The organism is Tenacibaculum pelagium (assembly GCF_014062345.1).
GTDB lineage: Bacteria > Bacteroidota > Bacteroidia > Flavobacteriales > Flavobacteriaceae > Polaribacter > Polaribacter pelagius.
On the sequence record NZ_JACGLS010000002.1, the window covers coordinates 346029 to 403699 of the forward strand.

The following is a 57671-nucleotide window of genomic DNA, read 5'->3' on the forward strand; positions in this document are numbered from 1 at the left end:
AAACAGGACAGTATTCAACTGCTGAAGACATTCTTTCTTACTTAGCTAAAGATCATCAAATTATTGCTGATGTATTAGAATATCGTCAATATAAAAAGTTACAAAGCACTTATGTCGATGCTTTACCAAATGAGGTAAACCCTAAAACTGGTAGAGTTCATACTGTATATGCGCAAGCTGTTGCTGCAACAGGTCGTTTAAGTTCTAATAATCCGAATTTACAAAACATCCCTATCCGTACTAAACGCGGACAAGAGGTGCGTAAAGCATTTATTCCAAGAGATGAAAATCATGTATTATTAGCTGCCGATTATTCTCAAATAGAATTGAGGATTATTGCTGCTTTAAGTGAAGAAGAAACCATGATAAAAGCTTTCCAAAACGGAGAAGATATTCATGCTTCTACCGCTGCTAAAGTATTTAATGTTCCTCTTGATGAAGTTACTCGAGAACAACGTAGCAATGCTAAAACAGTAAACTTTGGTATTGTATATGGAGTTTCTGCTTTTGGTTTAAGTAACCAAACAAATTTATCTCGTAAAGAAGCTAAAGAGCTAATAGATACGTACTATGAAACCTATCCAAAACTAAAAAGTTACATGGCAGCCCAAGTTGATTTTGCTCGTGATAACGGATATGTAAAAACGGTTTTAGGTCGTCGTAGATATTTAAAAGACATTAATTCCCGTAATGCAATTGTTCGTGGAGCTGCCGAACGAAATGCTGTAAATGCGCCAATTCAAGGTTCTGCTGCAGATATTATAAAATTAGCAATGATTAATATTCACAATCGATTTGAAAAAGAAAACTTTAAATCAAAAATGTTATTACAAGTGCATGATGAATTGGTTTTTGATACTCATAAAGATGAATTAGAAATCATCAAACCAATTATTAAAGAGGAAATGGAAAATGCTTTTAAAATGAGTGTTCCGTTAGATGTTGAAGTTGGTTTAGGTGAAAATTGGCTAGAAGCTCATTAAAAAATGGAATTAGATTATATCGAAAACGTAAATGGTCTTGATGAAAACGTTGTCCGTTTATATAATTTTAATAAGGCTGAAGCGATAAAATTTAAGGAATTAATTGAAGATGTTATTATTAACAAAAAACAACGGTTAGACTTATCTCAAATAGATTTTATTAAGCCTCGTAATTGTAATTTAATTTTAGGTTTATTCAAATCTGACGAAGGAATACTAAGTGAAGACAATCAAACGTTTTACTGCATACTTACCTTAAGAGGGTTTATAAACATGGTGAATCTTATTGAACCTTTTTGTAAAAAAGAATCTAGAGGTTTTCAGTATTTATATGATATAGATAATCCTACAGATTTTTTATTTTCTCCAAGTGCTACTTGGTAAAGTTATTTAATAACAAACGTTTCATTTTGAATCCAGTTAGCTCTTAGTTTAAAAGGTTCTTCGAAATACACTACATGTTCAGGCTGTTTTCTTAATAAGAAATTACCCGTATCCCAAACGTGGTTGTTATTTTCATCAATAATAGCTCTAACGGTATATTCTTTAGGCTCTAAAAGATTAAACTCAACTTTTTCAGAAGCAGAAATGTATTTCGTTTTCACTACTTTATCTTTTACTAAAAGTTGAACTATTACTGGATGTGTAGTTTCTTTCTTAACATCTAATACAATACTTCCATAATCTTCCACAGTTAAAGTTTTAAAATTATACTTTAAAGTATCGTTTGTGGTTTCGTATAAATCAATCAATCCTTTTGGATATACATTGAATTTATAATTCATTTTTGGTGTTTTTTTGAATAAAACGGCCAACTTATTAATCTCTTGTTTTTTCAACTCAAAATCAACATCAACCGTGTCTTTATCAACTAATGAAAACTTTGTTTTATCAATAGATACAATTGGGTTATTACTTTCTAAAAACAAAGTGTCATTTAAGTGCAAGGTTCTGCTTATGCTAGAAGAAACAGATAATGAATCTATTTTCTTTTTACGCAAACGAACAGTGATTGTATCTAAAAAACTCTCATTACTTACTGTAAAATTCAATGAATCTTGCTCTATTGGAGTATACCAATAGTTAAGTGTATCTTTTTCTTTTTCGAATTGAGTAAAAGATTTGAATGATTCCGGAACATTTGAAAGTAAATTTACTTTCATGTCTGTCTGTTTTCCTTCAAATCCAAATTGAATTTTCCCTTTTACGATTTCTTTCCCTCTTTTAAACTTATAAGGTTGTATTTCCTTAAAAATTCTAATCGGATTTAAAACAAGACTATCTTTTGGCAATGAGATTGTATCTGCTAAAAATCCTATTTTGTCTGTTTTAGGATTAAACATGAAGTTATTTGAAGATTCTTTTAAGGCTAACATTAAGTATTTACCAGCACTTAAATTGGTAAATTCAAAATTCGTAGAATCTAAAGTACTTGTTACGTAATTAGGTTTTTGCTTATAAATAATCGAATCGTTATAAGTACTGTCTAATCGATATAACAAAACACCTATTTCTTTCACTTTATCTCTTTTAAACATTTCCGACACATTTCCTTTAACAGTTAAAGAATCAATATAATTCCCTGTAGAGAAAACATACTTAAAGCTTTCTAACTTATTGTTTTCGTTATTGTCTTGAACTGCGTTTCCGAAGTTGAAAGTATAAGTTGTATTAGTCTTTAAAGTATCTAAAATTTCAATATTAATATATTTACTCGGAGTACCTTGAGGAGTAATTATCGGTGGATTTTTTAATGGTGGAGAAACGACCAATTGCTTCGTTAAGTCTTTTAAAACAATATATTCATCAAAATAAATTCGAATTTTATTTTCATCAAAATGAATTGTTTCATTCGGCGGTTTAGCAGTCATCATAATTGGTGCATCCTCATCTTTAGGGCCGCCATCTGGTCGCCCTTTTCGAGCACAACTAACTATTAAAAATGTAAATAGAATAACTAAAACGATGTGTTTATTCTTCACTGAATGATATTTAAAATACAAGATCAAAAGTAGTAAAATATTGATGAATAAAATTATACTCTTGGAGTATAAGCCATAGTAGCTATACTAATGGCTATCCCATCAATTTTTAATAACTCATTGCAACAAGCCTCAAGAGTAGCTCCCGTTGTTATTACATCATCAATTAGTAAAATATGCTTGTTTTTAAATAACTCTTTATCGGTCAACTTAAATTTAGTTTTACTATTAGTAAATCTTTCAAAACGCTGTTTTAAAGTTTGAGTTTTTGTTATCGAAGTTCTTAACAAAATAGCAGGTTTGTATTTAATCTTTAAAACTTCGCTCAAACTTTCTCCAAAACTAGTAACTTGATTATAGCCTCTCTTTTTTAACTTCTTAGCATGTAATGGGACTGGAACTATATAATCTACATCTTTAAAAACTTCAGATTCTTTTAAACTATTCCCGAACCATTTGCCAAGATAACTACCAATCTCTGGCTGGTTTTTATATTTTAATTGATGAATAATTTTTTGAGTAATTCCATGTTTTTGATAATACAAAAATGATCGAACGTTTTTTACAGGTAATTTTCCATAAAAAACAGATTTCAATGTAACATTTGTATGTTCATCATCGTCAATAAGAGGTAACCCGCTTACACAACCGACACATAAATACTGTTCGTTTTGTAACAATATTGTTGTGCAATTAATACATAAATTTGGATAAAATAAGTAGAATATATCTTTTAAAAATCGCATCTTTACCAGCAAATTTTTATTAGAAAGATACAAAAAACACATCTAAAAGCATTTTGAATAAAAAGTTTAATTTTTTTAAAGAAGCCGTAAAAAACTATAAAACATCTGGCACAGTAGTACCTAGTTCTAAATATTTAGCAAATAAAATGCTAAAAGACATTGATTTTTCTTCTGCAAAATTAATTGTCGAACTAGGCCCAGGAAATGGAGCTATAACTCACGATATTTTAAAAAAACTATCTCCTAATACTACTTTAATCTGTTTTGAGGTTAATGATGCTTTTTATGAAGAATTAATAAAAATTAAACACCCTCAATTAATTATTTTAAAAGCATCTGCTGAAAACATTAAAGAAGAAGTTGTAAAACTTGGCTTTGAAAAGGCAGATCATATAATTTCAAGCTTACCTTTAACAATTATTCCTAAAGAAATCTCACATACTATTTTGACTGAAAGCTTCTCTTTTTTAAAGCAAAATGGAATCTTTGTTCAGTATCAATACAGCTTAACTTATTATAAAAAACTAAAAGAAGTATTTGGAGATAACATTACTTTAAACTTCGAACCATTTAACTTTCCCCCTGCGTTTATTTACAAGTGTTCTAAAAATTAGTATATTAGCACGAAACCAAACTCTTAATCAGATCCCCAAGTGATGATTGCTTTTAAGAATTTAAAGAATAATGGCTTAATTGCCTTTCTATTGATATTAATACTTGCTATTGGCTATTTGTCATACCAAAACGCTGAAGACTACACCGAATTGAAAGATGTTTTTGAGATAGAAAAAAAAGAATTAGAATCTGAACTTAACACGCTTATAAAAGAATACGAGAAAGCTAGTTATAATAAAAATGAAACTTCTTTAAAACTTAGAGAAGAGCTTCAAAAAATAATTAAGCTTAGAGACACCATCCATAATTTAAAAGCTACAGATTATGGTCTTATACGTTTATACCGTAAGAGAATTGCTACTTTAGTTGAGGAAAACAAAAAACTCTTTGCCCAGATAGACTCTCTACAAGTTATTAATAACGATCTGATAACAAAAAACGATAGTGTTACTGATGAATTAGCTCTGAAAGAAAGTCTTAACACTAGATTAAAATATAGAAATCAATTTCTTTATCAAGAAAAAAGAGTTTTAAGTGATAAGATTGCTACTGCTGAAATTATTAAAATTTCATCGATTAAAGCAGAAGCAATGAAAAGAAAAAGTAGCGGAAGACATACTTCTACATCTAGATCTAAGAGAACAGATGCTTTCAAAACTGAATTCAATTTGTTAGAAAATAAAATTATATCTCCAGGGGCAAAACCTATTTACATTCAAATTACTGATGAAAATAACGAAGTAATTTCTCCTTCAAAAAAAGTGACATTAAAAGATAAAAACACCATTTTATGCAGCGATGTATTAATGGCTGATTATCACAACAAACAATTATCCGTTATTTCATTTATTAATGTAAATAGAGATAGTATAAAAAAAGGAACATATAAAATTCATGTTTTTGTGGATGGAATATATAATGGTAACACTGAAATAAAACTTAGATAAAAATGAAATAAAACAATTATTAACCCCCTAACTAAACCCCCTATTTATGACCCCTCAAAAAAGAAAAAGCGCACTAATTATTGTGCTTTTAATCCTATCATTATTTTTAACCCTTTACTCTTTTCAAAAATCTAGTCAGTATAGTACGCTTCAAAAAGTATTTCAAGATGAAAAAGCTGATTTAGAAAAAGAACTAGATGAAATAATTAAAGACTACACAGATGTAGTTGTAAGAAAAAAACGCATTTCTAAAAGACTACAAGTTGAACTAGGTAAAATGCAAAACTTACGTGACTCTATTAAAAATTTAAGAGTAGACAACTACAATTTAATTAGAAAATACAGAAAAAAAATTGCCAGTTTAGAGCGTGAGAATAAAAAATTATTTATCCGTGTTGATTCTTTAAATACAGCTAACGATCAATTAACACAAGACAATCTTGTTGCTAATGAAATCTTAAAACAAAAAGAAACAATAAATGTAGCTCTAACTAAAAAGTTCAAAAAATTAGAAGTAAAGCAAAAAGATTTAGAAGCCAAAGTAGCTATTGGCGGAATCATTAAAACTTCTCCAGTAAAAGTAATTGCGATGAAAGAACGTAGTAGCGGTAAATTAACCTCAACTTCTCGATCTAGTAGAACAGATGCTTTCAAAGTAAATTTTGATTTACTTGAAAATCCAATAACCAATGCTGGAGACAAATCAGTTTATATTCAAATAATAGATGAAAACAAAAAAGTTGTTGCTCCAAAAGGTATTACCAATTTAAAAGACGGAGGTAAAATTCAATATACCGACTCTGTTGAAGTTAATTATAACAATGATAGACTTAGCTTAGTCTCTCTTGTTTTAGTTAATAGAGACGACATTAACAAAGGTAAATACACAATCAGTACTTTTATTGATGGGGTTTACACAGGTAACACTACCTTAAAACTTAGATAACAAATACACGTTTATCAATTTAAAAAGTGAAGAATTAAGTTAATTCTTCACTTTTTTCTTTTTGAATAGTAATAGTTTAAATGCTTATTTTATTTTTGCATCATGGCAAAACAAGAAGATCAATTTAAAAAAGTTTTATCACACGCAAAAGAGTATGGTTATGTATTTCAATCATCTGAAATTTATGACGGATTAAGTGCGGTGTATGATTATGCTCAAAATGGAGTTGAGTTAAAGAAAAACATTAGAGATTACTGGTGGAAAGCAATGGTGCAAATGCACGAAAACATTGTGGGTATTGATGCATCTATTTTAATGCATCCAACCACTTGGAAAGCTTCTGGTCACGTAGATGCTTTTAACGATCCGTTAATCGATAATAAAGATTCTAAAAAAAGATATAGAGCTGATGTTTTAGTAGAAGATTATTGTGCTAAAATTGAAGGGAAAATAGATAAAGAAGTTAAAAAAGCTGCCAAACGTTTTGGTGATGATTTTAATAAAGAAGAATTTCTTGCCACTAACGGAAGAGTTTTAGGATATCAAGAAAAGATCAATACTATTTTAGGTCGATTAGGTAAGTCGTTAGAAAATGAAGATTTAGCTGATGTAAAATTATTAATTGAAGAATTAGAAATTGCTGATCCATTAACTGGTTCTAAAAACTGGACAGATGTAAAGCAATTCAACTTAATGTTTGGTACAAAATTGGGTGCTTCTGCTGATACTGCAATGGATTTATATTTACGTCCAGAAACTGCACAAGGTATTTTTGTAAACTTCTTAAATGTGCAAAAAACTGGAAGAATGAAAATTCCTTTTGGTATCGCACAAACTGGTAAAGCTTTCCGTAATGAGATTGTTGCGCGTCAGTTTATTTTTAGGATGCGTGAATTTGAGCAAATGGAAATGCAATTTTTTGTAAAACCAGGAACTCAAAAAGAATGGTACGACAAATGGAAAGAAACACGTTTAAAGTGGCACTTATCATTAGGAATGGGAGCAGATAACTATCGTTTCCATGACCATGAAAAATTAGCACATTATGCAGATGCTGCTGCTGATATAGAGTTTAAATTTCCATTCGGATTTAAAGAATTAGAAGGAATTCATTCTCGTACTGATTTCGATTTAAAGGCACACGAAGAGTTTTCTGGAAAGAAATTACAATATTTCGACCATGAAGAAAACAAAAACTATACTCCTTATGTAGTTGAAACTTCAATTGGATTAGATAGAATGTTTTTAGCAGTCTTTTCTAAATCTTTACAAGAAGAAGAATTAGAAAATGGAACAACAAGAACAGTTTTAAAATTACCAGCAGTTTTAGCACCAGTAAAAGCAGCTATTTTACCATTAGTAAAAAAAGATGGATTACCAGAAATAGCTCGTGAAATAGTTGAGAATTTAAAATGGGACTTCAATGTGTCTTATGATGAAAAAGATGCTGTAGGGCGTCGTTATCGCCGTCAGGATGCAAACGGAACTCCTTTCTGTATCACTGTTGACCATGACACTAAAGAAAATAATACTGTTACAATTCGTCACAGAGATACTATGGAACAAAAACGTGTTCCAATTTCTGAATTAAGTGCTATTATTAAACAAGAAGTAGATGTACGATCATGGTTACTAAAAATGTAATCACAAAATAATATTAAACCAAAACCTATCATTTAAATATGATAGGTTTTTTATTTTTACACAAAACTCAGAGTAATGAAAACACTTTTAAAAATATTATTCATCATCTTTTTATTTTGGATGATTATAGGAGCTTACTTATTAAACACAGAGCACCCGAAAGCACATATAGTAATGGGCTTAGGTGTTATGTATATGTCTTTTATACTAATGCCAATATTTATTTATCATCGCTATAAAGATGGCAAATACAAAAAGTATATAATCGACAATAGTAAAGACAAAAAAAAGGCTGAGAATTAATTCTCAGCCTTTTTATTATATAATAACTACTCCTTATTGTAAAGCAGGAGAGTAATTTGTTGGATAGTTTTCAGCCTTCGCTAAACCATCTTTTGCAGTAGCAAAATTTGATCCGTAAGTTACATCAATAGCTTCTAACATTTTATTAGCCATTAACGCATATCCTCTTGCTGTTAAGTGAATACCATCTAAACCAACTAATCCTCCAGTAATTAAACTAGTATTCATATTTTGGTTATCAAATTCTAAACCTGTTGTAGAAGCTTGCTGTAAAATAGCTTTAAAATCAACAAATGCATATCCATTTGCATCAGCTAAAGCTTTTAACTTTCCATTATATGAATCTACTGCTGTTTTAATTTCTTCTTGCTCTTGTGGTGTTAACACCCATTTATCAGCTAATGGTAGTGTTACTCCCTGTGCAGAAAATTGACCTGCTAAAGTAGCTGGTAACAAACCTCCACTTTGAGCAATTAAACTACCTGCATGTGTCATATCTACTTCTCCTATTTCACTAAGACTTGTTAATACAAATAGATCATTTTCAGTAGCAGATCTTGCAAATCCATATTGTTCTCCTAATAATTGTGCTACTAAAGGAGCAGCTGCTGCAGGTAAACCTAAAGATTGTACAAAAGGAACAAAAGTAGGACTGGCACTTAAAGTTGTAGTAATTGCTGCTCTTAAATCTGTTGCATCTTCGTCAAAAATAACAATAGGGTTCCCTTTAGTTGCATCAAACATAATTGCTCTTTCTGGCTCACCAGCTCCGGCATATATTTGATTAATAGCTCCGTAAACAGTATTTAATAAAGGTACTTGACTAGCTAAAGCTGCATTCGTCGTTGGATCTAAAGCATCATGAGGTACCGTAGTAAAGTGTGGTAAACTTGTAATGTATGGTAAATTTGCTACAACTCCTTTTGCTCCAGTACGCAATAACCCTTCCTTAACTAAATTTAATGCAAAATCAAATGTTGCATCTGGTGTGATTGGATTTGAACCATCTCCTCCTGAAGTTGCATATCCTAACACATCATTTCCTCCAAATTCTGATAAAGTAAAAAATGTAGGTGCTTCATTTTCAAACGCAGCCATTAAAGAAGTGTCTGAATTACCTAGTACTCTAATAGCGTATGGGTTAGCAGCCGCAGGAAAATTAGTTAAATTACCATAACCTGGCGCAATAAAATGCGTACTCTTAGCACCTGGAACACCTAAGTTTTTAAAAGGTCCTGTAGGATTGTTTAAAGCAAAATCTGTAGTAGACATTGCTAAAGGGTTTAATTCATTTAAAGGTGCTGGTAATTTACCATCGAAAACTAATCTTTCAGTAAATATTCTACTCTCAGGATCTAACGGGTTTGTTAACACCGGGTTACCAAATAAAATTAAACCTCCATAGTTATCATTCATTAATGGCTGTGTAAAAGTACCACCACCTACCATTGCAAATTTCTTTGCCATAGTATTAGGAAATGAATTTTCTTGTCCTGCAATAAACAATGCATTATCAGTAAAACCAGCAGTAAATGAGGCTCCTAGTGCAACATAATTAGAAAAATCTGCACTACCAGCATCCAATTGAATATTATTAATAGGTGTATCGTCTGTAATTGGTGGGTAAACATCGTCGGTATCACAGGCAACAAAACCTAAAAATAACGCAGATAGAAATGTATATTTAAATGTATTTTTCATTTTTATTTTTTTTAGTTATTGATTGTCCATGATAAGTAATACTGTGAACCAACTGCACCAACACCTGGAGCACTTAAATATTCTTGTCCTGTTAAATTAGATCCTCCTAATTTAAATACTGATTTGATTGATGGCACTGAGTAATTGATTTGAGCATCAAGTACAGTTCTTTCATCAACATTTCCTTCTAAGAATGTAGACTCCCAATAAAATTCTGTTTGCCAACGAGCACTTACATTGAAACCAAAGTTTTCAAATACATTTGGATGTCCAAATTGTGCTTTAACCTTATGTTCTGGAGTATTGAATCCAGCTTCAAAATCTGGATCAGATGCTTGATCAAAATCAAACTTAGACCAAGTATAACTTAAACCTACATTATAACCATTAAATATTTTAGTATTTAACCCTAAACCAACACCGTAAGAATTTACATCTGCAGCTGAATTAGTTTTTACACTAAACGTAGATGCTCTAGTATTTAAAGCAGTTAATAATGCTGCACCTGTTAATGCATCGTCAGCGACATTGTTTAATACTGCTATATCTTTAGTTGCAATAAAATTGCTATACATATTGTAATATGTACTAAAATCAACAGATATTTTATTTTTTCCTAATGGTAATGCTGCACGATAACCAACTTCAAAAGCAGTTACTTTTTCTGGCTCTACAAAATTAGTAGTAACTTTTACAGGCGCACCAGCATCTATTGAACTAGCAGAATATCCTCTTTCAAAAGCATCTCGACCTGTTAAAGTAAATCCTCCATCTACACCAACTGAAAATCTATCTAAGTTTTCTGGAGCAGTACCTAAAAGGAAACTTGCACCAGTTGCTAAACCAATATATTGATCTTGCGTAGTTGGATTACGGAAACCTGTCTGAAAAGAAGCTCTGAAGTTATGATTTTTAGCTTCTCCTGCAGCATATGCTAAAGAAACTCTTGGTGAGAAGTTACCATCAAAGTTTTGAGACTTATCATAACGAACAGACCCAGTAAACTTTAAGCGATCGTCCATCATTTTCTTTTGAATTTGAGTATATAACCCATATTCTCCAAAATTAATTGGCCCATCAGCATCTGTATAAATAGTTCCAGAAGAGTTTAGGTTATATTCTCTATAAGAACCTCCTACTTGTACTTCTGCCCAATCGATATAATCACGTAAATTTAAATTAGCATCTGCATGATAATAATTAGTATTATCTTTAAGTTGAGCACCAGTAACTACATCTGGATCAGAAATTACTTCATTAAATAATTGAGTAAATTGAGCTGAACCTGGAACTGGCATTCCTTGATTAGCAACATTTCTTGCCGCTGCATGAATTTGAGCCTCAGTCATTCCATTAGCTGCACCAGATAAAACCATACCTGCGTACGTGTTAATATATTGTCCGTACCAATCAGTATTCGATTTCCACTTGTTATTTATATTAATAGCTGCAAAACGAGTATCATAAGAATCTCCGGCATCTTCACCTGCATAATATCCTCTTACAAAAAAGTTTTTCCCTCTAACTTCTAATTTATGTTGCTCCATAAAGAAGTTCTTTAAACTATATCTGTTTAAACCTTGATATAAAGTATTACCAGAACCAAATTTTGAATTCCAGATAATTTCAACACGATCATTTCCTAAAGGACGGTAATGTAAAGCCCCATTAAACTTTACACTTCTAGCTTCATAATCTATTAAATCTCTTTCATGGTATCCTGTTCTACTTACAGAAACATTAGGTACAACTCCTAAACCTCCCGAAGCCTGGTGAATATTTGTAGTTACCTCATCTCCATAAACATTAGCTCCATCATAATTTATATCAGTATTTCTATCTCCTGATTTGTAAGTACCTCCAATACCTGTAGTATTTCTAGTATCAGTAGCGTGCCATTCTTCACCTTTTAAATAAGATAAACTAACCTTAGCTGCAAACTTATCATCAAAAGCATGTGCCATTCTAATCGTAGCATCGTAGAAATTATTATCTCCAGCTGCTTCTTGACTTGTGATACCTCCTTTTAAACCAACACTAATTCCTTGATCATCAAATGGACTCTTACTACGCATAATCATAATACCATTAAATGCATTTGCTCCATATAAAGCCGATGCAGCACCTGGTAAAATTTCAACACTCTTCACGTCAACTTCAGACATACCTAATAAGTTACCAACAGCAAAGTTTAATGCTGGTGATGCGTTATCCATACCATCTACTAGTTGCACAAAACGCTCATTACCAAAAGTTGCAAAACCACGAGTGTTAACTGTTTTAAAAGTTAAACCTCCTGAGTTAATATCAACTCCTTTTAAGTTTTCTAAACCTTCGTAATATGATGCAGAAGCAGTGCTTTTAATAGCTCTTGAATCAAAACGTTCGATTGTTACAGGAGATTCCATAACACGTTCTGGAGTTCTAGATGCAGAAATTACTACTTCGTCTAAAGAAGTTGCATTCTCTGTTAAAGCAACCTCAATTACTTGATTGTTTTTTGTGATTTCAACATTTTTTGATTGGTACCCTAAAGAAGATACTTCAATTGTAAAAGGAGGTGTATCGTTTACAGTCATTGTAAACTTCCCATCAAAATCAGTTGAAGTACCAACTGCCTTTCTTAAAACTTTAATGTTTGCTCCTGGTAGTGGACCTCCAAGAGATGCGTCATTGACCGTACCGGAAATGGTAGTCTGAGCAACCATTGCAGCAGTACCAAACAGTACAAATGCAACAAGTAATAGTTTTTTCATCATAATTATAAAATTTGTTAACTATTGCGCAAAATACGATTTTTTTTTATTTGTAAAAATTTATGCTCTATTTTATCACTATAGCATTTTCAAAGGCTTCCTTTTATCAAAATATCATTTTTATAACTTTATTTAACGAACTGCATACTACATATTTTACAAATTGTATTTTTGTAGAAATTTTTATTATTAGTTTGGAAATAACCCACTCAATTTTTGATTTTAACCCCTCTCAAAAAACAATAGTTACTATTGGTACTTTTGACGGTGTTCATGTTGGGCATCAACAAATTATTAAAGAATTAGTAGAGGAAGCAAAATCATCTAATAAAAAATCGGTTTTACTTACTTTTTTTCCACACCCAAGAATGGTGTTGCAAAAAGATGCTTCAATAAAGTTAATAAACACTATTGATGAACGTGCTAAACATTTAGAAAAATTAGGATTAGACTATCTAATTATTCATCCGTTTAGTAAAGAATTCTCAAGACTTACTGCATTAGATTTTGTGCGTGATGTTTTAGTAAATCAACTCGATACTTCTAAATTAATTATTGGTTACGATCATCATTTTGGCAAGAATAGAGAAGGTAATATTGAGCAACTAACCGAGTATTCTCATATGTATGATTTTACTGTTGAAGAAATTCCTGCTCAAGATATTGATGAAGTTTCTGTAAGTTCAACTAAAATTAGAAGAGCTCTTATGGGAGGCGAACTAAAAACTGCTAACAAATATTTAGGCTACAATTTTTCTTTGACTGGAAAGGTGGTTAACGGGAAGCAATTGGGTGGTAAAATAGGTTTTCCTACAGCAAATATTGATGTTTCTGAAGAATATAAGTTGATCCCAAAAACGGGAGTTTATGTTGTGAAGTCAGTAATTGACGAAAATACTGTTTTTGGAATGATGAACATTGGTAATAGACCAACCGTTGATGGCGATCATCAAACTATTGAGGTACATTTTTTCAATTTCAATAGAGATTTATATAACAAAGAACTTACTATTGAACTACTCTATTTTTTAAGAGACGAACAAAAGTTCGATTCTATAAATGATTTAACTAATCAACTACATAAAGACAAAGAATCATCTTTAAACTACCTTAAAAACAATTAAAGGTCTTCGTTGCTAAAGTCTACTGCTTCTTATATCTTTGCGGTTCTTAAAAATTTAAAAAGATGTTACAGGTTCAGTTTATTAGAGACAACAAACAAACTGTTTTAGACGGATTAGCAAAACGTAATTTTGCAAATGCCGAAACAATTATTGATGAAGTATTAGATTCTGATGAAACTCGTAGAGCAACACAAGTTTCTTTAGATAATATTTTAGCTGAATCTAACAAAATATCCAAAGAAATTGGAGGTCTTTTTAAATCTGGAGAAATTCAGAAAGCGAACTTACTAAAGGAAAAAACAGGTCAGTTAAAAGAACAATCTAAACAATTAACTGAAGAGTTAAATTCTGCTACAATTAAGTTACAAGATTTATTATATCAAATTCCTAATATTCCTCACGCTTCAGTAAAAGCAGGGAGTAGCGAAGAAGATAATGAGAAGATTTTTAGCGAAGGTACGATTCCTGATTTAGGAGAAAAAGCATTACCTCACTGGGAATTAGCGAAGAAATATGATATCATCGATTTTGAATTAGGAACTAAAATCGCTGGTGCTGGTTTTCCTGTTTATAAAGGAAAAGGAGCTCGTTTACAACGTGCTTTAATCAATTATTTTTTAGATAAAAACACAAAAGCTGGTTACAGCGAAGTTCAAGTACCGCATTTGGTAAATGAAGCATCAGGAATTGGAACTGGACAATTACCAGATAAAGAAGGACAAATGTACCATATAACTGGTGACGATTTATATCTAATTCCAACTGCTGAAGTTCCTATTACAAATATGTTTAGAGGAAATTTAGTGAAAGAAAGTGATTTACCAATTACGGTTACAGGTTATACTCCTTGTTTCCGTCGTGAAGCTGGAAGTTATGGTGCACACGTTCGTGGGTTAAATAGATTACATCAATTTGATAAAGTAGAAATTGTTCGTGTTGAGCACCCTGATAATTCTTACCAAGCTTTAAACGGAATGGTAGAACATATTAAAGATATTTTACGTGAGTTAAAATTACCATATCGTATTCTACGTTTATGTGGTGGAGATACAGGATTTACATCTGCATTAACTTTCGATTTCGAATTATATTCTACAGCACAAGAACGTTGGTTAGAAATTAGTTCTGCTTCTAACTTCGAAACATTCCAAGCAAATCGTTTAAAGTTACGTTTTAAAAATAGCGATGGTAAAAGTCAATTAGTACACACTTTAAATGGAAGTTCTTTAGCCTTACCTAGAGTTTTAGCTGGAATTTTAGAGAATTACCAAACAGAAGATGGAATTAAAATTCCAGAAGTATTAGTTCCTTACTGCGGGTTTGATATGATTTACTAAAAAACCACATTCAATATAAAAAACAGAAAATCCCAAGTTTCAATCAAGAAACTTGGGATTTTTACTAATTCACCCCTTCAAAATGAATCCACTATATTTTAGTTGGCAATAACTGCCGTCATTAATCTTTTGTATTTATTCATCTCTAACAATGCTTCAAAATATTGAGTTATTTGACCTCTCTTCATAAACTCATTTGCATTTTTCTTTGCTGTCTCGTATTGTAAGTTAAAGTTTTTCATAGTATAAATTGTTTAGTCTTGTTATCAATAAGACAAACTTCGTGCCAAAATGTTACAAGGTTTTCAAAAAAACAAGGTGTTTTAGTATAAATTTAACAATTTTGTTCCCTATTTTTGATTGATGAAAAAAGCTATCATATTACTTAGTATACTGTTTTTCAGTTTGTTTTGCAATGCTCAACAAAACGAATTTGCTATTGCTGAAAATTATTTTAGAAATAATGAATATGAAAAAGCCATTCAACTTTATAAAAAATTATACGATAAAAGTCCGTACAACACTACTTATTTAAAAAGATTAATTTCCTGTTATCAAGAAACTGAGCAGTTTTTAATTGCAGATAATTTGCTTTCTAATAAACTAAAAGAAAAACCGAATTTAACATATCTATATGTTATTAAAGGCTATAATTTCGAGCGTCAACAAAAAGATGACAAAGCAAATAATCTCTATCAAAAAGCCTTAAAAACTATTGATAACAAAGGAAGTTATGGGAGCATAATTGCTAGTCTTTTTAAAAATTACAACAAATTAGATTATGCCATAGAAGCTTACTCTAAAATAATGGATAATAATCCGAAAGCAAATTACGGATTTCAATTAGCGCAAATTCATGGCGAAAAAGGAGATTTCCCTAAAATGTTTGAATCCTATGTTAACTTAGTTGACAAAAACGAAAACTACCTTAACAATGTAAAACGGTTTACTGCTAGATATATTAACGACGATGCTGAGAACGAAAACAATATTCTCTTTAAAAAAGCATTGCTTAGAAAATCCATCAGTAATCCAAAAGATATTTGGAACGATTTATTAGCTTGGTTATTCATAAGGCAAAAACAATATCAAAAAGCACTGATTCAACACAAAGCATTACTTGCAAGAAATCCTGATAATTTAGGGCGAATAAATGAGTTAGGAAAAGTAGCTTTTGAAAATGAAGAATATGAAACGGCTAAAGAGTGTTTCGATTTAATTATTGAGAAAACAAATTACCCTTCAGATAAGTTTAAAGCAATTAATAATAATTTAAAAATTGCAATTGCAACAAAGCAACCTGATGTTGAAGAACAGTTTAAAGCTATTTTTAATAAGTACGGCGTTAATCAAAAAACCATACATACTCAAATAGCATATGCTAGCTATTTAACTTTTGAAAAAAGAAATCCTGAAGAAGCAGAAAAAATATTAGAAAAAGCATTAACGCTAACAAAGTCTAAATTCTTCGTTGCTCATATAAAGTTGAAACTTGGTGAAGTATTAATGTTTACAAATAAGTTTAACAAAGCATTAATTTACTTTTCTCAAGTACAAACAAAATTTAAAGATCATTTTTTAGGGCAAGAAGCACGATTTAAAGTAGCGCAAGCATCTTATTTTAAAAACGATTTTAAATGGGCGAAAGCACAGTTAAAAGTTTTAAAAAGTTCAGCAACACAACTAATCGCTAACGATGCCGCTAATTTATTTTTAACCATTTCTGATAACGAACCTAAAGACAGTATTTCTTCTGGATTAAAAGAATATGCAAAAGCAGATTTATTAGCTTTTCAAAACAAAAACGAAGAAGCCATAGTTGTTTTAAACGATATTATTACAAATTACAAAGGACAACCAATAGAAGACGAATCTTTATTTAAACAAGCACAGCTTTTTGCGAAGCAGAAAAAGTATGATGATGCAATTTTAAACTATGCAAAAATATTGGCTTTAGACAAAGAAGGTATTTTTATAGACGATGTGTATTATCAAATGGCTGAATTATACAATAACGAATTAAATAACCCTGAAAAGGCTAAAGAATACTATCAAAAGATTATTTTTGACCACGCTAACAGCATCTATTTAGTTGATGCTCGTAAAAAGTTTAGAAAACTTAGAGGCGACATCGTAAATTAAAAATTACAAGAGTAAAAATGTACATATACAACGTAACAGTAAATATCGATCAAAGCATTCATGCTGAGTGGTTAACTTGGATAGAAAGTCATATCCCAGAAGTTTTAGCTACAGGTCGTTTTTTAAGCGCAAAAATGACGCAAGTATTAGTTGAAGAAGAAATGGGTGGGGTTACCTACTCTATTCAATACACTGCAAAAACTCGAGAAGATCTAGATAATTACTATAAATACGATGCTGAGAAACTTCGTACAGATGGAATGAAGAAATTTGCTGATAAAATGTTAGCATTTCGTACCGAGTTAAAAATTGTGAATGAATTTTTTCCTACAGTGAATAGTAATTAAAATGCCTAAATTTTTACTTTATATAATTTATTTATGTGTGTTTTTATCTGCTATAGGTGTGGTAAAAAATAGTTTATCAGCAATACGAAAAAATGATTCTATAAGAATAATGCGTAGTTGGCATAAAACCAAAGCATTTATAAAAAAAATAAGCCTTGAAGAAAAGCCAGATCTTTCACTTGATAAAGAGTTTCAAGATGTTTTTACTATTAATACATGTGACCTTGTATACAGTTATACTTTTAACAATAAAAATTATGAAAGCTCTAATATTGGAATAAATGAAAAAGATAATAATTCTTCTTTTCAAGGTGATTTATGTCGTAAACTTAGTAATGCTGAAGGTTTTTATATTTATGTAAACCCACAAAACCCGAATGATGTTTCACTGGCTCATAATAACTATACATATCGAGAGATAGGGAATTCTATTATCTGTTTTTCTTTTCTTATTTTTTTATCGTATTTAATTTATACCTCTAAGAAATATCCTTCTGATTATGTAGCTAATCAAATTAAAATATTAAAAATATGATTTTTATTTATATTGGATTAGCTCTATTTATATTAGGTTTTCTTTTAATATTAATTGATAATAATGCTAAAAACTGGGAAGAAACTTATGGTTACATTATTAAATCTGAACTAAATCAAAGTTATGAGCATAATATCGAAGAAGGAGGAGGCTATTATACCTACGAGGCTAATATAGTTTATGAGTATTTTATACCTAAAACTAATCATAAATATGAAAGTTCTAAAATATTTCCTGTTGGGGGGAGTCTAAGGAGTACAAATAAACAAGAACATTTAAGTATAAAAAATAAACTGACTCTCGGTAAAAAAGTAATAGTATATTACAATCCTTACAACCATAAAAAAGCATGTTTGGTTGTTGGAAAAAATTTCCATTTAAAAATTTTGCTTTTTTTAGGCTTAACAATTATGGGAATAGCTGCTGGAATTCAAATTAAAGAAACAGGGCAAAATCCTGAAAAAACTTTTATTGATAAAATTGAAGTTATAAAATAAATAACCATGACCGTAAGAGCAAAAAAACATTTAGGACAACATTTTTTAACCGATGAAAACATCGCTAAAAAAATTGCAGATTCATTAACCGAAAACGGTTACGATAATGTATTAGAAATTGGTCCTGGTATGGGAGTACTAACAAAATACTTGTTAGAAAAGAAGCCTAAAGTTACGGTGATGGAGTTAGATTCTGAATCGGTTGAATACCTTAACGATACTTTTCCATTAGAGCATATAAAACTAGACACTTCGAAAGAAAAATTTAGTATTATTGAAGGAGACTTTTTAAAGAAAAACCTTCAAGAGACTTTCAAAAAAGAGCAAGTAGCTATTATTGGTAATTTCCCTTACAACATCTCTTCACAAATAGTTTTTAAAGCGATTGAAAATCGTGAGTTTGTCCCTGAATTTTCAGGAATGTTTCAAAAAGAAGTAGCAATGAGAATTGCAGAAAAAGAAGGCTCTAAAGTATACGGAATCATGTCCGTACTAACTCAAGCTTTTTATGATGTAGAATATTTATTTACAGTACCTCCAACAGTATTTAATCCACCTCCAAAAGTAGATTCTGGTGTTATTCGATTAATTAGAAAAGAGGATTACTCATTACCTGTTGATGAAAAATTATTTTTTAGAGTGGTAAAAACAGCATTTAACCAACGAAGAAAAATGTTACGTTCTAGCTTAAAATCTTTCGATCTTTCGGCTACCTTAAAAGAAGACCCTATATTTGCGATGCGTCCTGAACAATTATCGGTGCAAAAATTCATTGAATTGACAAAAAAAATAGCGCAAGACAATAGCTAATTATTGTTTAAAGCAAAAAGTAATATTTTTGAATTTAATATTCAAATCTCGATTATCGAGTAAAATCGCAAAACGATGGCATTTGAAATTACTAAAGAACTTCTAGAAAAAGTACAAGAACTGATTAAAAATCAGAAAGACACTGAGCTTTCTAATTATTTTTCAGACATCCATCATGCCGATATTGCCGAAATATTAGATGAATTAACATTTGATGAAGCTGTATATATTATTCGTTTATTAGATTCTGAAACAACATCTGAAGTTTTAATGGATGTTGATGACGATGTACGTGAAAAAATTCTTAGACAACTTACTGCTAAAGAAATTGCTGAGGAAATTGATGAACTTGATACCGATGATGCTGCAGATGTAATTGCTGAGCTTCCTGAGAAAAGAAAACAGGAAGTAATGCAAGAAATTGAAGACGAAGAACACGCCAAAGAAATTGTAGAATTATTACGTTACGATGAAGATTCTGCAGGTGGATTAATGGCTAAAGAGCTCGTAAAAGTTAACGAAAACTGGACCGTACTTCGTTGTGTAAAAGAAATGCGAATTCAAGCAGAAGAAGTTACCAGAGTTCATTCTATATACGTAGTTGACGATAGTGGAAAATTAAAAGGTCGTTTGTCTTTAAAAGATCTTTTAATGGCATCAACTCGAGCAAAAATTTCTGATGTATACATACCAAAAGTAGATTATGTAACTGTTACAGACGAAGCTGAAGATGTTGCAAACATTATGCGTAAGTACGACTTAGAAGCTATTCCAGTTATTGATGAATTAGGTGTTTTAGTAGGTCGTATTACTATTGATGATATTGTTGATGTAATTAAAGAAGAAGCCGATAAAGATTACCAATTAGCAGCGGGTATTACACAAGATGTAGAAGCTGATGATACTATTTGGGAACTAACAAGAGCTCGTTTACCTTGGTTATTCTTAGGGTTAATTGGTGGTGTTGGTGCGGCTAGAATTATGGGTTTTTTTGATGATGCTATCGCCGAAAACGCGATACTTTTTATGTTTACTCCGTTAATTGCCGCTATGGCTGGAAATGTAGGAGTACAATCATCTGCAATTATTGTACAAGGTTTAGCGAACGACGATGTAAAAGGTAGTATCGCAGACCGTTTATTAAAAGAAGTTTCGTTAGCAATGATTAACGGACTTGCTTTATCCGTGTTACTTTTTATCTATGTTTTTATTGCTGAACAAGATGTTAATGTTGCTAGTGCAATTTCTATATCTCTTTTTGCGGTAATCATTGTTGCTGGATTAATCGGAACTTTTATTCCGCTTTTCTTAGATAAGAGAGGAATTGACCCAGCAATTGCAACGGGACCATTTATTACCACAAGTAATGATATTTTCGGAATCCTTATTTACTTCTGGATTGCCAAAATGATTATTGGGTTTTAGTAGTTTGCTCTACTTTGTTTAAAAGATTATCTATCTTCTCTTTTGGGATAAACCCCTTTAGCATTAAAACTGCTCCGAAAACAATTAATAAAACTCCCATTCCACGTTTTATTCTATAAATAACTAATGGTGTAAGCTTGTTTCTTAATTGTTTAGCTAATAAAATTTTTCCTAAATCAGTAAGTGCATATCCTAAGATTACAGTAGCGAAATACCAAAATAAATATCTAGGATTCATATCGTAAGTAGGACCAACAACTACAATTAATCCTAACCAAAAAGCTAAAACTCCAATATTTATAAAGTTTAAAAAGAATCCTTTTAAAAGTAATTTTAAGTAGTTATTACTTTCAGGCAATTGTACATCTGGTGCTTCAGCTTCTTTCTTATTGTTTTTATCTAAGTAGGTTATTAAACCATAAATAATCAGTACCAACCCTCCAATTAAAAATAAACGAGGATCGTCTTTAATCTTTTCAAGTAAACTTCTACTACCAAAATAGGCAATTAACATAAATGAAATATCACCTAAAATTACACCAATATCAAAAGCAACAGCAGCTCTAGCACCTTTTAAAACACTTGTTTTTAAAAGCATAAAGAATACAGGCCCTATCATAAAGGCCATGAAAACACCTACTAAAAAAGCATTTTTAAAATCGTAGAAATCCATTATTTAAAGGTACGTGTTTTTAACTAAACATCATCAAAATCAACTACAACCTTTTGAGTTGTTGGATGCGCCATACAGGTTAAAATAAAACCTTCTTCTAATTCATCATCAGTTAAAATAGAATTTTTAGTCATTACTGCTTTTCCTTCGGTAACCTTAGCGATACAACTACTACAAACACCTCCTTGGCACGAGTATGGTGCATCTAATTTATTACGCAATGATGCTGCTAAAACAGTATCTGTTTTATCCATTGCAAAAGTAGTCTCCTCATCATCTAGTAAAACAGTGATTTCCGATTTACCATCAGGAAATTGCATTTGAATATCTTCATCTGATGCACTAGCGGTAAATAATTCGAAATGAATATTTTCTTCTTTAAATCCGTTTTCTTGTAAAGTTTCAGAAGCAATCGTAATCATTTCTTCTGGTCCGCATAAATAAGCTGAATCGAAAGCAATGTCTTTATGAACATTCTTTACAAAATAATTCACATGTCCTTTATCTATTCTACCTAACTTAGTGTTTGTTCTTACTTCTTGACTAAATACATAATGTAAGTTAAACTGATTTGGATATTGCTCTACCAAAGCATTTAATTCATCATAAAAAATAGTGTTCTCAGCTTTTTTATTACCAAAAACTAAAGTGAAAGTTGACGATGGTTCGTTTTCTAAAACAGCTTTAACCATTGATAAAACTGGCGTAATACCACTACCTGCAGCAAATGCTATGTAGTTTTTATTATCAGACGGATTTAATATAAACTTCCCTTCTGGTTCAGATACTTCAATGGTAGTCCCTTCTTTTAATTTAGTAGTTGCATAGGTAGAAAACAATCCTTTTTCTACAGCTTTAACCGCTACTTTTATTTCGTTAGTATTAGGAGATGCACATATAGAATATGCTCTTCTAATTTCTTGATCGTTTAAGGTTGTTTTTATGGTAATATATTGTCCTGCAACAAATTTATATGCTTCTTTTAATTCAGCAGGAACCGTAAATAAAATCGAAACCGCATCAGCAGTTTCTTTTATTATTTTTTCTATAACTAGTTTGTGAAATGTAGACATTTATTCAATTTAGAACTGCAAAAATAAGAAATACCAAGAGAATCACTTGTTAGGGTTTACATAAAAAATATACATAAGATTATTATACATAAGAAAATTATGTATATTTGCATGCCTAAGTTTTTTAGGTATAGTTTAAAAACATTGTTTTTATGGGAAATCAAAAATTATATAAAGGCTCTTTACAAACCATCATCCTAAAGCTTTTAGCTCAGAATGATAAAATGTATGGTTATGAAATTACTCAAAAGGTAAAAGAATTAACCAAAGGAGAATTAAAGATAACCGAAGGAGCTTTATATCCTGCCTTACACAAATTAGAAGCCGAAGGATTGTTAGATGTTGAAGTTGCTAAAGTTGGTAACCGATTGCGTAAATATTACAAACTAACAGAAAACGGAACTAAAGAAACCGCGAACAAGTTAGAAGAAATGCAAGAGTTTTTAAAAACCATGCAGCAATTGGTGAACCCTAAATTTAGTTTAGAGTAAATTTTTAGCTATGGAATTAACAAAAGAACAAATACAAAGAGTAAACAAGTACTTAGATTTAAAAGGTGTAAAATTCATTGATTTTAGAGTTGAAATCTTTGATCATATCGTTTCACAAATAGAGCAAAAATTAGAAGTAGAAAACACTGATTTCGAAACTATTTTTTATCAAGTAACTGACCAATGGAATAAACAGTTAAACTCATCTTCAAGTTTTATTTTTGGTTTAGCCTATTCTGCACCTAAAGTTGTTATGAATAAAGCAAAGAAAGTTTTTAAACCTTTTTTCTTTTTCACGTTAGTGCTTTGCATATTACCAGGAATATTAATGTCTTTTTTAGACCTTAAAATATCTCCTCAAGTCGTTAACAGAACATCAAAAACAATAAATGTTATTGCGTTACTACTTTCTTCTATATGGTTATTTACAACCATTAAAACAAGTAGAGACAAAATAAAAACCGTGTATAGTTTTATTATAAAAACACAGAGCCTTACCATTATTTACGTGCCACTTATGGTCTTAACCAGCTCAATTAAAGATGGCTTAACTATAACCTTGTTTTTAGTATTTGTATCTATGGTGATGTTAAATGTTATTTTTTATAAAAAACACCAAAAAGAAAAAGAGAAATATAAATTATTAGTGGGATAATTGCTGTGGAGTTAACAAAGGAACAAATAAAAAGGATTAATGATTTTTTAGAGGGAATTGGTATTGAATATATCGATATTCGTTTTGAAATGGTAGATCATATTGCTTCAGAAATTGAAAATAAGGTTGACAATAAAAATTTGTTTTTTGAAAACAAGCGTTTTCAAACACCTTTTATAAAATATCTGTTAAGTCAAAAGGCAACGTATTTAAAAAACTATAAAGAACAAAAAAAGAAAAGCTTTTGGGTTAATACTCAAAAAATAGTAATTGATATGTTTCAACAAGCAGTAAAACCGCTTAATCTTATATTGATTATATCATTTCTTACTGCAGTGTATTACTTAGAGAAATTCAATATTAAATATTTAGATGAAACCATTTTTGTAAGCTTTTTTTGCAAATTTCATGTACATAGCTATAAAATTCAATCGATTTAAAAAGAAGTTTGGTGAGATTAGAATTATTCAAACTTATGTAAGTTTTTTAATGTTTAATTATATCATTGCTTTTCACTTTCATAGTTCAACATCGTTTTTAAGTGAAAATAGCTCTCCTTTTATTATATATAAGGCTGCAATAATGTTAATGCTTAATTTTTTAGTTCTTATGAGTTATAGAAGTCGAAAAGTTAATATTGAAAAACAATTTAATCATCTTGTATAAACTATGAAACTAACCACTCTTCAAATAGAGCAACTATACAAATTCACACGTCAACATTATATGGAGCATTACGATGTACAAACTGAATTAGTAGATCATTTAGCAAACGACATCGAACAAATTTGGATCGAGAAACCAGCTTTAACTTTTAAACAAGCTAGAGATATTTCCTTTAAAAAATTCGGGATATTTGGTTTTATGGATGTGCTAGAAGAGAAGCAAAAGCAAATGAATAAAAAGTATTTCAGAATTATTTTAGGCTTTGTAAAACAGTGGTTTTCTATTCCTAAAATAATAGTAACACTAACAATGTTTTATTGTTTTTATCTTCTATTACAATTTTCATTTGCGCAATATTTATTTCCTGGGCTTTTCTTCACTATTTTAATAATTGAGTTTATTCTTCTTTTAAAAAGAAGAAAAAAGCTAAACACTAAATTTAAAACAACAGGTAAAAAGTGGTTGTTTGAAGACATTATTGAAACACAAGGAAATGGTAATGTTATATTTGGTTTATTCTATGTGTTCCAGTTTTTAACCCCTAACTCATATGATAATTTAAGTACATCATCTAGTTTAATTATATCAGCTGCTACAACATTAGCTGTTATTATTGGGTATGTTAGCTTGATTGTAATCCCTAAAAAAGCTGAATACCTACTTGAAAAACATTATCCAGAATATAAGCTAGTTTAAATTACTTTTTACCTTCAACAATAATCACAATTTCGCCTTTGGCAGGTTTCTCTGTATAATATGATAACACTTCTTTTACACTTCCTCTTTTGGTTTCTTCAAACAATTTTGTCAATTCTCTAGAAACTGACACTTGTCTGTCTGTTCCAAAATACTCACCAAAATGAGTTAATGTTTTTAATAATTTATGCGGACTCTCATAAAAAATCATTGTACGAGTTTCTTCCGCTAAGAGTTTTAAACGTGTTTGACGACCTTTTTTAACGGGTAAAAAACCTTCAAAAACAAACTTATCATTTGGCAAACCAGAATTTACTAAAGCAGGAACAAAAGCTGTTGCTCCTGGCAAACATTCAACAGCTATATCTTGCTGAACACAAGCACGAGTAAGTAAAAAACCAGGGTCAGAAATTGCAGGAGTACCAGCATCAGAAATCAATGCACAAGTTTCACCATTTTTCAACCTACTTATAACACCTTCTACAGATTTATGCTCGTTATGCATATGATGACTATACATTTGTGTAGCAATCTCAAAGTGCTTTAATAACTTTCCGCTTGTACGCGTATCTTCTGCTAAAATAAAATCGACCTCCTTTAAAATTCTAATTGCTCTTAAAGTAATATCCTCTAAATTTCCGATAGGTGTTGGTACCAAATACAATTTACTCATACAGCAAAGCTACAACAAAGTTTTAGTACATTTGTGGTATGCCAAAAAAGCTATTAAAAAATATAAATTTACCTGCTGATATAAGACAATTATCTTCTGATGAATTGCCTTTATTAGCAAAAGAATTGCGTGAATTTATTATTGATGTAGTTGCTACTAAAGAAGGGCATTTAGGTGCAAGTTTAGGTGTAGTAGAACTCACCATAGCTTTGCATTATTTGTTTGATACACCAAACGATCAATTAGTTTGGGATGTTGGCCATCAAGCTTACGGGCATAAAATTTTGACGGGTCGAAAAGATGTTTTTCACACCAACAGACAGCAAGGAGGAATCTCCGGATTTCCTAAGCGTAGCGAAAGCGAATACGATACTTTTGGTGTAGGTCATTCATCTACTTCTATTTCGGCGGCCTTAGGTATGGCGATCGCTTCAAAATTACAAGGAAACGACAAACACCACATCGCTGTTATTGGTGATGCATCTATTGCTAGCGGAATGTCTTTTGAAGCTTTAAATCATGCTGGAGATACGAATGCAAATCTATTAGTTATTTTAAACGACAATGCTATAGGTATTGATCCTTCAGTTGGTGCACTAAAACATTATTTAACTAGAATAAAATCTACGCGATCTGATATTGAGCAGCACAATATTTTTGAAGGCTTAAACTTTGATTATTCTGGTCCGATTGACGGACATAATTTTGAAGAATTATTATTAGAATTAAACCGATTAAAACAAGTTGAAGGGCCTAAGTTTTTGCATGTTATTACCACTAAAGGAAAAGGACTTAAACAAGCAGAACAAGATCAAGTAAAATACCATGCTCCTGGTAAATTTGATAAAATTTCTGGTGCTATTTTGCCAAAAGAAGCAAGTAAATTTACCAAATTTCAAGATGTTTTTGGAAAAACCATTGTTGAATTAGCTACTGAGAACAAAAAAATTGTAGGAATTACTCCTGCAATGTTAACAGGGAGTTCTCTAAAATTTATGTTAGAAGAATTTCCTGAGCGTACTTTTGATGTTGGTATTGCTGAACAACATGCAGTTACTTTAGCTGCTGGTATGGCAACCCAAGGTTTAGTTCCGTTTTGTAATATTTATTCTACATTTTTACAACGAGCTTACGATCAAATTATACATGATGTTGCTCTACAAAACTTACCTGTTATTTTCTGTTTAGATAGAGCTGGTTTGGTAGGTGAAGATGGCGCTACACATCACGGAGTTTTTGATTTAGCCTATTTACGTTGTATCCCGAATCTTATAATTTTTGCTCCTCGTAACGAAATTGAGTTACGTAACATTATGTATACTGCACAATTGGGGTTAGAGAATCCAATCGCTATTCGTTATCCTAGAGGAAAAGGAAAATTAGAACAATGGAATCTACCTTTTGAAAAAACAGAAATAGGAAAAGGAGCTTGTTTAAGAGATGGAAATCAAATTGCAGTGCTATCTGCTGGGGCAATTGCTGATAATGTTTCTGAAGCGGTTAATTTATTAAATAATGAGGTTTCAGTTGCTCATTATGATATACGTTTTATAAAACCATTAGACACAGAACTTCTAAATACTATATTTAATGAGTTTGATAAAATAATTACCATTGAAGATGGCGCTATAAAAGGCGGATTAGGTTCTGCTGTATTAGAATACGCATCAGATGTAAATTATACTGGTAAAATAAAATTATTGGGAGTTCCTGATGAATTTATCCATCATGGTACTGTTGAGCAATTACAACAGTCTTGTGGAATTGATTCTTTATCTATTCAAGAGAAAATAATTAGTTTAGTTTCTAAATAAACTTATTATAAACGCAAATATTATAAAAACTAATATTGCAATTATATCTCTTTTTAAACTTACTTTATACGATTTCCCTTTATCATTATTTTTTTGATACGTTTTTTTCGTTTTAAAATAATCTTTATTAAGTTTTTATTTATTGACATAAAGCTAAAATAAAAAAAGCGAACCAATTTGGTTCGCTTTTTATTTATATAGAAAATTATTTTCTTCTAGTTATTCAATGCTTCTTTGAATTTTAATTTGACTTCGTTTTACTCAGTCTAATTATTCAATGCTTCTGCACCACCAACAATCTCTAAGATTTCGTTAGTAATTGCAGCTTGACGTGCTTTGTTATAAGTTAATAATAACTCATCACGCAATTCAGTAGCATTATCTGTTGCTTTATGCATTGCAGTCATACGAGCACCGTGTTCTGCAGCAAAAGAATCACGAATTGCTTTGTATAATTGCGTTTTTAAAGACTTAGGTATTAACTCTAATACAATCTCTTCTTTCGATGGTTCAAAGATGTAATCTAAATTTACATCAGCATCACCTTCTACCGGTTCGATTGGTAAGAATTGCTCTACTTGTGGTATTTGTGTTGCAGCATTTTTAAATCTATTGTAAATAAGCTCAATCTTATCGTAAGAACCATCTACATATAAATCCATTAATTGCTCAGCAACTTTAGCAACGTTATCAAAAGTTAAATCATCAAAAATATCATTTCTGTTTTCAATAACTGTATTGTCTTTTGATAAAATATCGTCTCCTTTTTTACCAATTGTAAATAAGTCAACAGCAACTCCATTGTATTTTTCGTCGATTGTTTTAACAGCTTCTTTAATAATAGAAGAGTTGAAACCACCACATAAACCTCTATTTGAAGTTACAGTAACTAATAATACTTTGTTTACTTCTCTTTGTGTTGAATATGCTCCACCTGCATCACTATCTAAAGTAGCGCTTAAGCTTTGTAATAATTCAGTAAGCTTAGATGAATACGGACGCATTGCTGTAATTGCATCTTGAGCTTTTTTCAACTTTGCAGCCGATACCATTTTCATGGCAGAGGTAATCTGCATCGTTGATTTAATCGAAGTAATTCTGTTACGTATTTCTTTTAAGTTTGCCATACAAATAGTATTTAGCATTAAGTACTAAGTATTGAGAAAGTGTCTCAATACTTAGTACTAAAATCTTTTATTAAGCTTTAAATTTAGCAGAAATTTCTGCTGCTGCTGAAGTTAATACATCTGTTACTTCATCAGTTAATTTACCTGCTTTTAACGTATCTAATGTATCTCTATGCTTAGCATTTAAATACTCGATATAATCTGTTTCGAATTCTTTTACTTTGTTTACAGGTACATCTTTTAACAAGTTTTTAGAACCTGCATAAATGATTGAAATCTGATCTTCTACAGTATAAGGATCATTTTGTGCTTGCTTTAAGATTTCAACATTACGTTGACCTTTAGAAATCACATTCATAGTAGCCGCATCTAAATCAGAACCAAACTTAGCGAATGCTTCTAATTCACGGTACTGAGCTTGATCTAACTTTAAAGTACCTGATACTTTTTTCATTGATTTAATCTGAGCATTACCTCCAACACGAGATACAGAAATACCTACGTTAATTGCTGGACGAACCCCTGAGTTAAATAAATCAGATTCTAAGAAAATCTGTCCATCTGTAATCGAAATTACGTTAGTTGGAATATATGCTGATACGTCTCCTGCTTGAGTTTCAATGATTGGTAATGCAGTTAAAGAACCTCCACCTTTTACGATTCCTTTTAAAGAATCTGGTAAATCGTTCATTTCACTTGCAATCTTGTCATCATTAATAACTTTTGCAGCACGCTCTAATAATCTTGAGTGTAAGTAGAATACATCCCCTGGGTAAGCCTCACGTCCCGGTGGTCTTCTTAATAATAAAGATACCTCACGGTAAGCAACTGCTTGTTTAGATAAATCATCATAAACAATTAATGCTGGTCTACCAGTATCACGGAAATATTCTCCAATTGCAGCTCCTGCGAATGGTGCATATACCTGCATTGGTGCAGGATCTGATGCGTTTGCAGCAACAATAGTTGTATAAGCTAAAGCTCCTTTTTCTTCTAACATGTTAGCAATAGCTGCTACTGTTGAAGCTTTTTGACCGATAGCTACATAGATACAGTACACTGGTTGTCCTGCATCATAAAATTCTTTTTGATTTAAGATAGTATCAATAGCAACTGTAGATTTACCAGTTTGACGGTCTCCAATGATTAACTCACGTTGACCACGTCCTACAGGAATCATTGCGTCGATAGACTTGATACCAGTTTGCATAGGCTCTGTTACAGGCTCACGGTAAATTACCCCTGGTGCTCTACGCTCTAAAGGCATTTCGTAAGTTGTACCTTCGATTGGTCCTTTACCATCGATTGGTTGACCTAAAGTGTTAACAACACGTCCTACAATTCCTTCTCCAGCTCTTAAAGAAGCAATTCTTTCTGTACGCTTTACAGTTGAACCTTCTCTTACTGATGTAGAAGCACCTAATAATACAACACCTGCATTGTCTTCTTCTAAGTTTAATACGATACCTTCTAATCCGTTATCGAATTCTACTAATTCACCATATTGTACGTTAGACAAACCGTAAACACGAGCAATACCATCACCTACTTGTAATACAGTACCTACTTCGTTTAATGAAGCCTTCGACTCGAAATTTGTTAATTGTTCCTTTAAAATTGCTGATACTTCAGCTGGTTTAATTGCTGCCATCTTATTTCTTTTGATGTATAATTAAATTTGTGGAATGTAATGACTATTGTCAAATTCTCTTCTTAATTCATTAAATTGATTAGAGATACTTGCATCATATTGCACATCTCCAACACGTAAAATAAATCCTCCTAAAATTTCAGGATTTACTATATTTTCTATACTTGCGCTATTTCCTGTAAGTGCTACAATCTTAGCTTGTATTTTATCTTCTAATTCTTTTGTTAAAGCTACTGCTGTAGTAACTTTTGCAACCTGCATACTTTTATGGTAATCGTAAATGATAGAGTATTGCTTAGCAATTGGCTCTAACATAACCATACGCTTATTTTCTTGTAATAAGTTAAATAAACCTTTAACGATGTTATCTACTTTATCACCAAAAAGTGCTGTTAAAACATTACGTTTATCTACAGCTTTAATTACAGGGCTTTTAAGCATTGTTTCTAAGTCACTGCTTCCTGCAATAGTATCTACGATTAACTTCATGTTATCGTTAACTAAAGTCTCGTTTCCTTGCTCTTTAGCTAGATTTAAAATTGCTTTTGCGTAACGTAATGCTGGTCTTGCTCCTTTCATCGATTGATTAGTTTAAAGTAACCTCTTCTAACATTCCTTCAACAAGCTTTAATTGATCATCTTGTGAGGCTAATTCTTTTCTTACTACTTGCTGAGCGATGTTGATAGATAAATCTGCTACATTCTTCTTTAATTCAGCGATTGCAGCTTGTTGCTCTTGTTTGATTGTTGCTTTCGCATTTTCAATCATAATAGTAGCTTGCTCTGAAGCTTCTTCTTTAGCTTCTGCGATAATGTTATCTTTAATCTCACGTGCTTCTTTCATCATTGCATCTCTTTCTGCACGAGCTTCTTTGATCATTTTTTCATTATCAGCTTGTAAGTTTTGCATTTCTTTACGAGCATTTTCAGCTTGATCTAATGCGTTTTGGATACCTTCTTCTCTTTCATCTAAAGAGTTTAAGATTGGTTTCCAAGCAAATTTTGCTAATAAAAATAATAAGATTCCTAAAACTACTAGTTGCATTACGAACAACCCAGGAGAAAAATCATTTAATAACTGATCCATTATATATCTAATTAATTCTTTTAAAAATTGGTTTTGTTTAATTGATAAAACATTTCCTGTAACCAACCGTTACAGGAGAATGTTTTATTTCTGTTTTCTTTCGGAATTATCTTCCTAAGATTAAAGCACCAAATGCTAAACCTTCTAATAATGCTCCGATAATGATCATCGCTGTTTGGATTTTACCAGCAGCCTCAGGTTGACGAGCAATTCCTTCCATTGCTTTTCCTCCAATTTGACCTAATCCGATTCCTCCACCGATTACGATTAATCCTGCTCCAATTAAATTGTACATACTAATTGATTTATATTAAATTAAACAAATTCTTATTCTACTTCTTAATGAGCATCTGCATGCTCATGATCGTGCTCTTCTACTGCCATACCAATAAATAAGGCAGATAACATTGTAAAAATAAATGCTTGTAAGAACGCTACTAATATTTCGATAACCGAAATAAATAATGTTAACACTAATGAAATACCTGTAGAAGCTACAGCACCAAACTGCGCTTTTAAAGTCATCATTAATGCAATTAAACTCATTACCACGAAGTGACCCGCTGTAATGTTTGCAAATAAACGTACTAGTAATGAAAATGGTTTAATTAAAATAAAACCTACTAATTCGATTACTGCTAATACTGGTCTTAAAATTTTTGGAACTCCTGGCATCCATAAAGTATGCGCCCAAAAGTCTTTTGTTCCACTTGTAATATATACTACTAAGGTAAAAATTGCTAAACAAGCTGTTACAGCAATTTGTCCTGTTACGTTAAATCCTAATGGAGTTAATCCTAATAAGTTTAATATCCAGATAAAGAAAAAAACCGTTAATAAATAAGGCATAAATCTCTTATACTTCTTTTCACCAATATTTGGTCTTGCTATTTCGTCACGAACATATAATACTAATGGCTCTAACAAACGACCAACTCCTGTTGGAATTGCTCCTTTTTTGTATCCTTTAGCTAATGAACCAAAACCTAAAAACATTAACAAACCTGCGAACAACATTCCGAAAACACTCTTCGTAATTGAAAAGTCTAACGTTTTAGTTGCATTAGTAGCATGGTGAGTTTCATCGAAAGTAACTGTAGTTGCACCTTCTTCTAATTCATATATTTTACTGTGAATTTTCACCAACTTTACATCTCCTGCATCAACAATCACAGTTCCATCATCATTATGGTGGAATTTAGAAGACATGAAAGTTTTAATTCCTTTGCTTGTTTTTACAATTACTGGCAATGGAAAACCAATGTGTTTTCTTTCACCTGCATCATTCGTATACGAATAAAAAGCAAAATCATGCGAATCTGCTAAGTGATGCTTAATATAATCGTTGATTTCTTGTTTGGTGTTTACTTGCCCACCATCGTTATCTGAAGATTTTTTATCTCCATCACCAGCAAATGCTCCAAATGAAGTAAAAACTAATGCTAAAACTGTAAAAAATTTGATAGATTTTTGTGCTATCGTCATACCTTTATAAATATAGGGTTATGGTCTCTAAATTTCCGTGCAAAGGTACACATTTAATTAAAACTACAAACCGTTTTTTTATTTAGTTTTTCTAAAGGCTTTTTAACACACTATTACTCTTTAAAAAATAAGCAAACTATTTGCTATTCAATAGTTTTGAAATAGCAATAGCTTCTATTATTAAAAATAAAAACAAGGGTATTACCAACGAAAATCTTTCTGGCTTTGTAAGTTGCTCATTTGCAAAAACTGTGGCTTGAAAAACCAATACAAAAAATCCCATTTTTAAAAAAACAGAAGCTAAATAAGCATATCCTGCTTGGTTAGGCATTTTATCTGCAATAAACTCAACTATAACATATACAATAGTTGCAGCTATAACATGAAATAGATATACTGAGAATAAAGAAAAAGACAAATAGATGTCTTTTGAATTTAACACATAGTCGTGCGGCACATAACTTATTATAAACAGCACAATTACTGCTACAATAAATTTAATAATACGTTTAATCATTATCTTTTGATAATTTTGTTACTTGCATAATTACTGAAAACATGGCTAAAAAAACCGCTGCAAGTGTACAAATTTTTGTGTAAAGTTGTGAAGTGTTTTCATATTTGGCATCTAACCATTCACCCAGTAAGCTTCCTAGATAAATGGTTAAACCCATTTGCAATGCTATCCCAGAAAACCGAACAAATTTATTAAGCGGTTTTCCCTTTGAGTCTTTGCTCATCTTTATTTAATTCTTTTACGGCTCCTTTCATTGAACATGTTGCATTAAAAGCTGCTCCTGGCTCTACAGAAAGTTTACTTATTACAACATCTCCACTAATATTTGCCGAAGACTTAACAGTTAATGTATTAGATACAGATAGCTCTCCAGAAAATTTTCCTTCGATATCTGCATTTGTACAATCAACTTTTCCATTTACAAAACCAGAGTCTCCTATAATAACTCTACCTTCAGTTTTTATAGTTCCTTCTAAAGTTCCGTCAATTCTAAAATCTCCTTCCGAGATAATATCTCCAGCTATTTTAGTATTCTTACCGATAACGTTTCTTTCTGAAACTTTTTGACTTCCTGCTTTTTTACTTTCTTTACTAAACATGGTATTTAGGGGGAATTATGATATTTTATTTATTTAATCGTTTTATTATTTCTTGTGCTTTTTTTCCTTCTTCAAGATTAGCATAACTAACCGCAACAAACTCTAATGCTTTTTTATACGCTTCTTTATCTTGGTATTTACCTGTTGCTAAAGCTTTTAGGAGTGCAAATTTAGGGATTAATTCTGAGTTATTTACTGTTGGCATGAAACTATCTATCTCATTTACAACTTCTTCAAACTTATTTTGCTTATATAAGTAATATAATTCTTTGTACTTATTTAAAACAATATCCTCTTTCTTCTCTTCTGTTAATTTTTTATTTGGATTTAAAATTATCTGCGCAAAACTTGTTTCTGGATACTTATTTAGAATAACATTCTTATATTGAATTGCTTTTTCTTGATTCCCTACCTCATTATAAACTTGATATAAATGATAGCTTATTGGTAACTCAAGATTATTATCTGTACGTAATTTATCTAAACGCTCAAGGTTTTTAATTGCTAAATCAGTGTTTTTAAATTGTTCTTTGTAAATCAACCCTAATTGATATAATGCTTCGTTACGACCAGCAATTAAACCATCTATTTCGTTCTTATCTGTTGGGATTTCATCTAAATAAGTTGATAATTCATATCGTGGATTTACTTTTTCTTCATTCGAATCATCTCCTGACACACTAATATCATCGATTGTAGATTTATCAGACAATCTCCAATTATCTTCTAACGGACGAGTACCCCAAATTTTTTCAAATTCAACTTTACCAAAACCTAATGCTCTTGTATTATAAAAATACCATTTCCCTGCATTAGCACTGTTATTAATTGAAGCTCCTCCTCCAAAAGAACTTCCGAAGTTTTGAGCATTTAAAATTTGTTGCTTTCTTTCTTCATCTTCATTTTTTATTTTTTCAATATAGTCTTCGAAAAAAGAAGTGCGCTCATCTGGACTCATTGCAACTAATTTTAGAATACTATCATTATTCTTAACTAGTTCTTCGTGTTTTCTTAAAGTAGTTAACCCTTTGTTTTTTCTTCGAATTCTTCGAATTCTCTTTTCTTGATCAAACTCTTTAGAAGTTACTTGTAAAACACTATCATAAAACGAACCTGCTAACAAATAATTTTCTTTATTAAAAGCAATATTACCCAACTTTTCGTAGGCGTATGTTTTTTGATAATCGTTATTATTTTTAGCGTTTAATGATTTTTGAAAATACTTAACCGCTTTATCTGTATTGTTTCTTCCTTCTTCTAAAACTCCTGCTTGATAATACAGCGCATTTAAAAATTTACGATTATCAGAATTTTTGATTAGTTTTTTTAATCTGGCCAAAACTACAATGGATGCTGAATCATTAGGTGTGTTTTTAGCCAACTCAATATTAGATCTTATACGGTAACGGTATGGTGCTTTTTTATTATCTGCTAGTTTATTAAATACCATTCTTGCAGAATCTTTACGACCTAACTCACTATATATTTGACCCAACACAAACATATCTCGAGATGCTTGTTCTTTGTTTTTAAATATTTCAGATGCTTTTGCTAAATGCTCTATTACTTTTTGAACTGTATCTGTTTTCTGATACGCCATAGCTAGCGCTGTATGCGCTTGTTCTCTTATTTCATCTGGAAGTTCTTTTTCATTTTCTTCAACTTCTAATAAGAATTTTAACGATTCAATCGCTAACTTCTCATTATCCAAACGAATGTTTGTTTTAGCTCTCCAAATTTTTGTTTCGTTAATCAAATTTGCATTCGGATAATTGGCTATAACATAATTAAAAGCTTCTATCGCAGGAATAAAACGTTGTTGATAATATCTTGATTTACCTAACAATAAATATGCGTCATCGATTTGACGATTTTTCTCATATCCATCGATATTCATCGAGTGCGTTTCAATTGCTTTTCTAGCCTTGTCTTCAGCTCTCTCAAAAGAAGTTAAATTTCTTTCTTCTTCCTCTTCACTTTCTCCAAAACCAGAACCTGGTTGAACTGCTGCTGTTGGAATTATCTTATCATCAAAAGTAATTGGCTCTATTTGTAATCTTTTCCAAAAATTATCTTCATGCTTCTCTTTTATTTCTTCTAAGCCTTTTTGATATGCTTGTTCTCCATTAAATAACACATTGTATTTAGTGGTTAACGCATGGAAATTTCTATTTAAAAAAGCATCCTTTTTAACGCTACATGAATACACAATAGCTATAAGGATATTGAAAACTAAGAGTTTGTATAGTTTTTTCATAAAAAAATTACGCTTTTACTGTACAACAATAATAAGGTTAAGTTATTGTACGTAAAAGCGTAAAAATAGCAATAAAAAGGCAATTTTTTCTGCTATGCAGCAAAATAGCTTTCTAATTCTTTTAAAGTTTCTTGCGAGGTATTAATATCTTTTACCACATTTCCTTTTTCTAAGACAACTATTCGCTCACAAACTTCAGTAACATGACTTAAATCGTGACTAGAAACTAATACTGTAACCTCTTTATTATCAGTTAAAGTTTTAATTATTTTTTTAAGTCTAATTTGAGTTGTTGGATCTAAATTTGCGAATGGCTCATCTAAAATTACCACTTGTGGATTTCCCATCATTGCAGCAATAATTCCTGCTTTTTTCTGATTTCCTTTACTTAAATCTCTTAAATACTTTTTCTTTCCTAGAATTTCCCCATTAAAAAATTCATCAAATTGTGCTAAGAACGATGTTACATCTGCCTTATTCATCCCTCTTAAATCCCCAATAAAATCAAAATATTCTTCCGGTGTTAAATAACCAATTAAGAAGCTTTCATCTATAAAAGACCCAGTAAAACTTTTCCATTCTTCACTCTTATTTACCACCACATTATTATTAGTAATTTCTCCTGTTGTTGGCCTGATTAAATCTAATAAGATATTAAATAGTGTGGTTTTTCCTGCTCCATTATTCCCTACTAAACCAAAACTTTGACCTCTAGGAATTTCTATTTTCTCTACGTTTAAAACTTCTGCTTGTCCGTATTTTTTTGAAACTGTATTTATTGTAATCATTATATTTTCTTTAAAGTTTGTGTTGTTTATGCTTCTTTACCAAAAGCATTAATCATAGCATATTTGTCTTTAATATATTTCTTTTCGATTAAATTCATGAAATAGTTTTTAAAAACCATTCCGATAACTCCAACTAGTGCAACTGCAATAAACCCAGAATTATAACCTATAAATTTATCGAACACCCAATATATTGCCATAGGAAATAACATTAACGGTATTATAATTAAAAACTGGGTAGCACTAGTACCTTGTGTGTTACCAAATCCTCCTTTAGTTAAGTCGATTCTTTTTCTATTAAAAGACCCAGCATAAAGTAGAAATAATGAGTTAAATCCAATATTAAAAATAGCTCCACAAGTGATCATCAAAAAAATTTTAGTTCCGAAGTACAAATATGGAATACTCATAAAATATAAGACAGAAGTCATCGCTACCATTAAAAACCATTTAGATTCTAAAAACTTACGATACCTAAAACTCTGACTCATTAACATTTTATAATGTGCGCTATCCCAAGCAGGTATAAACTGACCATAGTTTAATGCAAATCCTCCTGTTACAAATAACGAAGCAAACATTAACATTGCTGGCATTTTTTGATACGTTTCTTGCGTAAAAAATACTAAACCATAAAAAAGAAATAAAAACGACATTAAGAAAACGGTTTTTGTTCTTTTATTTCTCCAAATTAATCGGATATCGTTCTTAATAAATGGAGCTACATCTCCTAGTCTTTCTGTCCAAGATAAATCTGCTGTATTTGCTTCTTCTACTTTTACTGCAACTACATCATCTAAATATACTCTATCTCTTAATTGTTTATAATTTACATAGTACAAAACAATAGCCGTTGCAAAAGGAACTAAGCCTAAAATTGGATTAGCAACAATTCCATCGAATACCTGTTGACTATAAATTGATGCATCAAAACTAGTAAACTTCTGAAGTGCTATTAAACTCACTAACAACGTTGCAATAAAAGCGAAAACCCGATTGTCCTTGTTGATTAAAAAATTTAAAAAGTTAACCGCTTGAATGATAAAAACCATTGCAAACAACCAACCTAAAACTCCAGCTACATTATAACCTTGGCTTATTAGAACAATTGCAAACGGAATGTAAAAAAACAATGACAAGAAATTAAATCCTGAAAAAGCCGATTTTCCTAATACATAATGAACTAGCTTATCTTTTTTAATTGGTAGTATTAATAGCGGTTTAATATTCATTACAGGTAATTTTTGCATCAAATAGCGAAAAATTAAATCACCAAGAATAGCAAAAATCAACATTGAGTTTACAATTTGTAGCGGATCTTGCTCTGGAAATGTTTTTTTCAAAATAAAATATCCTCCAATTCCAATACCTAAAAAAACTGCAATAAGATAAAGAACAAAAAAGCCCATTATTATTTTTAAAGCGATTCCTTTTTGCCAATAAGAAGAACGGAAATATTGTTTCCATTCTAATTTTAAAAAGTGTGTAATCATTTGGTTAATTATTAATTGATTGCTTTATAAGTGTCTTTATTTAATAATTTGTTACATAAAAAAAGCATCAATTTAAAAATTGATGCTTTTCCTAATTTTATTATTCTATCGTTTTTAAGCCCATTGACAAATAACTCCACCCATTAATGCTAGTGTTATAGTCCAATATCCTACATTAATAGCTACGTACTTGAAACTTCTTCTTTCAAATAACGATTTAGTTCCTATAATTGGTAACACAAAAAACAACCCAGTTAAAATACCATGTAAAGCACCGTGCTGAAAAGTTCTAAAACGATCTCCAAAATTACTCATAAACTCTACGAAATAAGCATAAGCTCCTCCAGATTTCTCCATAAATTCAGGTTCTCCTGCCAAGGTTTGAAAAATTCCAAATTGATGAATTACTAAAAACTGCATAAAAAATGCAATTAATAAACTAAACACAAAACTAAGTCCGAAAATTAATAGCATGTTGCCGCCTTCAACATCCTTTTGTGTAAAATTCATTTCTTTCATCCATGCTTTTTGAAATAACATTGGACCATACCAAAGAAATCCCATAATCATAGGTATAAAAGCTGCTCCTAAAATCGCTAAATAATTTGTTTCCATTATGTTTAAGTTTATAGTTAATGTACTCAAATATAACAAAAAAAGCATCAAATAAATATTTGATGCTTTATGAGTATTTATATAAAAATAAGCTTATTTTATTTTCATTGATTTTGCAATTGCCTCTAATTCAAACAAAAAGTCTCTTTTATTTACCGATGGCGCATATGTGAATCCTTCAAAAACAATTAAACGATTATTCTTCTTATCAACCACTGTATAATTAATAAACGGACCTGCCATAAAATCGTTTTTCACTTCCCATTTACCGCGAGTTTCATATGCTTTTTTACCATCAATTTCGGCATCAAAAGTAAAAGGAGTAAATGCTTGCTCGGTAATCATATACATCCCTTCTTTACTTCCTGGTATGTGTTTTTTACCAATAGTATCTCTAACAGCAACAATATTATCAGCCACATTACTTTCATCTTCTAATGGCACGCTGTAAATTAAAACATTATTAGTTCCATCCCCACGAGCTATACCGCTTTTTAAGTGTTGACGCAGCCATAAAAACTCACCTGTATCTTCAACTAATCTATATCTTTTCGGAATATCTATTGTTATTTCTAAATCTTGAGCTGTTTTAAACTTCGTTTCGTCTATACGCTCTTTTTTAAAGATTCTTTGAGTAAACTTAATATCTTCATCTTTAAAAATTTTGATAATCTCTTTTCCTCTATTTTTTACTAGGTTAATTAAACCCTCTTTATTTTTAGCAGTACCATATACTATAATTTGAGGCTCTGCATATTTATTTTTCTCAACGGAAAGACCTTCTTTTTGTCCTTGTTGAAGAACTAAAATGGCTTTATTATTTCTCATAAACCCGCTAAACCCTGAAGGATCTATTTGTCCGACAGACAATAATGTTTCTGGCTGTGGTAATCCGACTTGATGCTCTCCAAATACCGTTCTAATTTCATCTCCCAATGCACCTTGCCAATCAATTCCTTTAACAACTACCAATACTTTATTGGTTTTTCCGTTAGATGTTGGTAAAATATATCCACTTTTTCCATCTCCGTTTTTACATGAGATTACTAGTAATGCTAAAATGAATATTGCTACAGCTTTTTTCATAGTTTTTGTTTTTTAGTAGTAAGTTAATGTTAGCTCTTAAATATTTTGAGTTTCATTCCTGGTTTTAAGCTTTTGATGCTCCAAATATTGTTCCATTTTTTTAATTGCTCTACAGAAACTGATGGATACTTTTTAGAAATCGTCCATAATGAATCACCGTTTTTAACCACATACACTTCATGCTTTCCTTTTGGCTGCTCATATTTTTTCTGAACTGTCTTTTTTGGAATTGCTAATTTCTTCGGATAAATACTTAAACGCTGCCCTATTTTTAAACGATGATTTCGTAGCCTATTCCAGCGTTTTATATCGCTAACTCGAACACCAAACTTATTTGCTATCTTTCCTAAATAATCTCCACTACGCACTTTATAACGGATGCGCTTATCCATTTCGAAATATTTAGGTAATGGCTTTTCTCTTTTAGCTTCATCTTCATTTGCAAGGGCATATATCTCTTTTTCCTTATCTAAAAAATCTACCACACTTTTTCGTGGTAATCGAACTGCATAGTTCTTGTTTTTAACATAAGGTATAATATCTAGTTTGTAAGCCGGATTTAAAAAAGATAATAACTCTCTATTTATTTTTGTTTTTTCAGATATCTGATCGAAACTGATAGTTCTTTTTACACGAATAGTATCCGTTTCGAAATGAAATATTTTTGGAGCATCCGGATAAATATTATGTTCTTCAGCATATTCAAAAATATACATCGTTGCATAAAATGCTGGAACATACCCAGCGGTTTCACGAGGTAAAAACGGACGAATATTCCAATAATTTTTATAGCCTCCTGATCGCTTTATTGCTTTAGAGACATTACCTGGACCTGAGTTATAAGCCGCTAAAGCCAAATCCCAATCTCCAAAAATTTTGTATAACTGACTTAAATATTTACAAGCGGAAACTGTAGCTTTTACAGGGTCTTGTCTTTCATCAACATATGAATTCACTTTTAAATCAAACTGAACTCCGGTACCGTACATAAATTGCCACAAACCTGTTGCGCCAACTCTTGATCGAGCATCGGGGCGTAAAGCAGATTCTACAATCGCTAGATATTTCATTTCTAATGGAACATCAAACTGATCTAAATACTGCTCAAACATCGGAAAGTAATATTTAGCCTTTGCCATTAAGGCTGGGTAATATTTTTTACGATACTTTAAATAACTATTAATTACTTTTTCTAGAGATGGATTGTAGGCTAAATGAAATGGTGTTTTAACATCTAAATCACTCAATCTTTTTTTAAGTAAATCAGTAGTTAAAATTGAGGTTGTATTACCGATAATATCTTTATCGTTAATTACATATTGAATACTATCAAATAATGATGAGTTAAATTTTTCTTCTACCAATAAACTATCAATCATTTTCAAATCAGTATCAGAAAATAATTCTTCTACATCATTTATTTTAATTGAATCTTTAGCTACAAAAGTTGAATCAATTACCTGGTTCAATGCTTTATTCTTGACTAACAAAGTATCAACTGGTTGTTGTGCAAAAATTGATGTAGTTAAAAAAAGTAGTACTAGTAGGCTTCTCATGTTTTATTTATACGTCTAATTCAACAACAATCGGACAATGGTCTGAATGTTTTGCTTCTGGTAATATATAAGCTCTTGAAATCTTTTCTTTTAACGGTTCGGTAACCATCGCATAATCTAAACGCCAACCTTTGTTATTCGCGCGAGAATTTGCACGATAACTCCACCAAGAATATTCTTGTCTCTCAGGATTTAAAAAACGGAAACTATCTATAAATCCACTATCAATAAACTTCCCTAGCCATTCACGCTCTTCCGGTAAAAAACCAGAAACTCCTTTCATTTTTGGATTATGGATATCAATCGCCTCATGACAAATATTGTAATCTCCACAAATAACCAAATTCGGAATCGTTTTTCTTAACTCAGTCGCATACTCCAAGATTTCATCCATATAATTGAATTTATAATCTAATCTTGCTGCATTAGTTCCTGAAGGTAAATACATGCTCATCACCGAAATGGCATCAAAATCTACACGAAGATTTCTACCTTCAAAATCCATTGATTCTATTCCTGTTCCGTATTCTATATGGTTTGGTTTTTCTTTACAAAAAATTGCTACTGACGAATACCCTTTCTTCTCCGCAGAAAACCAATAATGATATGGATAACCTGCATTTTCGAACTCAGTTAGGTCTAACTGTTCTTTATGCGCTTTGGTTTCTTGAATACAAATTACATCTGGATTTGCTGCTTGCAACCAATCGATAAATCCTTTTTTTAAAGCGGCACGAATACCATTTACGTTGTATGAAATTATTTTCATTAATCTAAAAATATTGGTTTTTTAAGAAAAATCCAGGTTAGTTGTTTTCTTTCTCCAGTTTGTGTTTGAACTATCTTTTTTCTTGGTGACAAAACATAAGCTACCGCTATAGCAACAGCAGTTTGTATCCAAGATCTTTCTACTAAAAACACTTTATCTAAAAGTAATATGAAAAGTATTATTAATATTGGATATATTCCTCTATGAAATCTTTTTAAAAAGTTTTCCATTTAATCTAAAATAATAGGCTCTTTCTTAAAAAGCCACTTTACTTGAATTTTTTCACCCTCTTCAGTTTGAATTTTCTTCTTTTTTGGCGAAAGAAGCATCGCAAAAGGCATTAATATTATAAGCCTGATAAGAAAATTATCAATATTGAAAACCTTATCTAAAATTGCACTACCAATAAATACAACTACTAAAGTTATAATAAAACTATTTTTTGCTAAAAACTTCATGTTAAAAATTCATTTCAGGAATTTCTCCATTTACAACTAAAGTTCCTTCAGTAGCTGCTTGAATTTCTTCAACAGAAACTCCTGGAGCTCTTTCTAATAAATGAAAAGCATTATCTTTTACTTCTAAGACAGCTAAATTAGTTACGATTTTTGTAACACAACCAACGCCTGTTAATGGTAAAGAACATTGTTTTAAAATTTTAGACTCACCGCGTTTATTAGTGTGCATCATAGCTACGATAATATTATCTGCAGACGCTACTAAATCCATAGCTCCTCCCATTCCTTTCACCATTTTTCCTGGAATTTTCCAGTTGGCAATATCTCCGTTTTGTGCCACTTCCATTGCTCCTAAAACGGTTAATTGCACATGCTTACCGCGAATCATAGAGAAACTAGTAGCAGAATCGAAAATAGATCCGCCATCTAAAACAGTAACAGTTTGTTTTCCTGCATTAATTAAATCAGCATCTTCAGTTCCTTCAACAGGAAAAGGTCCCATTCCTAGCAATCCGTTTTCAGATTGAAACTCAACTTCAATACCTTCTGGAATATAATTCGCAACTAGAGTAGGTATTCCAATTCCTAAATTAACGTACCATTTATCTTGCAACTCGTTTGCAATTCTTTGCGCTATTTGTTGTTTACTTAATGCCATGATTTACGATTTAGGAGTTACAGTTCGTTGCTCAATTCTTTTCTCATACTTTTCTCCTTGAAAAATACGTTGTACAAAAATTCCTGGAATATGAATTTGATTTGGATCTAACTCTCCAGCAGGAACTAATTCTTCAACTTCAGCAACTGTAATTGTTGCTGCTCCACACATGTTTGGATTAAAATTACGTGCAGTTCCTTTAAATATTAAGTTCCCTGCAGTATCTCCTTTCCACGCTTTTACAAAAGCATAATCTGCTTTAAAAGCTGGTTCTAAAACATACATTTTTCCGTCAAACTCACGAGTTTCTTTTCCTTCTGCTACTTCAGTTCCGTAACCAGCTGGTGTATAAAACGCAGGAAAACCTGCTTGTGCAGCTCTACATTTTTCAGCTAATGTTCCTTGTGGAGTTAACTCAACCTCTAACTCTCCTGATAACATCTGACGTTCAAATTCATCGTTTTCTCCTACATAAGAAGAAATCATTTTTTTTATTTGACCATTCTGTAATAATAATCCTAATCCAAAATCATCTACTCCTGCATTATTTGAAATACAAGTTACATTTCTAACATTTAATCGTACCAGTTCTGCTATCGCATTTTCTGGTATTCCGCACAATCCGAAACCTCCTAACATAAAAGTCATAGAGTCTTTTACGCCAGCTACCGCTTCTTGTACGTTATTTACTTTTTTATTTATCATGTTTAGTTGTTTGTTTTATCTAAATAAGATTAAAAATCGGTGTCATTTTCCTCTTCCTTCTTTTCATCACCTTCAATTTCATCTTCAGCTTTTTTCACCTCATCACAATTAATTTGGATTGATAAATTAGCAGGTTTTTCAAAATCTTCTTTACTGATATTTAAAGTTTTATCAGCATAACATTTATTCATAAACAGTGCCCAAGTAGGTAATGACATTGCTGCTCCTTGCCCCTTTCCAATTCCAGCAAAATGTGTTGCTCTATCTTCTCCTCCTGTCCAAACACCAGTAGCTAAATTAGGTACGATTCCCATAAACCACCCATCAGATTGATTTTGAGTTGTTCCTGTTTTTCCAGCAATTGGATTGGTAAAATTATATGGATGTCCGGTAATATAACCTGGTCTTTTATAAGGTGAACGTAAACGTACACCAGAACCTGATGTAGTTACTCCTTTCATTAAATCAAGAATAACATATGAAGATTCTTCACTTAACACCTCTTTTGTTTCTGGTACAAATTCTTCTAAAACAGTTCCGTTTTTATCTTCAATACGCGTAATCATCATCGGGCTTACTCGTAATCCTTTATTTGCAAACGTTGAATATGCACTTACCATCTCAATTAAAGATAAATCTACTGCTCCAAGCGCTATAGATGGATTTGCTTCTATCTTTGTTTTAATTCCTGATGATTCTGCTAAACGAGCTACGTTTATAGGTGCTACTTTATCTATTAATTGCGCAGAAATTGTATTTAAAGAGCCTGCTAATCCTTCTTTTAAAGTTACCATGTTTCCATAATCTGGACTTGTATTTTTCGGCGTCCAATCATCTGGCATTCCGTATTTTTCTTTAGGAATTGTATATAAAATATTAGGTAATTGATCGCATGGTGACATTTTTAACTGATTAATCGCTGTTGCATAAACAAAAGGTTTAAATGTAGAACCTACTTGACGCTTTTGTTGCTCAACTGCATCGTACTTAAAGTACTTGTGATTAATACCACCAACCCAAGCTTTAATATGCCCCGTTTGAGGTTCGATAGAAACTAAACCTGAACGTAAAAAGTGCTTATAATAACGAATAGAATCGTAAGGCGTCATTACTGTATCGATCTCCCCTTTCCAAGAAAACACACGCATATCTGTATCAGTATTAAAAGATTCTTCTATCTCTTTTTCAGATTTACCAGCTGCTTTTAATCGTTTATAACGGTTAGAGCTTCTTTTTGCTCTTTTCATTATTCTAGAAATGTCTGATTTTTCTATATCGTAAAAAGGTGCTGTTCTATTTTTCTTTTGTTCTTTTGAAAAGTACGATTGTAAGTTTGCCATATGCTCTCTACTCGCTTCTTCAGCATATTTTTGCATACGAGAATCTATGGTTACATATACTTTTAATCCGTCTTTATAAATATCATATGGTTTTCCATTAGGCTTTAAATTATTTTTTGCCCATTTTTTCAAACGTTGTTTTATATTTTCTCTAAAATAAGTTGCCAATCCATCACTATGACTCTCTGGAGTGAAATTTATTTTTAGTGGTAAATTTTGTAACGAATCTTTTTCTTTTTGGGTTAGCAATCCGTTTTTTGCCATTTGAGCGAATACTACATTTCTACGTTGCAAAGATTTTTTTCTAGAAATTTTTCTATACGGATTATACTGACGAGGATTTTTTAGCATTGCTACTAAAATCGCCGACTCTTGTAAATCTAATTCTTTAGGCTCTTTACCAAAATAAATGCGTGCTGCTGAACGTATACCTGTTGCTTTGAATAAAAAACCTTGTGTATTTAAGTACATGGTCATAATTTCTTGTTTGGTATATTGACGCTCTAATTTAATAGCAACAATCCACTCTTTCGCTTTTTGTAATATTCTTAAAAATTTATTTCCTGATGCTTTTTTTGTAAATAAATTTTTTGCTAGTTGTTGAGTTATAGTACTTGCACCTCCTCCAGCTCCTAATTTAGCCACAGCTCTTGCAGTTCCTCTAAAATCAATCCCTGAATGCTCATAAAAACGTTCATCTTCTGTTGCTACTAAAGCTTTTACTAAATCTTGAGATAAATCTTTATATTGTATTGGTGTTCTATTAGCTTCAATATAATATTTCCCTAGTGTTTTTCCATCAGAAGAAATAACTTCTGTTGCTAAATCACTTTTAGGATTTTCTAATTCTTCGAAAGAAGGTAGTGCACCAAATACCCCCCAAGAAGCTAATAGAAATAATAAGCATACAAAAAGGAATCCTCCTAAAACAATGCCCCAAAACCATTTAATATATTTGCTAAAACTAGCAACTTTCTTTTCTGCCATACTATTCAATTTTTTCAATTCTAAACCCAACATGAGTAATGCCTTCAAGCTCTTCAATTCCTTTAGTATTGCCATTTTTTCTCATGGCTTGACGCACTTTAAAAGTATACTCTCCTGTAGTTGGAAATGTTATATTTTCTTTATAAAAAAGTTTATTTTCTTTAATATCTGAAAACCCTTTTCCTAAAAATTTCCCATTAACATCAGCCATATCATACTCTAAAGTATCAACTATAACTTGTCCATCTGGAAAATCCATCTCAGTAATTAAAAACAAATTACTGTACTGGTAATCTTTATTATTTCTAAGATTAATAAAAAGGTTTTTCTTGTTTATAGAGTCCTTTACTGGAAACGAAAACTCCACTGTATTTTCTTTGCTCCATGAACTATTTGGTAGAGAAATATACTCGTCATAAGTTCTTTTAGAATCACAAGAAGTGATTATAAATACAACAGCAAAAAGTACAAATACAATATTACTTTTCATTTTTTGGCTCCGTGTTTTTATTTCCGTTAGGGTTTCTCTTTTTCTGATTATTATTTCTTCGTCTTTGATTATTCGGTTTTTTACCTTTTTCTTGATTTGGTTTATTATCCGAATTCCTTTCAACTTTAGGATTATTACTTCTAGGATTCTTTTTGGGACGAGGTTTTCTATTATCAACTCTCTTTTTGTCCGTTTTAGTATCTCCTTCAGCCTTTACAGGTTTTCTCTGAGGCTTTCTTTGCGGTTTCTTTTCCGTCTTAGCATCAGTAGATTTGTTTTCTGGTTTTCTATTAGCTGGTTTTCTCGATTTTCTTCTATTATTTCTTCGAGGCTTTTTAGGTGTATCGAAACGTGTTAAACTATCTTGACCAACTACATTTTCGAAATCAACTACAGGTTCTTCTGTAATTTCAGATTCATACTCATCTAACGGTAAAGCAAGTTCATTATTTTTATTCAACTCAATAATTTCATGAACTTGGTCTAATGACAATTTAAACCACTTAAAACTTTCGTTTTTGTAGGTATACCAAACTAGCTTTTTAAAGATGTCCATTTTTACAAAAACAGCATCTCCTTTTTCAGTTTTAAGTATTTTATCTTGCTTCGGAAAGCTTTTTAAAGCATCTAAATACGTGTCTAATTCAAAGTTTAAACAGCATTTTAACTTCCCGCATTGTCCTGCTAATTTTAACGGATTTAAAGACAATTGTTGGTAACGTGCCGCAGCAGTGTTTACTTTTCTAAAATCTGTTAACCAAGTAGAACAGCACAATTCTCTACCACAAGAACCAACTCCTCCTAAACGAGCGGCTTCTTGACGCATACCTACTTGACGCATTTCTACACGAATAGAAAAAGCACCTGCTAAATCTCTAATTAACTGACGAAAATCTACACGTTCATCTGCAGTATAATAAAAAGTGGCTTTGGTTCCATCTCCTTGATATTCGACATCAGAAAGTTTCATTTTTAAGCCTAATCGACTAATGATTTCTCTTCCTTTTCGTTGGGTTTCCTGCTCACGATCTCGAGCTGTGTGCCAAACATCGATATCTTTTTGAGATGCTTTTCTGTAGATTTTTTTTACATCTTCACTATCGGCAGTAACTTTTCGCTTTTTCATTTGAACTTTTACAAGTTCGCCTGCTAAAGAAACAATACCAATATCGTGACCTGATGAACCTTCTACAGCCACAACATCACCCATAGTAATGGTAATGTTTTCAGGATTTTTATAAAAATGTTTACGTCCGTTTTTAAATCGAACTTCAAAAATATTAAATGGAGCTTCACCTGAAGGTAAAGTCATATTCGATAACCAATCAAAAACGGCAAGTTTATTTCCACTTCCGCAGGTACCTGTTGCGCAATTTCCATTGCTTTTACAACCATTAGGTACACCGTTTTTGCCAGTTGAGCAACTGCTACAACTCATAAAATAGTATATTTTTAAAAATGTTTTTTAAATCTGACGAATTCACAGTATCAAAAAACACTTTTTTGTTATTGATTTTCAGCTAGATAAAACTCAATTCACCTCAACTTCTCTTAATCAGTAAAGATACATATTCTATTGAAAATTGAAAATTGATTTTTCTCTTAAAAAAACAACCCTTTGTTTTAGCTAAACAAAGGGTTATTAAGTTAAATTTTTAATAATTAAACTACTTCTTTTTAGCCCAATTATCTCGTAATCCTACAATTTTATTGAACACTAAATTCTCTGGAGTAGAATCATCATCAACATTAAAATATCCTAAACGTTGAAACTGAAAACGATCTCCAATTTTTGCAGTTTGTAAACTTGGTTCAACAAAAGCTTCTATTTTCTCTAAAGAATCTGGGTTTACAAATTCCATAAAATCTTTGTCTTTATGAGCATCTGGAGCTTCATCTAAGAACAATCTATCATAAGCTCTAACCTCAGCCTTAACTGCATGTTTTACAGAAACCCAATGTAATGTTCCTTTCACCTTACGCTTACTTTCTTCTGTACCACTACCCGATTTTGTTAACGGGTCGTATGTACATTGAATTTCAGTTATATTTCCATTTTCGTCTTTTGTACAGCTATTTGCAGTAATAAAATAGGCGTTCTTTAAACGAACTTCTTTTCCTAATTTTAATCTAAAGAATTTCTTGTTTGCTTCTTCTCTAAAATCTTCTTTTTCGATATAAATTTCTCTTGAAAAAGGAACCATTCTTGTACCAGAATTTTCATCTTCTGGGTTGTTCTCCGCAATTAAAATTTCCTCTTTATCTTCTGGATAATTTGTTATTACCACCTTTACAGGATCTAAAACTCCCATAACTCTATTTGCTGTTTTATTTAAATCTTCACGAATTTTAAACTCTAATAAAGCAACATCGATTACATTTTCACGCTTAGAAACTCCAACAGTTTCGATAAAATTACGGATAGAAGCTGGTGTATAACCACGTCTTCTTAATCCTGAAATTGTTGGCATACGAGGATCATCCCATCCGTTTACAATCCCTTCTTCAACCAATTTCAACAACTTACGCTTACTCATAATAGTATAGCTTAAGTTTAAACGTGAGAACTCACGTTGTTTTGGCGGATTTGGATACTCTGACTTACTATATTCGTATACATTGTCTCTAAACCAGTTATATAATTCACGGTGAGGTTTAAATTCTAATGAACATAGAGAATGTGAAATTTGCTCTAAATAATCACTCTCACCATGGGTCCAATCATACATCGGATAAATTACCCAATCGTTTCCTGTGCGGTGGTGTGCTTTCTTTAAAATACGATACATTAATGGATCGCGCATTAACATATTCGGAGAAGCCATATCTATTTTTGCACGTAAAACATAGGTTCCTTCTTCAAATTCACCTTCCTTCATTCTGTTGAATAAATCTAGATTTTCTTCAACAGATCTATCTCTAAATGGACTGTTTGTTCCTGCTTCTGTTGGCGTTCCTTTTTGCTCACGCATTTCTTCAGAAGATTGTGAGTCTACATATGCTTTTCCGTCTTTAATTAATTGAACCGCCCAATCGTATAACTGTTGAAAATAATCAGAAGAATACAGTTCTTGATCCCATTGATATCCCAACCAAGAAACATCTTTCTTAATAGCATCTACATACTCTTGTTCTTCTTTAGCTGGGTTTGTGTCGTCGAAACGCAAGTTTACTGGAGCATTATACCTTTCTCCTAAACCGAAGCTAATTCCGATAGCTTTTGTGTGACCTATATGTAAGTATCCGTTTGGCTCTGGCGGAAAACGAAAACGTAAATTTTCTTTAGGCATTCCATTCGCCAAATCTTCTTCTATAATTTGTTCTAAAAAATTCAATGATTTTTTTTCTTCTGACATTTTCTGTTGCATTTGAAATGCAAAACTACACAAAATTGTTGAGCTGATTTCTATATAAAAAAACCCTTTTTATTATAGAAAAAGTGTTTTTAGAAAATACTACAATTGCTTTTTTTATAGTTTTAACATTTTATATTTTATGATTTCTTCTTCTGTCATCCAATGTATACTATTAGCTGGTGCTGCATTAATTGTAAAATAATAAAAAGCTTTTGCATCAACATCTGAAAAACCAATAGATTTATAATAGTTTATATATGGTAAATGATTTGCGTGTCCTACTGGAAAATCTGTAGCGATAGTATTATCTCCTGCCCAAGAATGTACACCAATTTTAGTATTTGAACCTCTTGTTCTTTTAATTCCTGCTAAGAAAAAATCAACCCCTCCAGAAGCAATTTCTGCATTATCTAATAAATGGATATCAATGTTTAGATCATGAACTCTTTTAGATAGTTTTAGATTTATTTCGTCATCAGATGATCCATCACAATTTTTAATGTTTATTGTTTTTATTTTTGGGTATTTAGTATATAATTTATTGTAATTAACTAATGATGAACTGTTAATAGTTCCATTCATTTCTATGGATTTTTGATCATCTGAAACTTTAAAAATCCCAAAAGTGGCTTGTGCCTCTTTTATAACTGAATCATTACTACTACAACTAGAAAGTATAGTTACCAACATTATTAGAATTACTACTGTTTTTCCTGTTTTCATCTTCTATTGTTTTATTTAAATTTATAAAATAAAAAAGCACATACTTTGTAATTGCCTTTTTATGGAAATTACTGAAGTATGTGCTTTAAACACAATATTATAAATTACATTCCCAATTTCTTCTTCAGTGATGAAATGTGATTTAAAAACTTGTTATATAATTAAAACCATTAGCTTTAATTATACCCTACTTATTACATAATTTATCTTCTATAAGTTCCGTCTGGTAAAACAGTTGGCATTTTATAAGTTGGGTTTGTTAGCAAGGCAAAAACTGCTTTGTCAGTTTGCTCTACTTTGGTTCTCGTATTTAATTTCCATTCTTGTTGAATCTCATTTAAACGAGTACTTGTTGCTTGTGCTCCAAACATAGAAGTTAATGCCCAATACATATACTCGATAGTTTGACATGAATTATAATCACAAGTTGAATCATTATAAGTGTACCAAGCATCAGCTGGATAGGAACTTGGAATGGTTAAAAACTTTCCGCCTCGAGCAATATCCATAGCTTTTGCTAATTCAGAGTTTTCATTTTGCCCAAAAGCTTGTGGGTATGCATAGGAATGACCAGCGTTATTAATAATATGTAACACTTCTTCTAGTGAAGCATCAAATCGTCCAGTAAATCCACTTGAAACATAGGTAGGGTTAGTTTCTGCATTACCCAAATCTTGACCTAATCTTCCAGCTGGAGGATTCATACCGTTTAAATCACTTTCTTTAGCCCACATTACTAAAAACGCCTTGTTTTCTAGCATTTTATCCATTACTGCCTGATTGTCTACTATACCATCTTCGTTATTATCTAAATACTGTGCCATAACATTAGCAGCATGTAATAATTTTGCATCCTCTACTCCAGATACTGCATAAATATCGATCCCAAAAACAACTACTTTTCTGTTAAAACTAGTTAAACCAGCATCTGTATTTTTTATAATGGTAAAGTTTGGGTCATTTCCAGGATTAATTGTTGTTTCACCTCCAGATAATAAATCATCATTTTTAGAACACGATAAACAACTTATTGTAATTACAGCTATTAGTATAATTCCTAAACTCATTAATTTCTTCATAATTTTATGATTTTAAATTCGACTATTTTTAAAGTTGAATTAATAACTACAAAAGTGCAGCCAATGGTATAAATAATGAATATATAGAAGTCCGATTGCGGTTATTCGGACTTTTTTAATTGGTTTTGGTATTGTTTTGGGGTAATACCTTCAGCATTTTTAAAAGCAGTATAAAATGTTGATTTTGAAGAAAAACCAGCTTCTTCAGCAAGTCCTAAAAGAGATAACTGTTTTGATTTAGGAGATTCTAATAGTTTTTTAAACTCTTCTATTCTAAATTGATTAATAAAGTGATAAAAGTTATTTTTAGTATGTTGGTTTATTAATTTAGAGAGCTCTTTTTCTTTAATACACAATTCTGTTGATAGTGAACGTAAATTCAAATCTGTCTTTGAAAACAGTTTTTGCTGTTGAACTGTATGAGTTATTTCTAAAAATTGATTTTTGGTTTCTTCTACACTCTTTACTGAAATCGCTTCTTTTTTATTAAATAAAGATAGTGGAGAAGTAAACATTTCTGGTTGAGAAAAACCATTATAGCCTATCCAATAAATCATAAAAAAAGTGAGCACATTAGAAGTTATTGCAAAATACTCTATCAAACTTTCGTTTTGTATACCAACTAAGTCTTCAATTACCCAAAAAACATTGAAAAACAAGAATATGTATATGATTGTTTTCACCCAAGAAAACGTTTTATTTTCTACATCAGAATAAAAATCTCCTAATTTTACTTTATGTTTTTTTAATATATCAAGTGCATATATTAATATTAAAAAACTAAATACATAACCAATTATTTCAGATGAAAAACCTAAAACATCCCAAATAAAAGGAATTAAAAGTACTAGATAAATGAATTTAAATTTATAATTAAGTGTTTTAATTATATACAGAAATAATAAAGGGAGTGTTAAACTAGCTGTCGTAAAAGTATTGACATTATCTATTTCTTGCCCATCAATAAAAGACTGTGAAACTTCGGTTACTAAAGACCATAAAAATAGCCCTAGAAAGATATTTGCTTTATTATTTTTTGATTTTGTTGTTAAAAAAAGTAATCCCAACATAAATGCAGTTGCTATTGACAAGATATCTAAAACCGATAATACACTAAGCTCAATTACTACTTCTTTCATTGCTTAAAAATACAAATCATTTAAACAAAAAAAGCAAGTCTGTCGACTTGCTTTTTTAAAATATAAAATTACTCTTATTTAGTAACTGTATTGTTTTCTAAATTAATATCTGCCATTAATTTTGACGGATCAATCTCTACAGATTTTACATCTTTATTGGTTGTAAAAGAATAAGTAGGATGAGCGAACGTCCAATCTTTTAGTATTGTAGCACCTGTTGGTTTTTCTCCACGCATCATACGTAAAGGAATATTAAACATTTCTTTTGAACCATCAGTATAGGTTACTTCAACATCAATAGGCATTGGCATTTTCCCTAATCTTTCTAATGTAATTGTTTTTCCTTCAACAGATTCAACACCATAATCAATAGTATGTGTAGTTTGCGTCCATTCGTTTAAAAACCAATCTAATTGTAACCCAGAAACTTTTTCAGCAGTACGCTTAATGTCATTTGGTGTTGGGTGTTTAAACGCAAAATCATTAAAGTATTTTTTTAATGTTTTAGCAACATTCTCTTCTCCAATAATATATTCTAACTGCGTTAAAAAGATATTTCCTTTTGAATAACTTCCCATACCATAAGCCATATTTGTATGATACCTATCTGCATGTGTAGAAAGAGGTTCTTCAGCATTATTACTAACAACATAATTGTAATATCTATAAGAACCTGTATGAGGATTTTCTTTTCCTTGTTCTAAAATTTTATTTTCTGCTTTGTTAGATATGTAAGTTGTAAAACCTTCATCCATCCATGGGTGTTTACTTTCGTTCGTTGCTAACAAAAACTGAAACCAGGTATGTGCCAACTCATGCGCAGTAACTCCAAATAAACTTCCCCACTTACGCTTTCCTGTAATTAAAGTACACATTGCATACTCCATACCGCCATCACCTCCTTGGATAACTGAATATTGCTTGTATGGATACTGACCAATATTTTCGCTAAAGTAATCCATTAATTCAGCGGTTTTAGCCTGTAATTTTTTCCAATTCTCCTTATAAAAATCACTTAAAGTGTTCTTGTATAAGAAGTGTAAATCGATTCCATTATCCATTTTATAAGTATCATGGATATATTCAGGGTCTGCAGCCCAAGTAAAATCGTGTACATTAGGTGCTTTAAATTTCCAAGTTAATTTATCGCCAGAAGGTAAGTTTAATCCTTCATTTTTATTCTCATATCCATGACCTACTTCTTGTGGGTTTTGAACATAACCAGTTCCTCCCACAACATAATGTTTATCAATGTGTAATGTTACATCAAAATCTCCCCAGACACCATGAAACTCACGTCCTAAATATGGTGGCGTGTGCCATCCTTCAAAGTCATATTCAGCCATTTTAGGATACCATTGTGTCATTGACAAAACAACTCCTTCTTTACTATCTCTACCTGAACGACGAATTTGTTTTGGTACTTGTGCATCAAAAATCATATCGAAAGTTACACTCTCTCCTGGTTTGATTGCTTTATTTAAAGTTACCTCTAAAATGGTGCCTACGGTTTCGTGTTTTACAACCGATCCATCTTGTTTTAAAGAGTTTACTTTAATATATCCTATTTCAGAAGGAGATAATTTACTTATTCTATCACCAACTCTTTTATCAGGATCTTTAATATTTCGAGAGCGAACATCCATTTGAGAACCTGGTTGAAACGCGTTAAAATATAAATGATAAAACACCTTATTTAATTCATCTGGAGAATTGTTAGTATATACTAACTTTTGCGTTCCTTTATATTGATATGTTTTCACATTCATATCAATATCCATTGTATAATCTGCGTGTTGTTGCCAATAACTACTTGTCGTTGATTTACTAGCTTCTTTATTTCCTACACTACTATTCGTTGCTCCTGTAGATGCACAAGAAACTGCAAATAATACTGAAAGCCCTAATATTATTTTTTTCATTTTTATTAGATTTTATTTAAATCAAAAAAAGAGCATTGTGATAATGCTCTTTTTTATTTTTCTATTCGGATATTATTTTCTTCCATTTACCATTCTGTCTGCCATTCTAACTGCATTATATGCATTTACAACACGACCTGAAACAGATAAATCAGCAAAAGGTACTTTTTCTACTGGCTTACCGTATCTACTTCCCGTACCAGGTTTATTTACTTCTAAATCAATCTTAGTACCAGAGTTCATTAAAATATGTTTTACTTGAACTGCAGATAATTTTGGGTAATAAGAACGAACTAATGCCGCTACCCCTGCTGCAGCTGGAGAAGCCATAGAAGTTCCGCTAATTTTTTGATATGCATTATCAGGAAAAGTTGAATGAATTTGAACTCCAGGAGCAAAAACATCTACATTCTTCTTACCATAGTTTGAGAAAGTTGCTGGTAATTCTTCATTATAATTAGCACTCATTGCTCCAATTGTTAAAAAGTTGTCAGCAATCTCATTTACTAAATCTGGCGCATCGTTAGGGAATGTTTTCTCTACATCAATATTCTTACCATCATTTCCTGCTGCATTTACAATTAACACATCTTTAGAAGCTGCATATTTAATTGCGTCATAAACCCATTCTTTATTTGGTGAAAATCCTTTACCAAAACTAGTATTAATAACTTTAGCCCCATTATCAACAGCATAACGGATACCTAAAGCTACGTCTTTATCGTACTCATCTCCATCAGATACAGAACGAACTGCCATCATTTTTACATTATTAGCAACTCCGTTCATTCCTTTACCATTGTTACGAGTAGCACCAATAATACCAGAAACATGAGAACCATGTGCCTCATCCTTTACAGAATGCCCTGTATTACCATTACCAGAACCTGGTTTATCATTAATATCATAGGCATTGTCACCTACAACTGTACGGTAATCTGTTTTTAAATTTTCTCCAGCAATAGTTGCTTCAGCTTTTTTTACACCACTTTCTAATGCTTTTTTTATACTAAATAATGTATGTCCGTTTCTTTTTGCAAAAGCAGCTCCTCCTTCAATTGCTTCTTTTAAATTTTTATCATCTGTATTAATAGCATCAATTTCTTTTTGGGTAAATTCTGCTTTTCCAAAATACTTTGTTAAAGCCTCAGTAGCAGAAGCAACCATTTTTAAATAGTCCTCATATCTTTTTTTTGTTCCTTTAGCTTCATCAACTTTTTTAGTTTGATAAGCTTTTACTTCTGCTAAAGTTCCAGCATCAGCTATTGAAGGATTCATTAAAATACGCTCGTACTCTAAATGTTCTTTATAAGAATCTCCTAAAAAATTCCATCCGTTAATATCATCAACGTAACCATTCTTATCATCATCAATTCCGTTACCAGCAATTTCTTTTGTATTCACCCAAGCAACATCAACTAAATCTTCGTGCTTTAAATCGGTACCAGAATCTACAACCCCTACTACAATTGGAGTGCTCTTTTTACCTTTTAAAAATTCGTATGCTTTATGAACACTCATTCCAGGAATAGAATCAGTAGCTAAATCTAAATGTTGCCAGTTATCCTTTTCAGCATCTGTTAATTTTGCTTTCTTAGCTGGAATGTTAATTACGGTATTAGAACCTGTAGGCACAGGTTTTGTGCTAATTGAACTACAACTAGCTAAAGTCGCCACTGCTATTGCAGAATAAAATATTGGCTTTAAAACTCTCATATCTCTCTTTTAATTAAATATATCTGTAAATTTATAACTCTCTTTTAATCGCACTCCTTTTTCTGTATGCTTCACAGTAATTAATTCGTTATCAGCATCATGCTCTAAAAACAAATAAAATTCTTTATCAGCAGCCTCGCTTAAGAAAGCTTCTTTTTCTTTTAAAGTTAGTAACGGTCGGGTATCATAACCCATTACGTAAGGCAAAGGTATATGACCTGCAGTTGGCAATAAATCTGCCATAAAAACAATGGTTTTATCCTGATATTGAATTTTAGGTAACATTTGTTTTTCGGTATGCCCGTCTTTAAAAATCACATCGAAACCAACATAATCTTTAGCGTTTAAATGCAAAAAATTAAGTTGTCCGCTTTCTTGAATAGGTAAAATATTTTCTTGTAAAAAGGATGCTTTTTCACGAGCATTTGGGTTTATGGCCCAATCCCAGTGACGTTGATTACTCCAAAAACGAGCATTTTTAAATGCT

The 57671-nt window shown here is 31.3% G+C and carries 58 protein-coding genes (2 of these 58 cut by a window edge); 20 read left to right on the forward strand and 38 right to left on the reverse strand.

Features of this window, described 5'->3' with window-relative positions; translation table 11 throughout:
• Together polA and H3Z83_RS06705 are read left to right on the forward strand one after the other, a co-directional pair.
• A protein-coding gene (gene polA / locus H3Z83_RS06700) for a DNA polymerase I (RefSeq protein WP_182124710.1) crosses the window boundary here: on the forward strand, positions 1–983 show its 3' portion. 1855 nt of this gene lie to the left of the window's left edge; the window shows 983 of its 2838 coding nt (coding positions 1856–2838); its start codon lies off the left edge, out of view; its stop codon occupies positions 981–983.
• Positions 984–986: 3 nt separating this feature from the next.
• On the forward strand, positions 987–1367 hold the full coding sequence (locus tag H3Z83_RS06705) for a hypothetical protein (protein WP_182124711.1): 381 nt from the start codon (positions 987–989) through the stop codon (positions 1365–1367).
• A 2-nt stretch (positions 1368–1369) separates the two neighbouring features.
• On the opposite strand, the gene H3Z83_RS06710 is transcribed toward H3Z83_RS06705, so the two are convergent.
• Both H3Z83_RS06710 and H3Z83_RS06715 read right to left on the reverse strand, forming a co-directional pair.
• Positions 1370–2965: an Ig-like domain-containing protein gene (locus H3Z83_RS06710; protein ID WP_182124712.1), complete on the reverse strand. Its 1596-nt coding sequence runs from the start codon at positions 2963–2965 to the stop codon at positions 1370–1372.
• Between the two features lie 53 nt (positions 2966–3018).
• Entirely contained in the window at positions 3019–3711 is a 693-nt protein-coding gene (locus H3Z83_RS06715; RefSeq protein ID WP_182124713.1) for a ComF family protein, read from the reverse strand.
• A gap of 53 nt (positions 3712–3764) precedes the next feature.
• Between H3Z83_RS06715 and H3Z83_RS06720 the strand changes: the two genes are divergently transcribed.
• The 5 genes from H3Z83_RS06720 to H3Z83_RS06740 all read left to right on the forward strand — a co-directional run bounded on the left by H3Z83_RS06720 (position 3765) and on the right by H3Z83_RS06740 (position 8166).
• A complete protein-coding gene (locus tag H3Z83_RS06720; protein ID WP_182124714.1) occupies positions 3765–4325 on the forward strand; it encodes a class I SAM-dependent methyltransferase in 561 nt (186 codons plus the stop codon).
• Positions 4326–4367: 42 nt separating this feature from the next.
• Complete coding sequence (locus tag H3Z83_RS06725; RefSeq protein WP_182124715.1) at positions 4368–5273, forward strand: hypothetical protein; 906 nt, start codon at positions 4368–4370, stop codon at positions 5271–5273.
• 46 nt (positions 5274–5319) lie between these two features.
• Positions 5320–6219, forward strand: a complete 900-nt coding sequence (locus tag H3Z83_RS06730) for a kinetochore Spc7 family protein (protein WP_182124716.1) — start codon at positions 5320–5322, stop codon at positions 6217–6219.
• Between the two features lie 102 nt (positions 6220–6321).
• On the forward strand, positions 6322–7863 hold the full coding sequence (locus H3Z83_RS06735; RefSeq protein WP_182124717.1) for a glycine--tRNA ligase: 1542 nt from the start codon (positions 6322–6324) through the stop codon (positions 7861–7863).
• 75 nt (positions 7864–7938) lie between these two features.
• A complete protein-coding gene (locus H3Z83_RS06740) occupies positions 7939–8166 on the forward strand; it encodes a hypothetical protein (protein WP_182124718.1) in 228 nt (75 codons plus the stop codon).
• 33 nt (positions 8167–8199) lie between these two features.
• Here H3Z83_RS06740 and H3Z83_RS06745 read toward each other — a convergent pair whose 3' ends face one another.
• Entirely contained in the window at positions 8200–9867 is a 1668-nt protein-coding gene (locus H3Z83_RS06745; RefSeq protein ID WP_182124719.1) for an SGNH/GDSL hydrolase family protein, read from the reverse strand.
• An 11-nt stretch (positions 9868–9878) separates the two neighbouring features.
• Positions 9879–12626 (reverse strand): TonB-dependent receptor, encoded by a 2748-nt coding sequence (locus H3Z83_RS06750; RefSeq protein WP_182124720.1) that lies wholly within the window; start codon positions 12624–12626, stop codon positions 9879–9881.
• A 191-nt stretch (positions 12627–12817) separates the two neighbouring features.
• Between H3Z83_RS06750 and H3Z83_RS06755 the strand changes: the two genes are divergently transcribed.
• Both H3Z83_RS06755 and serS read left to right on the forward strand, forming a co-directional pair.
• Complete coding sequence (locus tag H3Z83_RS06755; protein ID WP_246337494.1) at positions 12818–13747, forward strand: bifunctional riboflavin kinase/FAD synthetase; 930 nt, start codon at positions 12818–12820, stop codon at positions 13745–13747.
• A 62-nt stretch (positions 13748–13809) separates the two neighbouring features.
• Positions 13810–15084: a serine--tRNA ligase gene (gene serS, locus H3Z83_RS06760; RefSeq protein ID WP_182124722.1), complete on the forward strand. Its 1275-nt coding sequence runs from the start codon at positions 13810–13812 to the stop codon at positions 15082–15084.
• A 98-nt stretch (positions 15085–15182) separates the two neighbouring features.
• Here the strand turns inward: serS and H3Z83_RS06765 are convergent, their stop codons facing one another.
• Positions 15183–15326: a hypothetical protein gene (locus H3Z83_RS06765; RefSeq protein ID WP_182124723.1), complete on the reverse strand. Its 144-nt coding sequence runs from the start codon at positions 15324–15326 to the stop codon at positions 15183–15185.
• A 121-nt stretch (positions 15327–15447) separates the two neighbouring features.
• Between H3Z83_RS06765 and H3Z83_RS06770 the strand changes: the two genes are divergently transcribed.
• The 6 genes from H3Z83_RS06770 (at position 15448) to mgtE (ending at position 20840) form a co-directional block, all read left to right on the forward strand.
• Positions 15448–17226, forward strand: a complete 1779-nt coding sequence (locus H3Z83_RS06770; RefSeq protein ID WP_182124724.1) for a tetratricopeptide repeat protein — start codon at positions 15448–15450, stop codon at positions 17224–17226.
• 17 nt (positions 17227–17243) lie between these two features.
• Entirely contained in the window at positions 17244–17573 is a 330-nt protein-coding gene (locus H3Z83_RS06775; protein ID WP_182124725.1) for a DUF4286 family protein, read from the forward strand.
• Between the two features lies 1 nt (position 17574).
• On the forward strand, positions 17575–18108 hold the full coding sequence (locus tag H3Z83_RS06780; protein ID WP_182124726.1) for a hypothetical protein: 534 nt from the start codon (positions 17575–17577) through the stop codon (positions 18106–18108).
• On the forward strand, positions 18105–18605 hold the full coding sequence (locus tag H3Z83_RS06785; RefSeq protein ID WP_182124727.1) for a DUF3592 domain-containing protein: 501 nt from the start codon (positions 18105–18107) through the stop codon (positions 18603–18605). Before H3Z83_RS06780 ends, H3Z83_RS06785 begins: the two co-directional genes overlap by 4 nt.
• Positions 18606–18611: 6 nt before the next feature.
• Positions 18612–19415 (forward strand): 16S rRNA (adenine(1518)-N(6)/adenine(1519)-N(6))-dimethyltransferase RsmA, encoded by an 804-nt coding sequence (gene rsmA, locus H3Z83_RS06790; protein ID WP_182124728.1) that lies wholly within the window; start codon positions 18612–18614, stop codon positions 19413–19415.
• Positions 19416–19490: 75 nt separating this feature from the next.
• Complete coding sequence (mgtE, locus tag H3Z83_RS06795; protein WP_182124729.1) at positions 19491–20840, forward strand: magnesium transporter; 1350 nt, start codon at positions 19491–19493, stop codon at positions 20838–20840.
• Here the strand turns inward: mgtE and H3Z83_RS06800 are convergent.
• Positions 20827–21513, reverse strand: a complete 687-nt coding sequence (locus H3Z83_RS06800; RefSeq protein ID WP_182124730.1) for a LysE family translocator — start codon at positions 21511–21513, stop codon at positions 20827–20829. The genes mgtE and H3Z83_RS06800 overlap by 14 nt on opposite strands.
• Before the next feature lie 23 nt (positions 21514–21536).
• Entirely contained in the window at positions 21537–22586 is a 1050-nt protein-coding gene (locus H3Z83_RS06805; protein ID WP_182124731.1) for a ferredoxin--NADP reductase, read from the reverse strand.
• Positions 22587–22738: 152 nt separating this feature from the next.
• Between H3Z83_RS06805 and H3Z83_RS06810 the strand changes: the two genes are divergently transcribed.
• From H3Z83_RS06810 to H3Z83_RS06825, 4 genes are all read left to right on the forward strand, one after another.
• The gene (locus H3Z83_RS06810) at positions 22739–23077 is read left to right on the forward strand and encodes a PadR family transcriptional regulator (RefSeq protein WP_182124732.1); all 339 of its coding nucleotides are present in this window, start codon (positions 22739–22741) and stop codon (positions 23075–23077) included.
• A gap of 10 nt (positions 23078–23087) precedes the next feature.
• Positions 23088–23732, forward strand: a complete 645-nt coding sequence (locus tag H3Z83_RS06815) for a hypothetical protein (protein WP_182124733.1) — start codon at positions 23088–23090, stop codon at positions 23730–23732.
• Between the two features lie 5 nt (positions 23733–23737).
• Positions 23738–24172 (forward strand): hypothetical protein, encoded by a 435-nt coding sequence (locus tag H3Z83_RS06820; RefSeq protein WP_182124734.1) that lies wholly within the window; start codon positions 23738–23740, stop codon positions 24170–24172.
• Positions 24173–24401: 229 nt separating this feature from the next.
• The gene (locus H3Z83_RS06825; RefSeq protein ID WP_182124735.1) at positions 24402–25094 is read left to right on the forward strand and encodes a hypothetical protein; all 693 of its coding nucleotides are present in this window, start codon (positions 24402–24404) and stop codon (positions 25092–25094) included.
• A 1-nt stretch (position 25095) separates the two neighbouring features.
• On the opposite strand, the gene rsmI is transcribed toward H3Z83_RS06825, so the two are convergent.
• Positions 25096–25767: a 16S rRNA (cytidine(1402)-2'-O)-methyltransferase gene (gene rsmI, locus H3Z83_RS06830; RefSeq protein WP_182124736.1), complete on the reverse strand. Its 672-nt coding sequence runs from the start codon at positions 25765–25767 to the stop codon at positions 25096–25098.
• 38 nt (positions 25768–25805) lie between these two features.
• Here rsmI and dxs point away from each other — a divergent pair, with 38 nt between their 5' ends.
• Positions 25806–27581 (forward strand): 1-deoxy-D-xylulose-5-phosphate synthase, encoded by a 1776-nt coding sequence (dxs, locus tag H3Z83_RS06835; RefSeq protein WP_182124737.1) that lies wholly within the window; start codon positions 25806–25808, stop codon positions 27579–27581.
• Positions 27582–27847: 266 nt separating this feature from the next.
• Here the strand turns inward: dxs and atpG are convergent, their stop codons facing one another.
• The 30 genes from atpG to H3Z83_RS06985 all read right to left on the reverse strand — a co-directional run.
• On the reverse strand, positions 27848–28708 hold the full coding sequence (gene atpG, locus H3Z83_RS06840; RefSeq protein WP_182124738.1) for an ATP synthase F1 subunit gamma: 861 nt from the start codon (positions 28706–28708) through the stop codon (positions 27848–27850).
• 70 nt (positions 28709–28778) lie between these two features.
• The gene (atpA, locus tag H3Z83_RS06845; protein ID WP_182124739.1) at positions 28779–30359 is read right to left on the reverse strand and encodes a F0F1 ATP synthase subunit alpha; all 1581 of its coding nucleotides are present in this window, start codon (positions 30357–30359) and stop codon (positions 28779–28781) included.
• A 21-nt stretch (positions 30360–30380) separates the two neighbouring features.
• Positions 30381–30938, reverse strand: coding sequence for an ATP synthase F1 subunit delta (gene atpH, locus H3Z83_RS06850; RefSeq protein ID WP_182124740.1), 558 nt, complete (start codon positions 30936–30938; stop codon positions 30381–30383).
• A 7-nt stretch (positions 30939–30945) separates the two neighbouring features.
• Positions 30946–31446 carry a F0F1 ATP synthase subunit B gene (locus H3Z83_RS06855; protein ID WP_182124741.1) on the reverse strand — a complete coding sequence of 167 codons (501 nt, stop codon included), beginning with the start codon at positions 31444–31446 and terminating at the stop codon, positions 30946–30948.
• A 106-nt stretch (positions 31447–31552) separates the two neighbouring features.
• Positions 31553–31741: an ATP synthase F0 subunit C gene (gene atpE, locus H3Z83_RS06860; protein WP_136950250.1), complete on the reverse strand. Its 189-nt coding sequence runs from the start codon at positions 31739–31741 to the stop codon at positions 31553–31555.
• A gap of 44 nt (positions 31742–31785) precedes the next feature.
• The gene (gene atpB, locus H3Z83_RS06865; RefSeq protein WP_182124742.1) at positions 31786–32931 is read right to left on the reverse strand and encodes a F0F1 ATP synthase subunit A; all 1146 of its coding nucleotides are present in this window, start codon (positions 32929–32931) and stop codon (positions 31786–31788) included.
• 136 nt (positions 32932–33067) lie between these two features.
• The gene (locus tag H3Z83_RS06870) at positions 33068–33448 is read right to left on the reverse strand and encodes a DUF6168 family protein (RefSeq protein ID WP_220455449.1); all 381 of its coding nucleotides are present in this window, start codon (positions 33446–33448) and stop codon (positions 33068–33070) included.
• Positions 33441–33671, reverse strand: a complete 231-nt coding sequence (locus H3Z83_RS06875; protein WP_182124743.1) for an AtpZ/AtpI family protein — start codon at positions 33669–33671, stop codon at positions 33441–33443. The genes H3Z83_RS06870 and H3Z83_RS06875 overlap by 8 nt, the downstream gene beginning before the upstream one ends.
• Positions 33640–34047, reverse strand: coding sequence for a bactofilin family protein (locus H3Z83_RS06880; protein ID WP_182124744.1), 408 nt, complete (start codon positions 34045–34047; stop codon positions 33640–33642). Before H3Z83_RS06880 ends, H3Z83_RS06875 begins: the two co-directional genes overlap by 32 nt.
• Positions 34048–34072: 25 nt before the next feature.
• A complete protein-coding gene (porW, locus tag H3Z83_RS06885; protein ID WP_182124745.1) occupies positions 34073–36304 on the reverse strand; it encodes a type IX secretion system periplasmic lipoprotein PorW/SprE in 2232 nt (743 codons plus the stop codon).
• A 92-nt stretch (positions 36305–36396) separates the two neighbouring features.
• The gene (locus tag H3Z83_RS06890) at positions 36397–37092 is read right to left on the reverse strand and encodes an ABC transporter ATP-binding protein (protein ID WP_182124746.1); all 696 of its coding nucleotides are present in this window, start codon (positions 37090–37092) and stop codon (positions 36397–36399) included.
• Between the two features lie 26 nt (positions 37093–37118).
• Positions 37119–38585 (reverse strand): DUF5687 family protein, encoded by a 1467-nt coding sequence (locus H3Z83_RS06895; RefSeq protein ID WP_182124747.1) that lies wholly within the window; start codon positions 38583–38585, stop codon positions 37119–37121.
• Positions 38586–38699: 114 nt separating this feature from the next.
• Complete coding sequence (locus H3Z83_RS06900) at positions 38700–39200, reverse strand: DUF1761 domain-containing protein (protein WP_182124748.1); 501 nt, start codon at positions 39198–39200, stop codon at positions 38700–38702.
• A 93-nt stretch (positions 39201–39293) separates the two neighbouring features.
• Positions 39294–40286: a DUF4837 family protein gene (locus H3Z83_RS06905; protein WP_182124749.1), complete on the reverse strand. Its 993-nt coding sequence runs from the start codon at positions 40284–40286 to the stop codon at positions 39294–39296.
• 29 nt (positions 40287–40315) lie between these two features.
• Positions 40316–41842 carry a lytic transglycosylase domain-containing protein gene (locus H3Z83_RS06910; protein ID WP_182124750.1) on the reverse strand — a complete coding sequence of 509 codons (1527 nt, stop codon included), beginning with the start codon at positions 41840–41842 and terminating at the stop codon, positions 40316–40318.
• Positions 41843–41849: 7 nt separating this feature from the next.
• On the reverse strand, positions 41850–42611 hold the full coding sequence (locus tag H3Z83_RS06915; protein ID WP_182124751.1) for an exodeoxyribonuclease III: 762 nt from the start codon (positions 42609–42611) through the stop codon (positions 41850–41852).
• On the reverse strand, positions 42611–42841 hold the full coding sequence (locus H3Z83_RS06920) for a hypothetical protein (RefSeq protein ID WP_182124752.1): 231 nt from the start codon (positions 42839–42841) through the stop codon (positions 42611–42613). The genes H3Z83_RS06915 and H3Z83_RS06920 overlap by 1 nt, the downstream gene beginning before the upstream one ends.
• Positions 42842–43069 (reverse strand): hypothetical protein, encoded by a 228-nt coding sequence (locus H3Z83_RS06925; protein ID WP_182124753.1) that lies wholly within the window; start codon positions 43067–43069, stop codon positions 42842–42844.
• Position 43070: 1 nt separating this feature from the next.
• Positions 43071–43727 (reverse strand): CoA transferase subunit B, encoded by a 657-nt coding sequence (locus H3Z83_RS06930; RefSeq protein ID WP_182124754.1) that lies wholly within the window; start codon positions 43725–43727, stop codon positions 43071–43073.
• Between the two features lie 3 nt (positions 43728–43730).
• The gene (locus H3Z83_RS06935; protein ID WP_182124755.1) at positions 43731–44432 is read right to left on the reverse strand and encodes a CoA transferase subunit A; all 702 of its coding nucleotides are present in this window, start codon (positions 44430–44432) and stop codon (positions 43731–43733) included.
• A 29-nt stretch (positions 44433–44461) separates the two neighbouring features.
• Positions 44462–46759, reverse strand: a complete 2298-nt coding sequence (locus H3Z83_RS06940; RefSeq protein WP_182124756.1) for a transglycosylase domain-containing protein — start codon at positions 46757–46759, stop codon at positions 44462–44464.
• A 1-nt stretch (position 46760) separates the two neighbouring features.
• Complete coding sequence (locus H3Z83_RS06945) at positions 46761–47249, reverse strand: gliding motility lipoprotein GldH (RefSeq protein WP_182124757.1); 489 nt, start codon at positions 47247–47249, stop codon at positions 46761–46763.
• The gene (gene ricT / locus H3Z83_RS06950) at positions 47239–48687 is read right to left on the reverse strand and encodes a regulatory iron-sulfur-containing complex subunit RicT (RefSeq protein ID WP_182124758.1); all 1449 of its coding nucleotides are present in this window, start codon (positions 48685–48687) and stop codon (positions 47239–47241) included. Before ricT ends, H3Z83_RS06945 begins: the two co-directional genes overlap by 11 nt.
• A 229-nt stretch (positions 48688–48916) precedes the next feature.
• Complete coding sequence (locus H3Z83_RS06955; RefSeq protein WP_182124759.1) at positions 48917–50605, reverse strand: glutamine--tRNA ligase/YqeY domain fusion protein; 1689 nt, start codon at positions 50603–50605, stop codon at positions 48917–48919.
• 114 nt (positions 50606–50719) lie between these two features.
• Complete coding sequence (locus H3Z83_RS06960; RefSeq protein WP_182124760.1) at positions 50720–51328, reverse strand: alpha/beta hydrolase; 609 nt, start codon at positions 51326–51328, stop codon at positions 50720–50722.
• 203 nt (positions 51329–51531) lie between these two features.
• Positions 51532–52407 carry a hypothetical protein gene (locus tag H3Z83_RS06965; RefSeq protein WP_182124761.1) on the reverse strand — a complete coding sequence of 292 codons (876 nt, stop codon included), beginning with the start codon at positions 52405–52407 and terminating at the stop codon, positions 51532–51534.
• Positions 52408–52508: 101 nt separating this feature from the next.
• Complete coding sequence (locus H3Z83_RS06970) at positions 52509–53546, reverse strand: helix-turn-helix domain-containing protein (protein ID WP_182124762.1); 1038 nt, start codon at positions 53544–53546, stop codon at positions 52509–52511.
• A gap of 74 nt (positions 53547–53620) precedes the next feature.
• Positions 53621–55468, reverse strand: a complete 1848-nt coding sequence (locus H3Z83_RS06975; protein ID WP_182124763.1) for a M1 family metallopeptidase — start codon at positions 55466–55468, stop codon at positions 53621–53623.
• A 72-nt stretch (positions 55469–55540) separates the two neighbouring features.
• Positions 55541–57184 carry a S8 family serine peptidase gene (locus H3Z83_RS06980; protein WP_182124764.1) on the reverse strand — a complete coding sequence of 548 codons (1644 nt, stop codon included), beginning with the start codon at positions 57182–57184 and terminating at the stop codon, positions 55541–55543.
• A 9-nt stretch (positions 57185–57193) separates the two neighbouring features.
• On the reverse strand, positions 57194–57671 hold the 3' portion of the coding sequence (locus tag H3Z83_RS06985; protein WP_182124765.1) for an MBL fold metallo-hydrolase. The gene runs 368 nt beyond the window's last position; 478 of the gene's 846 nt are visible here — the last part of the coding sequence; the start codon falls outside the window, past its right edge; it ends in the stop codon at positions 57194–57196.

Bases quoted from the DNA above. Each gene is read 5' to 3' on its own strand.
- atpA (WP_182124739.1), bottom strand. From the start codon at position 30,359: ATGGCAGCAATTAAACCAGCTGAAGTATCAGCAATTTTAAAGGAACAA.
- atpB (WP_182124742.1), bottom strand. From the start codon at position 32,931: ATGACGATAGCACAAAAATCTATCAAATTTTTTACAGTTTTAGCATTA.
- H3Z83_RS06810 (WP_182124732.1), top strand. From the start codon at position 22,739: ATGGGAAATCAAAAATTATATAAAGGCTCTTTACAAACCATCATCCTA.
- H3Z83_RS06785 (WP_182124727.1), top strand. From the start codon at position 18,105: ATGATTTTTATTTATATTGGATTAGCTCTATTTATATTAGGTTTTCTT.
- H3Z83_RS06805 (WP_182124731.1), bottom strand. From the start codon at position 22,586: ATGTCTACATTTCACAAACTAGTTATAGAAAAAATAATAAAAGAAACT.
- H3Z83_RS06770 (WP_182124724.1), top strand. From the start codon at position 15,448: ATGAAAAAAGCTATCATATTACTTAGTATACTGTTTTTCAGTTTGTTT.
- H3Z83_RS06955 (WP_182124759.1), bottom strand. From the start codon at position 50,605: ATGTCAGAAGAAAAAAAATCATTGAATTTTTTAGAACAAATTATAGAA.
- atpE (WP_136950250.1), bottom strand. From the start codon at position 31,741: ATGTACAATTTAATTGGAGCAGGATTAATCGTAATCGGTGGAGGAATC.
- H3Z83_RS06855 (WP_182124741.1), bottom strand. From the start codon at position 31,446: ATGGATCAGTTATTAAATGATTTTTCTCCTGGGTTGTTCGTAATGCAA.
- H3Z83_RS06975 (WP_182124763.1), bottom strand. From the start codon at position 55,468: ATGAAAAAAATAATATTAGGGCTTTCAGTATTATTTGCAGTTTCTTGT.
- H3Z83_RS06825 (WP_182124735.1), top strand. From the start codon at position 24,402: ATGAAACTAACCACTCTTCAAATAGAGCAACTATACAAATTCACACGT.
- H3Z83_RS06875 (WP_182124743.1), bottom strand. From the start codon at position 33,671: ATGAGCAAAGACTCAAAGGGAAAACCGCTTAATAAATTTGTTCGGTTT.
- H3Z83_RS06890 (WP_182124746.1), bottom strand. From the start codon at position 37,092: ATGATTACAATAAATACAGTTTCAAAAAAATACGGACAAGCAGAAGTT.
- H3Z83_RS06880 (WP_182124744.1), bottom strand. From the start codon at position 34,047: ATGTTTAGTAAAGAAAGTAAAAAAGCAGGAAGTCAAAAAGTTTCAGAA.
- H3Z83_RS06960 (WP_182124760.1), bottom strand. From the start codon at position 51,328: ATGAAAACAGGAAAAACAGTAGTAATTCTAATAATGTTGGTAACTATA.
- mgtE (WP_182124729.1), top strand. From the start codon at position 19,491: ATGGCATTTGAAATTACTAAAGAACTTCTAGAAAAAGTACAAGAACTG.
- H3Z83_RS06725 (WP_182124715.1), top strand. From the start codon at position 4,368: ATGATTGCTTTTAAGAATTTAAAGAATAATGGCTTAATTGCCTTTCTA.
- H3Z83_RS06800 (WP_182124730.1), bottom strand. From the start codon at position 21,513: ATGGATTTCTACGATTTTAAAAATGCTTTTTTAGTAGGTGTTTTCATG.
- H3Z83_RS06910 (WP_182124750.1), bottom strand. From the start codon at position 41,842: ATGAGAAGCCTACTAGTACTACTTTTTTTAACTACATCAATTTTTGCA.
- H3Z83_RS06705 (WP_182124711.1), top strand. From the start codon at position 987: ATGGAATTAGATTATATCGAAAACGTAAATGGTCTTGATGAAAACGTT.
- H3Z83_RS06900 (WP_182124748.1), bottom strand. From the start codon at position 39,200: ATGGAAACAAATTATTTAGCGATTTTAGGAGCAGCTTTTATACCTATG.
- H3Z83_RS06905 (WP_182124749.1), bottom strand. From the start codon at position 40,286: ATGAAAAAAGCTGTAGCAATATTCATTTTAGCATTACTAGTAATCTCA.
- H3Z83_RS06765 (WP_182124723.1), bottom strand. From the start codon at position 15,326: ATGAAAAACTTTAACTTACAATACGAGACAGCAAAGAAAAATGCAAAT.
- H3Z83_RS06750 (WP_182124720.1), bottom strand. From the start codon at position 12,626: ATGATGAAAAAACTATTACTTGTTGCATTTGTACTGTTTGGTACTGCT.
- H3Z83_RS06775 (WP_182124725.1), top strand. From the start codon at position 17,244: ATGTACATATACAACGTAACAGTAAATATCGATCAAAGCATTCATGCT.
- serS (WP_182124722.1), top strand. From the start codon at position 13,810: ATGTTACAGGTTCAGTTTATTAGAGACAACAAACAAACTGTTTTAGAC.
- H3Z83_RS06915 (WP_182124751.1), bottom strand. From the start codon at position 42,611: ATGAAAATAATTTCATACAACGTAAATGGTATTCGTGCCGCTTTAAAA.
- H3Z83_RS06940 (WP_182124756.1), bottom strand. From the start codon at position 46,759: ATGGCAGAAAAGAAAGTTGCTAGTTTTAGCAAATATATTAAATGGTTT.
- rsmA (WP_182124728.1), top strand. From the start codon at position 18,612: ATGACCGTAAGAGCAAAAAAACATTTAGGACAACATTTTTTAACCGAT.
- H3Z83_RS06980 (WP_182124764.1), bottom strand. From the start codon at position 57,184: ATGAGAGTTTTAAAGCCAATATTTTATTCTGCAATAGCAGTGGCGACT.
- H3Z83_RS06930 (WP_182124754.1), bottom strand. From the start codon at position 43,727: ATGGCATTAAGTAAACAACAAATAGCGCAAAGAATTGCAAACGAGTTG.
- H3Z83_RS06970 (WP_182124762.1), bottom strand. From the start codon at position 53,546: ATGAAAGAAGTAGTAATTGAGCTTAGTGTATTATCGGTTTTAGATATC.
- H3Z83_RS06745 (WP_182124719.1), bottom strand. From the start codon at position 9,867: ATGAAAAATACATTTAAATATACATTTCTATCTGCGTTATTTTTAGGT.
- ricT (WP_182124758.1), bottom strand. From the start codon at position 48,687: ATGAGTTGTAGCAGTTGCTCAACTGGCAAAAACGGTGTACCTAATGGT.
- rsmI (WP_182124736.1), bottom strand. From the start codon at position 25,767: ATGAGTAAATTGTATTTGGTACCAACACCTATCGGAAATTTAGAGGAT.
- H3Z83_RS06735 (WP_182124717.1), top strand. From the start codon at position 6,322: ATGGCAAAACAAGAAGATCAATTTAAAAAAGTTTTATCACACGCAAAA.
- dxs (WP_182124737.1), top strand. From the start codon at position 25,806: ATGCCAAAAAAGCTATTAAAAAATATAAATTTACCTGCTGATATAAGA.
- H3Z83_RS06815 (WP_182124733.1), top strand. From the start codon at position 23,088: ATGGAATTAACAAAAGAACAAATACAAAGAGTAAACAAGTACTTAGAT.
- H3Z83_RS06965 (WP_182124761.1), bottom strand. From the start codon at position 52,407: ATGAAGAAATTAATGAGTTTAGGAATTATACTAATAGCTGTAATTACA.
- H3Z83_RS06945 (WP_182124757.1), bottom strand. From the start codon at position 47,249: ATGAAAAGTAATATTGTATTTGTACTTTTTGCTGTTGTATTTATAATC.
- H3Z83_RS06870 (WP_220455449.1), bottom strand. From the start codon at position 33,448: ATGATTAAACGTATTATTAAATTTATTGTAGCAGTAATTGTGCTGTTT.
- H3Z83_RS06920 (WP_182124752.1), bottom strand. From the start codon at position 42,841: ATGGAAAACTTTTTAAAAAGATTTCATAGAGGAATATATCCAATATTA.
- H3Z83_RS06895 (WP_182124747.1), bottom strand. From the start codon at position 38,585: ATGATTACACACTTTTTAAAATTAGAATGGAAACAATATTTCCGTTCT.
- H3Z83_RS06780 (WP_182124726.1), top strand. From the start codon at position 17,575: ATGCCTAAATTTTTACTTTATATAATTTATTTATGTGTGTTTTTATCT.
- H3Z83_RS06730 (WP_182124716.1), top strand. From the start codon at position 5,320: ATGACCCCTCAAAAAAGAAAAAGCGCACTAATTATTGTGCTTTTAATC.
- atpH (WP_182124740.1), bottom strand. From the start codon at position 30,938: ATGAAAGGAGCAAGACCAGCATTACGTTACGCAAAAGCAATTTTAAAT.
- H3Z83_RS06925 (WP_182124753.1), bottom strand. From the start codon at position 43,069: ATGAAGTTTTTAGCAAAAAATAGTTTTATTATAACTTTAGTAGTTGTA.
- porW (WP_182124745.1), bottom strand. From the start codon at position 36,304: ATGAAAAAACTATACAAACTCTTAGTTTTCAATATCCTTATAGCTATT.
- H3Z83_RS06715 (WP_182124713.1), bottom strand. From the start codon at position 3,711: ATGCGATTTTTAAAAGATATATTCTACTTATTTTATCCAAATTTATGT.
- H3Z83_RS06935 (WP_182124755.1), bottom strand. From the start codon at position 44,432: ATGATAAATAAAAAAGTAAATAACGTACAAGAAGCGGTAGCTGGCGTA.
- atpG (WP_182124738.1), bottom strand. From the start codon at position 28,708: ATGGCAAACTTAAAAGAAATACGTAACAGAATTACTTCGATTAAATCA.
- H3Z83_RS06740 (WP_182124718.1), top strand. From the start codon at position 7,939: ATGAAAACACTTTTAAAAATATTATTCATCATCTTTTTATTTTGGATG.